The following is a 45146-nucleotide window of genomic DNA, read 5'->3' on the forward strand; positions in this document are numbered from 1 at the left end:
ACCACCACGACCACCACGATGCTGCCCGAACCTGCCTTGCCGTGCGAGGTGATCGCCTTGCACGTGCGCTTGCCAAACGGGGTGGCGTTCGATGTGGGCAAGGTGCGGCTCGAAACGCTGACGGCGATGGTCCAGATGCTGGGGAGGTTGTCGTGTTCCGATTCAACAACGGGCTGAAGGTCTACCTGCATCGCGATCCCGTGGACTTCCGTGCGGGCATCAACGGTCTGTCGATCCTGGTCGAACAGGCCATGGCGCTCAATCCCATGGCACAGGCGCTGTACGTGTTTGGCAATCGTAGGCGCGATCGCATCAAGATTCTCGCGTGGGATCGCGTTGGCTTCTGGCTGCTGACGAAGCGATTGGACACTGACCACTTTGTCTGGCCGCCCGATGGTGCCAATGTTATCGAGCTCAGCGTGGATCAGTTGCATTGGTTGCTCGATGGCATCGATCTCACGACGCTTCGCAAGCATCCGCAGCGATATTATGCGCGCGTGAGTTGAACGACGGACTGGCATGTCGGTCTAATCGCGCATGCCAGTTACCGTTACCATTACTGCCGAGGAACTCGAGGCGCTGCTCGCAGAACGCGCTGCCGCGCATGCGCTTCGGCACGAGCATGAAGCCCTGCGCAGCGAACTCAGGTTGGTGAAGGCGCAGCGGGATCTGGCAGAAGAGCGACTGCGTGCGTATCGCCGAGAACTGTTCGGCGCCAAGAGCGAAGCGCGGGATGCGGACCAACTGGGACTGTTCAACGAGGCCGAAGCGCTGAGCGCGGCCAATGCGCAGCCCGCGCAGGAAGACGTCCCGGAAACGAAGGTGGGCGCGCACTCGCGCAAGAAGCGTGGACGCAAGCCGCTCGATCCCGATCTGCCACGCGAAACGGTACGCCACGAATTGCCCGAGTCCGAGCGCTTCTGTGCGCACGATGGTCATGCGCTGGTGGAGATCGGTGTCGAGACGAGCGAACAGCTCGATGTCATTCCCGAACAGGTGCGCGTCATCCAGCACCAGCGCGTCAAGTACGCGTGCCCATGCTGTGACCTGGGCATCAAAGTCACCCCCGCGCCAGCGCGCATCATTCCCCGCGGCCTGTTCACCGAATCGGCGCTGGCCTGGATTGCCACCGGCAAGTACCAGTTCGGCATGCCACTGTACCGGCAAGCGGGGCTGCTGCGCCGCTTCGGTGGTGACATCTCCTCGAACACGATCGCGGCAAGCATGGTGCGCGTCGGTCTGGCCGCCCAGCCCGTCATCAACCTGATGCGGGATGCACTGTTCGACTCGGCGCTGATCTACAGCGACGAAACCACCTTCCAGGTCTTGAAGGAGCCAGACCGACGGCCACAAACCAAGAGCTACCTCTGGTGTCAAATGAACGGCTCGGGACCCCCGATCCGGTTGTTCACCTACACCCCTGGACGGGGCGGCAACCATGCCGAGCAACTGTTTGCCGGCATCGAGCCCGGCACGGCGCTAATGAGCGACGGCTACGAGCTGTATAACGGCATCGCCTACGACTACCAACTCGTGCACCTTGGCTGCTGGAGCCATGCCAGGAGGTACTTCATCAAGGCCGAGGATGCTATCCCGAAAGCGGCGCGCTCGCCAGAGCAACTGCCCACGCGATTCATCAAGCTGATCGCAAAGCTCTATGCGGCCGAAGCGCGCAGTGCCAACTGGCCGGCTCAGCGGCGACTGCACCTGCGCACGCGTTATAGCGCTCGGGTCCTCGATCTCATCCAGGCGATGCTCACCGAGCATCGTGACACGGTCGTGCCAGGCAGCTTGCTCGGCAAGGCACTGCAATACCTGCACGGCCAGTGGCCCAAACTCGTCCGCTACATCGAGAACGGGGACTGGCCCATCTCGAACAATCCTTGCGAGAACGCGATTCGTCCATTTGTGGTCGGGCGCCGCGGCTGGCTATTCGCCTCCACCGTCGCAGGCGCCCATGCCAGTGCCAATCTTTATTCCCTCGTTGAGACGTGCAAAGCCAACGGCATTGACCCGTATCGCTACCTGCTCTGGCTGTTCATGAAGTTGCCCCTGGCCACCACGGCCGATGACTATGCCGCGCTGCTACCTTGGGCTATGCCTGACGCAGTTGTGAGTGACGTCGTTTATTGACTGCATACAATCCTCGTCACGAACATCTCATGTGCGCTGGTGTCGAGTTCCAAACCCGTGCCGAGGGTGGTCAGGTAATTGAAGCCAAGCGCGCCTGCCTGGTTTCCGAGATAGTGCGAGTGTGACAACTCCAGCACGTAGCGTACCGGCCGATCGAGCGCACGCAGGCCGGTGGGCGCGCGCCACCGGGCGTACACGCTCGCTGTTTGGGCGGACGATGAGGCTTCGATCCCCGATGATGTTCCGAAGCTTCGCAAGTGAATGTTGGTGTAGCGAAGCTCGAGGTCCAGATCGCTGCCCTCGCGGTGGCGCTCCCAGTCGAGCATCACCGATCCGCCCAGGCCGTAGGCGTTCATCGTGCCACCATCAAGGAACGCAATCTCGCGACCGATCTTGTGTTCGATCACAAACTTTGCAATGGACAGGTCACTTGTCACGCGGCCGATCGACGCGTTGAATATGGGCCGGACAACCAGTTCGTTGTCGTCCATGAGCGGAATATCCCATCCCACACCCGCCGTGCCCGCCATCGTATTCCACTTGGCGGGCAGGCGGCGGGTCTCACGGCCATCCGACGCGACGAACGACGGATCATAGCGGTTGTACGCAACCGAGCCCTCCAGATAAAGCGGGAAGGAACGGCTTACCGTGGCGCCGCCCCCAAGTTGCCATAGCGTCAGATCCGGATTGTCCGTGCTGGCACTGCTGATGGACAGTGAACTTGATGCCAGGTCCGGTACCACGGCGAAGGACATCAATGACAGGGCAGCGACTGACTGCCTCTGGACATTGGCGCCGACCAGGGTGAATGCCGGCCCGGACTGTCCCCGTGCCGGCATGGCCACGACAGCGGCAATCAGCACGCTGACCGTCAGCACGGATCTCAGGGTGCCTTGCGGGCGGGCATTGATGCGCCCTTCTCGTTGAAGTGCAGGCCGGGCGGCGAACGACAACATTGGAATCAGCAAATGACAGAGATCGCGTTGCACCGGATCAACAGGAAAGGCCAGCGCCTCATTCCGCCTTGACTCCTGCAGTGCGGATGATTTCGCCCCATGTCCGGTAGTCAGCCCGAACGGTTTCGGCGAACTGTGCCGGGCTCTTGATCGGGGGCGCGGACATGTTGGCTGCCGCAAAACGCTGTGCGAGTTCAGGTGAAACCAGCACCTTGTTGATCTCGGCATTCAGACGCTGAACGATCTGCGGCGGCGTCCCTGTGGGCACAAACACGCCGTACCAGGAATCGGCATCAAAGCGATAGCCCTGTTCGGTCATGGTGGGAATATCCGGCAGCGCAGGCGTGCGCCGGGTGCCACTGACTGCCAGCGCGCGCAGCTTGCCGGACCGGATCAGCGGGGCCGACGAGGTCACATCGACAAATGCCACCTTGATCGTCCCGCCTTGCAGGTCGGTCAGGATCTGCGTCACCGTACGATACGGAACGTGGCGGATTCGCAGCCCGGACTGCTGCTTGAGCGACTCCATTGTCAGATGGCCGCCAGAGCCGATGCCCCATGACGCGTACTCGAGATCCTCGCCCTTCGCGCGCGCATACTCGACGAACTCCTTCAAGTTGCGCACAGGCAGGTCGGGTGATACCACGAGGTAACTACCGCCGGAACCGATCTGTGCCACCGGCGCGAGATCCTTCAGCGCATCGTACGGAACATGTGGCTGCAGCGTCGCGTTGATGACCATCGCACTGGCGTACGTAAACAGCACGGTGTAGCCGTCCGGCCTGGACTTGGCAACCGTGTCGTTCGCGATCATGCCGTTGGCGCCCGACTTGTTGTCCACGATCACCGGCTGCTTCAGCGCGCGGGAAACGCCCTCCGCCACCAGGCGAGCGAAGATGTCCGCGCCGCCACCCGCGGCCGATGCGGTAACCAGCCGGAGCGGGCGGGCTGGCCACGCATCAGTTTGCGCCGTCGCCGCACCAGGTGCGGCAACCACGCTCATGGCGGCCAGTGCCAGCACGACAGTACGGCGGTTGCGAAGAATGCTCGTCATCCTGTGTCTCCTTTGCCTTGCTTTCCCAATTTAAGCTATTGGCTTAATGCACGACGAATCGTCACCGCAAGCGAGAGTGCCGTCAAGTAGAAAAACCCCGCAGCCATCCAGGTACGCATTCCAGCAAGCCCGGCTCCCGTGTCGGACGCAATACGTGGCGGCGGAAACCGGCATCGGTGTTGGGGCAAATACCGGCTACGCGGGGGCACCCGCGAGCCGGTATGCTTTGCGCATGATTACGCTACGAGCTTAATACCGGGATAAGATGGAGTACGTCATGCGAAGTTCGGGGGCCACCGCGCCGCAGTACGGGGTGCCTGAGCCACTGGCGCGGCAAGCCTGCACGCGCCTGGCCTGTGCCACACGGTCTGGAGTCGGGCGATCAGCTTTCCTGGCTATCGGCGTTGCGGCCGATGACAGGTGTTAGGGATGTTGCTGCCCGTCGGTTGGTTTCGCGCCGGGATATCCGCGAGCGCAGATCCCGCCTGGCGTATTCAGGAGCGTTTTGTCCTGCTTCGCGTCGCCGGTTCGACGGCGGCACTCAGGCCACCTGCGCAGTAAGCGACCAGGTTCGCAATCGGCGGCTTGATGTTCCGCAGCCGGTCATGGCGGCTCCAGTGCGCCATGGCGTAGACCACGCTGTGGTTGAACCAGACATAGCGGTCGCGCAACACCTTGGCGGGAACGTCAGGCAATGCGACAGCGATCAGCCGGCGCACGCGCAGGATGGCCGAGATCGAGGCCGAATCAATCGCCTCGAGCGAAAATAGCTGCGGACTGAAGGTTGCCTGGGCCAGGACTTGCAGGTAGTCCGGTCCCCAAGGGGTTTCCAGGACTGTGTCGGCAAGCGCGGAGATCGATTGCCGGACGACATCCTTGAGCGCAGGCGTCTTGCCGTCCGCTTCGAGATCGTCCAGATAGCGGTGACGCACGGCGTTGACATGCGAAAGCCGCCAGTTCAACAGCTGGCCGACCAGCGCTTCGCGCGAGCCGAAGTAATAATGCAGAGCGGAGTGATTGCGCTGTCCGGCCTCGGCGGCAATCTGGCGCAGCGGCACCAGTTCGACACCATGCTGCGCGAACAGGCGTTCGGCCACTTCAAGAAGGCGCGTGGCGGACTTGCTGTCGGCCCCCGGCCTGGGCTCTGCCGTCCGCGCCTGCGATTTGCGGTCCGCCAGCTTCTCCACCACAGTCTGTTCGGCCGGTTCCGGCGTGTTGGACGAGCTTTGGGAGCGCCGCATTGGGACAAGAGCTTAGGGTTCGGTTGGCGCCATTATGCTTGCAAGCACCGAATGAGTGCAAGCGACGTGCAAATTGCACGACAGCCATAGGGAAGCCGAGCCTGCTTGCGACTTCGGCGTGAAGCGTGGAACGCCGAGGGCCGAGGCGGCCTAGGCTAACAAGGTCGCCTTGGACGTCTTCACAAATGCCTCGAACTGGTCTGGCGCAAGCGGTTTGCTGATCAGGTAGCCCTGTGCTTCGTCACAGCCGTGGCTGGCGAGAACCTCCATCTGATCGATCGTCTCTACCCCTTCGGCAATGGTCCTGAGCCCCTTGCTCCGGGCCAGGCGCGTCACCGCGCCTACGATCGCACGATCGTCAGCATCGCGGCAGATGTCCCGGACGAATGACCGATCGATCTTCAGCTTGAACACCTTGAACCGCTTCAGGTAGCTCAGGGACGAGTATCCGGTGCCAAAGTCATCGATTGCCACGCGGACGCCCAGGGTGTGCAGTTGATCGATGATGGCGACGGCGGCATCGGGATCCCGCATCGCCACGCTTTCGGTCAGTTCCAGTTCGAGCCAATCCGCCGGCAGGCTTGTCTCTTTGAGAACCTTGCCGACGAGTCCGGGCAAGCTCGGGTGGTGGAACTGGACTCCGGACAGGTTTACCGCGACCGGGAACCCGGGGAGGCCAGCGTGAATCCAGTAGCGACGCTGCTGCGCGGCAGTCCTCAGCACCCACTCACCGATCTGCATGATCAGCCCGCTGTCCTCGGCCACCGGAATGAACTCGACGGGCGACACTTCACCGAGGAGCGGGTGCGTCCACCGTATCAGCGCTTCCGCGCCAACCAGCGTGCCGTCCTTGATCGATATCTGCGGCTGGTACACCAGCCGGAACTGCCCCTCATCGAGCGCGTGCCGAAGGGCATTGGCAACGCTGAGTTGCCGGATGGTGCACGCCTCCATTTGCCCGGTATAGAAACGATAGCCCGAGCGCCCCTCCCGCTTCACATGATAGAGCGCCGTGTCCGCATGTCGCAGCAGAACGTCCAGCGTTTCACCGTGGGCAGGATACTGGGCGATACCAAGCGATGCCGACACGGAAAGCTCATGATTCTGCAGTTGGAACGGCTCCGAAATCGCCGCGAGTATGCGCCGCGCCAGCGGCTCGGCCTGCCGGGCTGTCGTATCGAGCAGCAGGATTGCGAACTCATCGCCGCCGAGTCGCGCTACGGTGTCCCGCGACCGCACCTGGCCACGCAGACGGCCAGCCAGCATCACCAGCAGATCGTCCCCAACACTGTGACCAAACGCATCATTGATATTCTTGAATCGGTCCAGATCAAGAAACATCAAGGCAAGTGGCCGCTGTTCGCTCTTGGCCTTGTCCAGGAGCTCTTCCGCCTGCTCCTGCAGCAGCGCCCGGTTCGGCAACCCCGTAAGAAGATCGAAATGTGCGAGGTGACGGATCCTGTCCTCGGCTTCCTGCTTCTGGATCGCAATGGTCGCCAGACTGGCCTGCGTCTCCGAGAGCCACCCGAGAATGCTGAACTCGCGGCCTCGCGGCACGGGAATCGCCGTAAAGAAGTCCCCCCGTCCGAGACGCGCGATCCTTGTATGCAGCTCTTCGACACGCCCCCCCAGCACCGCCGACATGCGCAGCCTCATGGCGGCGAGCACGGTCAATAAAAGGATGCCGCTTAGCACAATGGCCAGGCGCATCCGTGCGGCATTGGTAGCCGACTGGCGTGCCGCAGCCAGCGTCCGCGCGTCGGCCAGTCGGTAGAAGTCGCCGATGGCCGCCATGATGCTGGCCTTGGCCGCGTCATATTCGGCATCGTAGAGCATGGCAATGGCACGTTCGCGGTTGGTATCGGCCTGCCGCGTGCTCGATCCAACCAGGTTCATCGCCGCATACTCCCTGGCCGTCAACACGTCCGACTCTGCCTTGGCTCTGGTCAGCCGCGCAAACTCCTCTTCCGTAAAGCCCGCCTCTCGCATCATGGCAATCAGCGGAACTGGCCGGCGCTCCGTAGCGGCCTTTTCCGCGCCGGGCAACAGCAGATCCCAGTAGATGTTCTGATAGTTGAGCAATCGGGCCCGCTTGCCCTCCCGCACCTCGAGAATCTCTTCGTAGGCGCGCCTGTAGTTCTGGTTTCCGGTGACGACATAGGTCCGCGCCATGCGTGTCAGGTCATCCGATGACTGGCGCAACATCTCCGCCAGCAGGAACGATCGCCGCCGTACCTCATCCGCCCGTTCGCTTTCGTGCGAAGCCTGAAGATACAGAGTGAATGTCGCCGCGAAGATGACGAAGGCCACCAGCGCCAGCCAGTAGTTGAGGGAGTTTCCCCGGTCGGTTCTGTCGGCGGTCATTGATGCATTCTTATAGTCTCGGGGAGAAAGCGTACGCATTCCTGCGCCTCGATTCCGTTACAGGATTCTGCCCCTGCCGCAAACAGCTCGCGAGAGTAAAACTACCCAAGGTGTCATTGACCTGACAGCGCAGTGCCATCGAAACCGATAGAGGGAACAGGCTTGAGTAGTTCTACTCTACGTTCGCTGAATTTTGATGAACTACACTCCATTGGATATGCCAGTTTCGAGTGTTTTTCATGGATCTTCCGCTCGATGCCGTACGCGTATTTTCAATAAGCATCCCTGAATTGAAAGCAGGCGTCGAAATACTCAGGGCATCAGGTCCTCATGGGGGATCCTGGAATATAAGGACGATTAAAGTCGCTGCCAGCCAGTGAAACATCCCCCGCTAACGAGGGGGTGGAGCTTTCGATGCCCCAAACCGTAAGCTTTTCTCGCACATCCCCTTTGTGCAACGGTGCTTCCCCGGGCACCACCTTGGGCGGTCCATAGGCCGTTGGACCGCCCACTTTTTTTGCACCATTTCCGTGAATATTCCTTTGCTTTACGAATGGCCTCTCTGATTTCCTGAAAATATTCCTCCCCACTTTGTATTCCAAAAACTGGATTTCAACATGAGACGAATTTCGATTAAGCAAAGATTCATACTTCTCTCTGTGATCATCGCCGTGCTGATGGCCATGATCATGGCATCGATCATTGCGCTGAATATCAGCAGGGACCAGCTCAATAAGGCGCACGAAAACCGCTTCCTTGCCAGGCAACTGGCAACCGAACTGCGCCAGAGCTCGGACGATCTCACGCGGCTTGCGCGCACGTACGTCGTGACTGGCGACGAGCAGTACGCGCAGCAATACCAGGCCATCCTGGATATTCGCGACGGCAAGCGGCCCCGCCCCCAGAACTACGACCGGATCTACTGGGACTTCGTTGCCGCTGACGGCAAGCCTCCGCGGCCCGACGGCGACAAGGTTTCCTTGATCGAGCTGATGAAGCAGGCGGGCTTCACCGATGCGGAACTAGGCAAGCTCGACGAGGCCAAACGGAACTCCGACGCCCTGGTACGAACCGAGGTCGTCGCGATGAACGCCGTGAAAGGTCGGTTCGAAGATGCCAGTGGCGGCTTCACGGTATCCCGGGAGCCCGATCCCGAGATGGCGCGGAATCTCATGCACGACCACAACTATCACACCAACAAGGCGAAGATCATGCGTCCCGTGGACGAGTTCTTCGCGATGCTGGACACACGCACAGAGAGCGAGGTCATGGAGGCGCACCAGCGCGCCGACCTGCTTGGCATGGTGGTGTATGTCCTGGTAGCAGTGTGCTTAGTCATTCTCGTCGCCATGCTCGTCCTCACTTATCGCGCCATTGTTCGCCCCCTTTACTCGGCCATTGACGAGTTCGCATACATTGCGAAGGGGGACCTGACGCGCCATATCGATGTGCGAACCGGCGATGAAATGGGCACCATGCTGGGACGCTTGCACGATATGCAGCAGTCCATCGCCCAGACAGTCGGTGCCGTGCTCGACCGCTCTGACTCCGTCGGCGTGGCTACTGGACAGATCGCCGCGGGGAACCTCGACCTTTCATCGCGGACGGAGCAACAAGCCGCATCGCTGGAAGAAACCGCGGCGAGCATGGAGCAGCTCACCGTGGCGGTTCGACAGAACTCCGAAAGCGCGCGGCAAGCCAGCCTGCTGGCCGGCAACGCGTCGGACATCGCGGCAACAGGAAGCGCGGCGGTGCAACGCGTTGTCGAGATGATCGGGCAAATCAACCAGGGATCCAGCAAGATTGCCGAGTTCACCGGGATCATCGAAGGCATTGCCTTTCAGACCAATATTCTCGCGCTCAATGCTGCCGTCGAGGCTGCCCGTGCTGGCGAGCAAGGCCGTGGCTTCGCGGTTGTCGCCAGTGAAGTCCGTAGCCTGGCCCAGCGCTCCTCTTCCGCGGCAAAGGAAATCAAGGCGCTGATCGAGGACTCTGTCAGGAACGCGAGAAGCGGCACCGAGCTGGTGGGGACAGCGGGCGGCACGATGGAAGAGCTCGGCCAGGCGATCAAACGCGTAACCGATCTGGTCGGTGACATCGCAGCCGCGTCGCAGGAACAGAGCAGCGGCATCGAACAGGTCAATCTTGCCGTCGCACAGATGGACGAGATGACGCAACAGAACGCTGCGCTGGTGGAACAGGCAGCGGCCGCCGCGCAATCTCTTGAGGAGCAAGGCCAGGGCCTGAAAGGGGCGGTGTCGTTCTTCAGGATTCCGGATTCGCGCCCGGCCGCCAGTTCGGCAATCGCTGCCTTACCCTGACACATTCATGCATGAACACGGCGGAGGGAATCCCACCGCTCCGCCGCCACCGTGCCACGCGATCGGTGCGAAAGCCGCGTGGCCCTAATCCGTGGCAGGCGAGGCAGGACTGTCGCCCGCAAACATCCGGACCAGTCCGGCAAGAGAATCAACCTCGAGCTTTTCCGTTAGGCGGGCTCTATGGTTTTCGACCGTGCGCACGCTGATGCCGAGCGCCTGGGCGACGGTCCGGCTGGACTGTCCTTCTACGATGCGTTTCGCAATCTGCCGTTCCCTGGGCGTCAGCGTGGCAAGCCGCTGGCGGTTCTCCGCCAGCGCCAGCCTTTCGGCGTGCCGCGCGGGGCTGCACGCAAGTGCGGCCATGACCGCACGCACCAGCTGCGCGCAATCCACCGGCTTCTCCAGAAAATCGAAAGCACCAAGCTTCATGGCTTCGACGACGGCGCGAACTTCAGCCTGCCCGGAAACAAGGATCGTGGGCAGCTCCATGCCGACCTCCGCCAGTTCCCGCATCAGTTCGATCCCATCCATGCCAGGCATGCGCAGATCGCAGATGAGACATTCGCAGGGCCGCGGAGCGTAGCCCTGCAGGAAAGCGCGGGCAGACCTGAACAGCTTCAGCGACCGCCCATCCGCATGCAAGATCCGCTGATAGAGCCAGAGAACAAGTTCATCGTCGTCGACGATGTAAACCATGGGACGATATCCCGACACAGCTTCGTGCATTCCTCTACAACCCTCGGTGACAGTTCCGGTGCGCCGCGCACAAGTTCGCGGACGTAATGGCAGTACCAAGGTACCTCGCGCAAATTCCTGACTGCATGACGGCGTCCGCGACATGCCTCATCGCGAATGCCAAGGCCGCTGCGGCCCGCTATTGCGGCGCAGCGGCGTGGAGCTTGCCAGATGACGCCACTAGTAAGGCGCGTTGACAACGACAAACTCGGGGCCCCGGGACTGATACCACGTGGTACCGCACTGCTGGTAGACGAGGCCCGCGTAGTTGACCGGAACGCAGCCGGGCGGCACCGACCGTACGATGGAGCCGATCACCGCGGAAGTCACGGCAACTGTCGCGGTGACGGCGGCCGCTGTGGCGATGGGGTGATAATCGTCGTCCCAGCCGCCGTGCCTCTCGACGTTGACATTGACATTGCGGTTGACGTTGACATTGTTGATGCTGGAGTGCCTGACATTGCGTGTCCGCACATCCGCACGGCTGTTGTCGACGTGTGCGGTGTGTCGCACGCTGCTGACGCCGCGGTCACTGCGGCCGGCAGCCCTGTGCCGCTCCGCCGCGCCCGAGTTCGAGGGGGAGGCAATGCTGGCTGCGACCAGCGTTGCCATCAGCAACGACCTCACTGTGTGTTCTCGGATGATCATGTCGCGCTCCACTATTGGTTTGTCAGAGGCACGGCCTCGATCTGCCGTGCACCCTTGGGGGCGGCAAAGGTAAAGACTGAGTCGGAGAAGCGCGGACTGGTCGTCCAACGGATCGTCGACACGGACTGTGGACGTGCCTCATCCGACCGGTCTGTGATCACCAGCTTGCGCGGCAGCGGACGGCTGCCGGCAGCGATCCAGATCTGCCAGTCGATCTTTCCCTGGCGGAACGCGTAGTGCTCGCAGACGTCACCATCGACAATGTCCTGGCCTGCATTCATGGCGGAGTCGATCGTCCCGGTTGGAGCATTCGACGTGCCCCAGGCGAAAAGATCGGCAAGCGGAAGCTCGATGCCGTATCGATTCTCCAGCTGCTGTATCAGTCCGCCGAGCGTGTCGACCATCGCGATCGATGAATAGTATTTTTGAGACGGCGCGTAGATGGTGACGACCTTTCCATCGTAAAGGATCTCGCGCTCACTTCGCGCGCTCGATATGCTGGCCTTGATCTTGTTCGGTCGCGACACATCGAGCCGTGCGGCGGCTGTGTGCTGCAGTTTTTGCCCGTCTGCAAGAACCCGCTCGCCACTCAATTCAGTGGAAACCTGGAAGCGCTGCAGCGACAAAAGATAGGCGCCCATTGTCTTGAGGGCCTGGATCGCCTCCTGGTCGATGGCCCCGGCCTGAACGCCAGATCCGTTCGCCGGCTGTGCCGCCTGTGCAATGGCGCACGGCCCCGCCAAAGCCATGGCCACACCAAGTAGCAGAGCTTTCCGTTTCATATCTTCTCCATGGCTGTAAAGTCAACCGCTACGGCTGCCGCAGATAGCAGGCACCCGTGAAATGCCGACGTTTCGTCATTGACGCTATTGGCTGAATTCAAGATCGCTCGTCAAACGGAACGCACCGTCACGAGGCAAACGCTCGCAACATGAGAGGAATTACCGTCCTTGCCCGGTCCCCTCGTAGACGGAAGACCAGAGGTCCAGACGCGCCTTCAGCGGATCCGGGCCGTAGGCAGCGCCATGATTGGTAAAGTCGAAAACGCGGTCTGACGAGTTCCGGCCGAAGGGCGGCCACGTCGGCCGCGCCGGGCCATTCGGGTCACCGCTGCGCGCAAACGCCACCCAATAGGCACTCGCGAGCGTCGCCATGGACCTGTCGTTGGCGGTAACCGCATTGCCAACCAAGGCTGCCGGAAGGTTGAAGGTATATGGAATCTCGAATGAATGCGGCGTTCCCGAGAGCTTGCTGCGCTGGGATTCCGCGACGTATGAGAAGCGATATAGCCAGACCGGTTGCCCGGATGCAGCGACCATGTCGGCCAGGTGCCGTGCCGGCTCAACCAGCGTCTTATCCGCCAGTACCTGCTGCTTCAGCTCATCGAACATCAGCGTACCGTGCGGGTCGTATAGCCGGCGCGCCTCCTCCGCCCTGCTTCCGAACAGAGCGAAGAGATCTTCCTTGGTCATCGCCATGCCGACGCCGAGGTCGCGGCTGTTGGCACCGACCATGACCGGCACCTTGTTCCACTGTCCGGTAGCCAGCGCCTCGTCGGCACTGCGAACAAGGAACTTTCCATCGAGGATCGCCGTGGGGAAGCCGTCTGGCAACTTGCCCGAACTCAAGCCGGCAATGACCTCGCGCGCCGAAGCGCCCTCAAGCAGCGCTTCGGCGGATAACGCGCGCAATGCGCAAAGTCCCTGGAAGCCACGGTCATGCACGCCGACCGACTCCGCATAGTTCACAGCGCTCCGTTGTGCCTCTCCCAAGGTCACCAGCGGCAGACTGGCCGCGCGCGCTGTGGGCACACCAGGCGATTGCAGGATCGCGCGGGCAAACAAGCCTTTCGACATCGGCGAAGCCAGGTGCGCCAGCACCGACCCTCCACCAGCTGACTGGCCAAACAACGTCACCTGCGACGGATCGCCGCCAAATGCGGCGATATTGGCTTTGACCCACCTCAGGGCAGCAAGCTGGTCAAGATATCCGAAGTTTGCCGTCGGGTTGCTGCCGGCCTCGTCGGAAAGGGCGGGAAACGCAAAGAAGCCAAAGCGGCCCATGCGATAGTTCATGCTGACGACGATGACACCCTGACGTGCCAACCCATCGCCGAGGTACATGGCTGTGTTCCCATGCGCCAGAGCGCCGCCGTAGATCCATACCATGACGGGCATCGGCTTCCCGGTTGCCTTGACGGGGCGCCAGATATTGAGCGTGAGACAGTCCTCCGACTTCGGTATGTCATCCGTCTGCATGCATGCCGGACCAAACGCCTTTGCATCGAGCGTCCCAGCCCAGCGTGGGACCGGACGCGGCGGACGCCAGCGCAGATCGCCGACAGGCGCTGCCGCAAACGGTATGCCCTTGAACGCGACTACGTCGCGCTCGATCGTTCCGTGCACCGCTCCGGCCGGCGCATCGACAATGGCCGTGTCGTGCGCCTCCGCGAATAGATGAGGCGCAAATAGCAACAGCGACAATCCAACGATCCGCCTGTATCCTTGCCGCGTCATAGCTGCTCCGCCCTTCAACGTAGTCAGTTCGGTATAGCCCGCAGCGCTCGCCCTGCCTGCGCTGCCATGAGAATGGTCATTCCATCGGTAGCCGATGCCCCTGACGGGCTACCGAAGCCGAACGGCGTCCGGCATGAGGAAACTGCGGTCTAGCAGGTCCTTGCGTGGCTGGTAAAAGCGCACCGTCAATGAGAAGGGACCCGCCGGAGCTGGGAGCCAGTTTGCTTCGCCTCCCTGGGGGCGTGCGTGCTGAAGCAGGACCTCAAGCGAGCCGTCAGCCTGACGACTCAATCCCGGTGTGCGATCGCCCAGCGCATAGCGGCCGAGCGTGTTCTCGGTAAAGAACCGCCGGCCGTCTGGCGTGATCTCGTACATGGACAATGACCAGAACGCGTCGACCGGAACGTTGCCTGGAAGCGTCAGCCGGTATGCGTGGCTGCCATGCAGGGGCATGCCGGCCTCATCGGTCTGCGTGGTGAGGTAGATCGCCTCCTCGCGCTCCAGCGCGCCGAGGCCGACCATCGATACGAAGGCGCGACACGCGTAGTCGGCACCAAAGCGACCCAGATGATCCGGTCCGCCGGTCCAGGAGCCGCCGGCAGTATGGCGGGTACCCGGCGGTGGCACAGTCAGGCTGGCCAGATTCGCCTGGTGCGTGCTCGACCAGGCGTCACGGACGTCGGGATCGAGCATATGCCACGCACCTTTCTGCCCGGGACGAATGCCGACGGCCTCGAAGCTTTCAAAGAGTTCGCTCTCGTGCGGCGGCAACGGATTGCGGCCAAGTACCTCGTTCACCAGGTCGAGGTAGTGCTCCGGAGAGCTTTCCTGCGGCACACTTTGCAACAGCCGCGGCACGCCGGTCGAATCCAGCGGGCGAAGCGTAATGGCATCCTGGATTGCATGAACATTGCCAAGGTCCTCCTCGCCATCCACCAGCAAGCGCCCGAGCATCCACACATCGTTGCAGGAAAGCCGGATCACTTCAGCGCCATGGGGCACCGTCCCGTGCCAACCCGGTCCGGCGAGCAGCCATGTCTGCGCCGCCGTGCCCGTGGTACGCCGACCAATGCAGGCCACGTTATTGGTGAAGATGTCGAGAAACGCAAAGCTGAAGTAGCGGTCATGCATGTCCGGCAACGACAGCAGCATGGCACCATCGGCCAGATCGAGCCACGCCGATGAATACAGCGTGTCGTTATTCGGCGTTGTGACAGTGCGCGCACGGTGATCAAGGAGTGCGCGGTTGTGACGCAGCACATTCGGTGGGGTGTACTGCGGGTGCGCCGTCTTCTGGCTGTACTCCCAGCGCGACTGCGCCAGGTCGTGCACAGGGAAGGAATAGATGAATGCCTCGCGCACCTTGGCCGCAGGATGGTTCAATGAAAGTCTGTCATTCATGGCTGGTCTCCTTGGTGACGGCTATTCGGGCCGCTCTCGGCCACGTCAACGCACCGCAGCCCCACAATGGCAGCGCCAATGCGTGGGGACCTGGCCATGACGTGGCGGTTTCCGCCTATCCGGCGCGGCGAACGACAAAGAACATCGGGTGGTAATCGAGTCGATCTCGCCTGCTCCGTGCTCGCCCTCGTAGATTAAGCTAATCGCTTAACTCGATGGCCGATGATGACATCAAGGCTGACGGCGAGTCAAGCAGCACTACCCTGCAGGCGTACGAAGAGGCGAAAGAGACGACTTCGCGGCGAGACCACCGGCCTCCATCATGGCGGGCCCACACGTGGTGCGCCGAGTCGGTGTGATTAAAAAAAATACCCGCGACAGCGGGCGAAAAGGTAGAAATAGCGAAGCAAGGCGGGCAGTCTCCCCTACCTCGGTGGGGATGAACTCCGAGGGAATCGAAGCCGATATAAGTAGCATGCAGAGCAACTCTGCAGGTATCTCCCCCGATACCCTACAGGGTGCCTCTTTGAACAGGGGCACCCTTCTTTTTTTCAGGCTAAAGAGTCTTTGCGGACTGCCTGCCAAGCAGGATGGCCAGATGAGCCGATTGCAGTTCGCGATGGCCGTTGCCATTCAAGAGGTTATTGAGCATGCGCCCTTCGAAAATACGAAACTCGCAGATAACTTCTGTCGACGCGGCAATCTTCAGGACTTGAGCTGTGGTTAGTCTTTCCAGTATTGCGAGAAGATCCCGATTGATGCCCAATCGGTACGCTGCAGCCAATTGATCCTCGCGTGCGAGCTTTTGGGCAAGCAGCAAGTAAGAAAGGTTGAACTCCTGAATATCCGTCAGTGTCACACCGCCTTGCATTGACTTACCTCCAATCGACTCATTGCGGTCGGCGCGTCTTAGACGCCGGTTGCGTAGTCTAGGGAGGCCATCTTTTTGGCGAAAGAGTAAAATTACTTATGCCCATACGCCAAGCAGGCCTCCCAAAAAAAACGGCGCTTCACAAGGAAGGCGCCGTGTCGAGGAGTCGCGAATGGTTGGGTTTCGCAAAGTCGAGTTTGCTCCTGCGCCACGCTGCACTCAACCCCGCCTTTTTTGGGGATTGACCGTGCGCAGCAAGGATCGGGTATGGACTGCCGCGTCGAAATCGCACCGCGTCTGGAAGCCAACTTCTTCTCACTTTTTCGACTATCTGGCACCGACGGCTACAGCGGTTCGGCTCGCGGGAACCGCCAGCTACCATTCAATAGCTCGCTACGCGGCCGATACAAGCGCACCGTGTAGTTCCATCCTGGCATGATCGAAAGACAATTGGTGGCGGCGGCTCCGCAGTTCCCGAAGCGGACGGTGACCGAGCCGTCGGGATTGGGCACGGCCGTCAGATTACTCAGTGCATAACTGCCGGCTGTATCGCGTGCGATATAGCCATCAGGCTCGTACACGGTGATTGACCAGAAGCCGTCAACGGGAACATCCCTGACCGTCAGCTCGTGCGCGGTCTTGCCATCGTTACGACGCGGATAGACTGAGTCATAGATCGCTTCGCGACGCGGATTACCGGCCCAGCCGGTTGCGGTTCCGATCAGATGGTCAAGAGGATCGACTTCCTTGCGCGTCCCAAACCTGTCGGTGATTCCGCCCAGCTCTCCCAACTGAGCCAGCGCGTTGCGCACCTTGCTGCGCGAACCCGCGTCCCAGGCGGGCACTTCGAAGCTACCTGCGCTCGCCTGGTTGACCGTGATCGCATCCTGCACGGCATTTGCCGCCGCGATGTCCTGCGCATCGTCCGCATTGGCAAGGACGCGCACGATAAGGAATGCGTAGCGCGTGCCCACGGCCTCACGCGTATAGGTATGGCGGCCCGGTGTGTAGCTGACATCAACCGTATAGTGATCCTCGGAAATCACCTGCAATGCCATGTATCTGCCGGAGACCTCAGGGAGGATGACGCTTACCGCGCCAGCCTGCAGATCAAACACGCCTGCCGAGTACAGCGTGTCGCGATTCATGCGAATCACGTCCTGCTTATCCACCGCCGTGGGTTGGCGCTGGTGCTGAAGTCTGGCAAAGCCGCCTTTGGCGGCGATTCTGGCGAAGTACATGTCGGTCTCGGCACGAACGAAGTTGTGCACATTGACGGGTACGGGCACTTCTGCCGCATGGACGGCGAACAGTGGAGCCGCCAGTGCGGCGATGAGTAGTCGGCGAATCATAGGAAGGCAAAGACCAGGGATCGGGAAGAGGGATTCGAGGCACGTCATCCGGTATGACGAATCCGCGAGTGGGCAAACGCGAAACAGCTGGTACAAGCGGTACAAGCGCATCGTCAACAGGAGCGCTGCATGCAAGCGCCAACTCCGTACGTTCCCGGCGATATTAAGCTAGTAGCTCAATTTAACGAAATGCTCGCCAATGTCAAGAAGTCACCCAACGACACGCCGACACAAGCGAATGAAGAGTCACGCCGAGTTGCGACACATCGTTTGAGGCAGGGGCGTCACTTTCATGACAGTGACTGCGTATCCCCTGTCGTAAAAAGACCGCTCCGCGTCACGAGTAGCGCTTGTCATGTTGCACTGCAACATATAGTCTTGCAGGTGTCGGATGTCCGGCGAAATGACGAAACCCATCCTCCTTTGGAGACAGAAATGAGCAAACAAATCGAAGACATCGCTGCAGCGCACCAATCCGTATTCCAGGCGCTGACGGGCCTGACCTCAACCGCCTTCTCGGGCGTCGAGAAATTGCTGGAACTCAACCTCGAGGCCGTGCGCATTCAGGTGGCCGACCGCACGGAAGGCGTCAAGCAGGTGCTGGCTGCACGTGACCCGCAAGCTCTCCTGTCGGCTCAGAAGGACCTGCTGAAGCCGGTGGCCCAGCACACACTGGACTACAGCCGACGGGTGTACGAGATCACCTCGCAGACGCAGTCGGCGCTGACTGCAGCAGCCAGCGAGCAACTGGCCGCGAACGCGAAGCAGGTAGAAGCGCTGCTTGAAAACCTCGCCATGAATTCGCCGGTGGGTGCGGATGCCGCGGTTGCCATCGTGCGCTCGGCCATTCAGGCCGCCAACAATGCTGCGGCTTCCGTGCAGAAGGCGGCCGAGCAGGCCGGCGAACTTGCCCGTACGAACTACAAGGCCGCGACCGACGCTTTTTCCGGCGCCGCGGGCAAGGCACTCTGATACAAGACGAGCCACGTGCGGGTTCCGCCCACGGCGGAACCGCGCCACCCGTCGTGTCGAATCCGGAATCGGCCCCACACGGGGCCGATTTTCGTATCGGGAATGCACGCCAGCGCGAAGGGTCAGGCCTTCTTGCGACGCCCTGCGGAAGCCGGGGCGGGACGCTTGCGACGAACCGGCTGGGCTTGCGCGTCGAGTTCGATCCGGGGTGACAGGATCACCTCTGGTACATGCGTCGCGTCGCGGTCTGTGGACGAAGCGGCCATGGTCACCACTGGCAGTTCGCTACCGGACGGTGCCTGCGGTTGTTCTGCGGCGGCAGCGGGCACCCCTGGCGGCGCCACAGAACTTTGTTCCGGCAAAGCCGTCTCCGCAGCCGCCGTACCCGCTGCCGCCGCCTGGTTGCGCGCCAACGACAGCAACAGCCGGTGCTCGGCCAGCAGATCGTCACCGAGCTCCGTCAGGTCGCCAAACGCACGGCGGCAGGCGATCAGGCCGTAGTCGAGGCGGCCGTTGTAGCTATGCACGGTAATGTTGAGCGCCATGCCGTGCGACGGAATCGACACCGGATAGTGCGTCACCACCGTAGCGCCGGCGAAATACATCGGGCGGTTGTGGCCGGCGACGTTGGAAACCACGAGGTTGGCGACCGGAGGCATCCAGTCCGCCAGGCGCGAACGGCCATAGAGCGAGGCCAGCCCCGAGATCAGCCACGGCGAGGCGAAGATCGGCACGTCGGTCCCCATGGCACCCTTCACGGGATCGATCACTGCCTTGCGCTGCGTCGATACCACGCCGATCTTGCGCAGCCGCTCCACCGGATCGGCCACGTCAGTGCAAAGGTCGGTGACCATCATGCCGACCTGGTTGTTCGCGGTGCCATCGTCCTCGGCGCGCAGGCTCATGGGCACGGCCGCGCTCAGCGATTTCGCGGGCAACTCATCGCTCGCCATCAGGTAGTTGCGCATGGCGCCGGCCACCACGCCGAGCACCACATCGTTGAACGAAACACCGAATGTCCTGGCAATTTCCTTCACTTCCGCGGTCGGCGTCGTGCGGCCCGCGAAGGTGCGCTGATTCGTGATGGCCACGTTCATCGGCGTGCGCGGCGCCAGCAAGCTGGCCAGCGGCGAGTTCAGCAGGCCGCCGACCAGGTTCTCCGCAGGCTTGCCGGCTCCCGGTGCGACGCCGGGCGGACTCCATACCGGCAGCGCCTTGCCCAGTGCCGGACTCAGCAGTCCCTGGAAGACGTTGAGGAAGTCCGGTGCCATCGTGGCCAGCTTCAGGTACTGCTGGGCCGAGTTTCGCACCGCGGCCATGGCAAGCTCCGCCACGCCCAGCTGGTAGGGATCGCGGCGCGGCTTCTGGCGCGGAGGACGGATCTTGCGGCCGGTCGGCGTGCCATCGAACAGCGCGCGGCCGATCGCAACGCCGGCCTGCCCGTCGACGCCCGCATGGTGCGCCTTCACATAGAGGCCTACCTGTCCGCTGCGCAATCCATCGATCACGACGATTTCCCACAGCGGGCGGCTGCGGTCGAGCAGGCTCGAATGCATGCGTGCCACCACTTGCTGGAGCTGACGGTTGCTGCCGGGCTTCGGCAGCGTGACATGGCGGATGTGGTAGTCGAGATCCAGATCGTCATCGTCCACCCACACCGGGTTCGAGAGATCAAATGGCATCAGCGCCAGCTTGCGCGTGAAGATCGATGCAAGATGCAGGCGCTCTCTCATATGCTTCTTGACGTCCTCAAGGAAGTCGCCTTCGTAGCCCGCGGGAAGATCCAGTACGTGCAGGCCGCCAATATGCATTGGCATTTCGGCGGACTCGACGTGAAGAAAAGACGCATCGATGGTGCTAAGCGGGGTCATGCATGTCTCCGGAATAATGCGTTGGGCGTCACGATCGGACAGGCGCCTTGAACGGGAAGAGCGAGCGGTACAGGCCGCGTGGCGCGAAGTGGGTCCAGCCATCTTCCGGCAGCGCGAGGCGGTCGCCCACGGCATACCAGACCAGCGGGTTGACGCCGAGGCCGAGGTGGCTGGCCACATTGATCTCGATGTTGTCGGTCATGGGGCCAGGGCGCTCCACGCTGCAGCCCCAGCCCACCACGCCGTCGGCGCGACTGTAGATGGACGTGGTCGGAACGGGAGGTGCCACGTTGCCGCGGGCCGATTCATCGACGGCCTGCCCGCGTGTGAGGAAGCGGAAGACCTGCCAGGCGTTGCTGCTCGTCTCGGGCGCACCGTAAAGCGGGCTGCCAAGCGTGATGACCTGCCGGACCTTCTCGGGCATGGCGCGCGCCAGCTCGCGCGCGTAGACCCCGCCGAGGCTCCAGCCGATGAGGCTGATCTTTCGGCCCGAGGTCTGGTGCAGCGACTCGACACGATGCTGCAGGGCTTCGAGCAAGCCCTCGCGCGGGCCGAGGTTGTTGCCCTGCTTCCAGCCGTGCACATCGTAGCCACGGCTGCGCAGAAAGCGGCGCAGCAGCGAGGTCGAGTGGTCGCTGGCCAGCAGGCCTGGCAGCACCAGCACGCTGTGGCCGTCGCCCCGCGGCACATCGCGCAGCAGCAAAGGGAGGGTCCACGGCAGCGAGGCCAGTTCCAGCAGCGCGCGGCCCTCGATGCCATAGAGCAGGATGGACGGGCAGCGTTCGTCGGGCTCGCGATTGAAAGGGGCCGCCAGCGAAGCGATGAGATCGGACATGTCGGTCATTTCCTGTTAGCTGTTCAGGGATGGATCAGTGGATGCAGGGATCATCAGGCTTGCACCTCGTCCAGCAGCATCTTCTTCGACAGCTTGCCCACCGCTGTCTTGGGCAGGTCTGTACGGAACTCCAGGGCGTACACCATCTCGTGCTTGCCGAGATAAGGCTTCAGAAACTCCTTGAGTTCGTCGAGCGAGAACGCGTCGTGGCCCTGGCGCAGCTTGATGTAGGCCTTTGGCGACTGGCCGCGGTACGGGTCGGGGATGCCGATCACCATCACTTCTTCCACGGACGGGTGACTGTAGATGGCTTCTTCGATGACACGCGGATAGACATTGAAGCCGCCGCACAGAAGCATGTCCTTCGTCCGGTCGATGATGTACAGATAGCCATCCTCGTCGAGGTATCCCACGTCGCCGGTACGGAAGAAGCCGTCGGCGGTGAAGCTGTCGGCAGTCTCGTCGGGCTTCTTCCAGTAGCCGGCCATCACGTTGGGCCCACGCACCGCAATCTCTCCTGGCTCGCCTGGCTTGGCGGCGTGCTCGGGGTTGTCCACATCGAGAAGGCGGATGTCCACGCCCGGCATTGGAATGCCGCACGAGCCGGGGCGCGGATCGATGTGGTTCGGCGTGAACGTGCCCGTGGATGACGTCTCGGTCATGCCCCAGCCCTCGCTCAGCGTGCAGCCGGTAAGCTGTTGGAACTGGCGCAGCAGTTCCACGGGCAGCGGCGCACCGCCGGAGTTGCAGACCTTGAGCGAACGCAGGTCGAAGCGCGATACCTCGGGATGGCAGCACAAGGCCGTGAACATCGTGGGAACGCCGGGGAAGTGGCTGATGCTCCGACTGCTGATCTCCTGCAGGATCGCGGCCGCATCGAACCTGACCATCAGCACCAGCTCCGCCCCGATACGGATGCCGAGCAGCAGGTTGACGACCATCGCGTACACATGGAACAGCGGCAGCGCCACGAGCGAGCGTTCCGCGCCCTCCTGCAACAGGTCATCGCCCATGGCAATCGCGTGTGCCTGGGCGGTAGCGGCGGAAAGGCTTGCGTGGGTCAGCACGGCACCCTTGGGCAGGCCGGTGGTTCCCCCCGTGTACTGCAATACCGCAACGTTGGTGCGCGCATCCGTCGCCAACGGTGCAACGTATTGCCCGTCGTTGTCGAGGAGCGCCGCAAACGTCATCGCATTCTCATCGCCGTCGATAGCCGCCAACTGCCCGCTCGCCTGCATCTGCGCGCGCACCTGGTCCGGTTGCGCCGAGAATTCGCCAAGCGTGCCCACTACAAGCTTGCGCAGGCGCGTGCGTTGCGCGAGGTCGCGCATGGCCGGGTAGAGCGAGGCGGCGTCAATGGTGACGAGCACGTCGGTCTCGCTGTCCTCGATCTTGTGTTCGATCACTGCGATGGCATCGAGCGGCGAGTAATTGACCACCGTCGCACCGGCGCGCAGGATGCCGAAAAAGGCGATCACGTACTGCGGCACGTTTGGGAGATACAACCCAACGCGGACACCGGGCGCGACGCCCAGGGCGCGCAGCCCGACCGCGGCGCGGTCAACCAGGGCCGACAGTTCGCGGTAGGTGAGCGTACGGCCCATGTAGCCGACAGCCGGGCGAGCCGGCCAGCGGCGCACGGCATCGTCGAGCAGGGAAATCAGGTGAGTTTGCGGCAGTTCGGCGTTCCAGCTCACGCCCGGAGGATAGAACTTTGCCCAAGTGGGTTGACGCATGTGAGGCTCCTGAACAGGCTGTGAAGATCAAGATGGCTTGCGCGATCCCTGGTAGGCAGAGACCGGAATGCTGGTCAACAGCACGATGCTGGTGAAGAGCAGCAAGATGCCGAGATACATGCCAGCGTCGAGCTTGCCGGTGCCGGACTGGATCGCCCCCAGCACCGCCGGGCTGACCATGCCAGCCAGGCTGGCTACGCTGTTGATCAGGGCAATGCCGGCCGGCGCGGCTTCTTTCGACAGGTAGGACGTAGCGATCGCCCAAAAGATGGGCATCGCGCCCACCGCGCCGCATGCGACAACGGAGATCGCCACCAGCATGCCGCCCAGGCTGTCGCCGAACGCCACAGCGCCACCGAGTCCCGACATGGCCATGCATAGTGCGAACACGTAGTGGCCGCGTCGCTCGCGGCGCGCGTCGGAACGCTGTGCGAACCAGATCATGAAGATCGCGCCGAGCAGATTGGGAATAGCGGTGTACATGCCAATGGCCTGTACGTCGGCTACGCCGCTGCGCTTGATCATGGTAGGTAGCCAGAATGCAAGCGCGTACGTGCAACAGAGAATGCAGAAGAACATCACTGCGAGCTTCCAGACCGTTGCGTTGCCAAGGGCTGCGCGCAGCGGCCCGTGCCCCGCATCCGCAGGGCTGGCGTCGTCAGACAAGGACTCGGCTGCCGCCTGCTGCAACAGCGCCTTCTCTTTCTCGGTCAGCCAGCTCGCACTCGACGGCCCCTCCGGCAAGACGGCGAACACTACCAGCCCCATCAGGACACTTGGAATACCCTCGAGCAGGAACATCCATTGCCAGCCCTCCCAACCGTGCACGTTATGCATGTTCTTCAGGATCCAGCCCGACACCGGGCCGGTAATGGCACCCGCCACGACCGACGCGACCATGAACCACGCCACCACGCGGGCGCGGTATTCGCGCGGAAACCAGAAGGTCAGGTACAGGACAATGCCGGGAAAGAAGCCCGCCTCGAACACGCCGAGCAGAAAGCGCAACAGGTAGAACTCGGCCGGCGTAGAAACGAAGAGCGTAAGCGTCGATGCCAGGCCCCAAAGCACCATCACGCGCGTCATGGTCTTGCGCGCCCCGATGCGGCGCAGCAACAGGTTGCTCGGCACCTCGAAGAGAAAGTACCCGACGAAGAAGATGCCTGCGGCCAGTCCGTAGACGGCATCGCTGAAGCCGAGCGATGGCTTCATCTGCAACTGCGCGAGCCCGATGTTCATCCGGTCCATGCAGTTGAGTACATAGCAAAGAAAGAGCAGAGGCATGAGCCGCCTCGCGACCTTCCGGTAAAGCGCGCTCAGGTCAGGCGTTTGCGCGGCGCCGAGCGAGTCGCGTGCGAGGACTGGTGAAACGTTATTTGTACTGGACGGCATGGGAATTCGGATTGCGTCGGACGGACTGCGAGTTCGCCGTCGATGGATGGCTGCGCCGTGGCGCTTGCGCTCGCACGCATCGCTCCGGTATAACGGGCGCCATATGGTGAGGCCGGCACGCACTGGGTGCGCAGGGCGGCGGTGCATGCGCGACAGCGCGCAATACCCCGGTACCGATGCAGAATGGGCTACGGTGATGGCCGCATCTTTGTCTCCGTATTTTGTTCTTTCAATTCTGGTGTTTGCCGTCTAGCGTAAATTCCGGACATCGCAGGGAACAGGTCGGGAGACGCCAGGGAACGGGTTACTTTCTGACAGGGAGCATGGAGACATCGCAAACGATTACAGCGTCCGCGACCGATCTCTGGACGCGAGGCCGTGAAGGTGGCTATCTGGCTCACGCAGTGGCTGTCCTGGTGCGCTTCATGGAGGCGCGGGGCGTCGCACCGGAGCTGACGCTGCGGGATACGGGACTCGAGATGCCTGGGTTGCTTGCACCCGCCAAGCGGCTCTCGAAGCACCAGATTCTCAAGGCATTTGGCAATGCGCTGGAGCGCTTCGGCGAGCCCGGCCTCGGCCTTCAACTGGGCGCACGCATGCACATCGCGGCGTGCGGCATCTACGGCTATGCGTTGCTGAGCAGCCGCACGCACGCGGAGGCCATCGAGTTTGCGAGCAAGTACCACGACATCCTGAGCCCTTTCACGCCAATCCAGTTCGTGCGTCACGGCGGCAACGTCGGCTGGCGTATTGATCCCGCCATCGACGCCGCGCAGACCGACCCACTGTACCGCTTCGTCGTCGAGCTGACGGCGGCCGGCATGCTGACGCTCCTCAGGGAACTGTACGGCTCCCGATTCCAGCTCTCGCTGGTGGAAATGGCAGGCCGACGCGAAGCAAGCGATAGCATGGTCGAGGCGCAGATGGGTTGCCCGGTCAGCTTCAATGCACCCTTCAACGCCATCTGGTTCGATGAGGCGTGGACTACGCAACCGATGACACATTCGGACCCGATCACGCACGAGACGATGCGCGAGCTTTGCGAGATCGTGCTGCTCAAGCTGCCGCGCGATGGGCAACTTGCAGGGCGTGTGCGGCGCTTGATGCTGGAGACCCCGGGCCAGTTTCCCGACATGGACCGCGTGGCTGGGGCACTAGCGCTGAATCCCCGCACGCTGCAGCGGATGCTCGACGAGGAAGGCACTTCGTTTCGCCAGATCCTGGCGGAAGTCCGCATGAATCTCGCCGATGTGTACCTGCGAGTCAGCGACCTGACCGTCGAGGAGATCGCCAACCGCCTCGGCTACAGTGATCCTCCAAACTTCCGTCGCGCATTCATCCGGTGGAAAGGCCTGAGCCCAAGCGAATACCGCAAGCAGCTGGCTGGCTCGCCCAGGAACTGAGTGCTGGTCCGCCAACTGGCACTTGACGACCTTCCCGGCCGTCCGGCATTTGCTCTTTTTAAGCTTATAGCTTACCCTGAGCGCGACGTCGGATCCAGCGGCCGGCACGCCAAGCAGTAAAAGCCGCGCCCATCAGACGCGTATCCCCGGACAACACCTGCCACCAGAGCACGACACGTCACGCGACATTGGCCGCCCCTACTCCCGTGGCGTGTCGTGCGGCAGCGCAGGCTCACGATCTTTGCCATGCCCGCCTTCGACACCATGAATATCCCAGCGGCGTTGCTTCACAGCGCGCCTCGCTTTGCGCAGATCCGCCAGCGTATACATGCCGCACCGGAACTCGGGGCCGACGTCCCGCAAACCGCGGCGCTCGTCGCGGGACTATTGCGCGAGTGGGGCTATGACGTACATACAGTGGGCGGACATGGGCTGGTTGGCCAGCTCAAGTTGGGATCGGGAACGCGCACCATCGGCTTGCGAGCTGACATGGATGCCCTGCCGGTGCGTGAACGTACGGGGCTGCCGTATGCGAGCCGCCACGAAGGCCGCATGCACGCATGCGGCCACGATGGACACACGGCAGCCCTTCTTGCCGCCGCGGAGTACCTTGCGGCCTCGCGCAGCTTCAATGGCACGCTCAACCTGATCTTCCAGCCCGATGAAGAGGGACTGCGCGGCGCCGTGGCCATGATCGCCGATGGCCTGTTCGAACGATTCCCGTGCGACGGTGTCTATGCCTTTCACAATGCACCCGGACTGCCACTGGGTGCAGCGATTGTCCAGAGCGGGTCGCTCGGCGGCTCCTCCGACCGCGTCACCGTGACGTTCCGCGGCAAGGGCGGACACGGCGCCAATCCGGATCTCGCCGTCGACCCGACCGTGGCACTTGCGTCCACGGTCATGGCCTTGCAGACCATTGTGGCGCGCAATATCGCACCGGCCGATGCCGCTGTCGTCAGCGTCGGACAGATACATGCTGGGTCGACGTACAACATCATTCCCGAAACCGCGACGCTGGAACTCAGCGTGCGCGCCGCCCGGCCGGAAGTCAGGGAACTCCTGGCCCGTCGAATTACCGACCTCGTTCGGCATCAGGCAGAGGCATTCCAGGCAACCGCGGATATTGATTACGAACCTCTGGTGCCCACCGTGCGCAACAGCGAAATGGAAACCGGGATCGCCCGCAAGGCAGTGGGGTCGGTCGTCGGCGAGGAGCGCATCATCCAGATCCCGCCGGGGTCGCAGCTGGGCAGCGAAGACTTTGCCTGGATGCTGGAGCGGGTACCGGGATGCTACTTCGCCCTGGGCAACAACCTCGAGGGGCAGCCGTGCGTCGGCTGTTCCCTGCACAACGAAGGTTATGACTTCAACGACAAGCTCATCCCGATCGGCGCAGCATGCTGGGTAGCGCTGGTGGAGCAATACCTGCGCTGACCCGGGCACTTCAGCGAGGAACAGCGCGGCGCAGTTCCTCTATCGCTGCTTCGTCATCGAGCTCGTCATTCGCGCGCCCGGATGCCACCCATCACGCCGGGAAGACCGCGCCGGCATCGGGGCGAATCGCCAGATGGTCTCGGCTCAGCCATTCAGCTTGAACCCGGCAACGGCCTCCGCCAGGTTGCCTGCCTGCTCATCCAGCAGCGACGAAGCCGCCGCTGCCTGTTCCACCAGCGCGGCATTCTGTTGCGTGGCTTGCTCCATTTCCTCGACGGCCTGATTGATCTGGCCAAGACCCGTGCTTTGTTCGGCCATGGCCGCACTGATCTCGGAGATGAGCGAGGAGACCTGGCGGATGCCGTCGACGATTTCCGTCATGGCATCGCCGGCGGCCTGAACCCGCTGGGTCCCGGACTGTACGCTGGCTTCGGAGGTCTCGATCAGCGTCTTGATCTCCTTGGCCGCCGTGGCACTGCGATGCGCAAGGCTGCGCACTTCGCCGGCGACCACCGCGAAGCCTTTGCCATGTTCGCCTGCACGTGCGGCCTCGACGGCCGCATTTAGTGCGAGGATGTTGGTCTGGTAGGCGATACCGTCGATCACGCCGATGATCTCCCCGATCCTCGATGACGATTGGGCGATGTCGTCCATCGTCGCGACGACGTCGGAAACGACATTGCCGCCCCGCTTCGCCGCGTCACTGGCGGACGATGCAAGACGTGTTGCCTGAACGGTTGCCTCTGCGGATCGGCTCACCGATCCGGTCAGTTCGGACAGCGAAGCCGCTGTCTCTTCCAGATTGCTCGCCGCCATTTCCGTACGACGCGACAGGTCCTGGTTGCCAGCTTCGATTTCATTGGTGGCGACCTTCACCGATTCGCTGCCACGCCGAATCCTGGTCAGTGTGCTGCCGAGCTTTTCGACGAATGTATTGAAGGAGGTCGCGATCTGCGAGACCTCGTCGCGGCCGTCGACCGGAAGGCGGCGGGTCAGATCGCCGTCACCGGTGGCGATTTCATTCATGGCGTCTCGCACTTCGGATAGCCTGCGAAACGCTCGTGCGGTGAACAACCCGCTGAGTGCCGCAGCCACCACCGCCAGCAGCACAATGGCCAGCGCCGAGGTCTTGATCACGCGATTCAGCGCTGCAGTGGCCTCTGCCTTGTCCAGCGCCACGACAAGCTGCCAGCTCGTGCCATGAATCGGCCGGGCGCGCAGCAGCTTCATTCTGCCGTCGAGTTCGATCTCGAGCGGATTTCCTTCGTTTTCGAGCAATGCCAATGCCTGCGGCGTCAGGGCCGGTGACAACGCCGACGCCGGCTTGCGAATGTACCTGGCGTCCGGATGCGCCAGGATACAGGCATCCTTGTCGACGACGAAGCCAAGGCTCTCGGGCGTCGGGCGCACGGCCGTCACGACATCGCGGACGCCATCCAGGGACACTACCGCAGACACCACGCCACTTGTCGCGCCGTCTCGCACAATAGGTGCGGCGAACGAGACAAACGGCTTGCCCGTCGTCGCATCAGCGTATGGCTTTGTCACGATCGGCCTGGCTGCCGCCAGGGTCTCCTTGTACCAGGGACGCGCGGTCGGATCGAAGCCTGCCGGCATCTGGTCCTTGCTTGCAACAAAGGACTTGTCCTGCCAGCCGGCAGTGGTGATCGGAAATGCTCCGGCCTTCTGCAACTGACGAACAATGCCGCGTGGGTCGCCCGGTGCAATCTGCTCCGCGGCAGCAGCCACCATGGTGGCTTTCCCCGCCGCCCATTCATCCAGGGCAATGGCATGGCCGGTGGCGATGGCATCGAGATTTTGCCGGATCGTTTCCAGATTGCTGTCGCGGACGATGACATAGGTTGCACCGGCTGTCAGCGCAAGCGATGTCACCACGATGCCGGTGGAGATGACCTGAATTTTCGTGCGAATCGATGAAAGCATAAGAGAGGGGCAAAGATTGGCGCGGCGTTCCCGCATGTCTCGTCAGGACTGAAAAAAGCCCGGGGAAGGCCCCGGGCTGTTTCACAGTAGTGCTGCAACCGCTCAGAATTTATGGCGGATACCAACCACAAGGCCGAACTGGTTGGCACCGGGCACCACGCGCTCAATGGAAGTCGCACCCAGCGCATCGTTGAACCCGTTCACGCCAAGCGCCGACTTTGGATTGTTGTTCAGCGCGTACGACATCGAGGCATACAGGTCGGTACGCTTGGACAGGACGTAATCGGCGGTAGCGACGAACTGCCAGGGATTGCCAACCTGGGCGTAACGCAGGTTCTGGTAGTAGGCAGCGCCGGTCAGCGTGAAGGCCGGCGTCAGCTGGTAACCGAGCCCGGCCCAGGCGAGATTGGAATAGGTGTTCGTAGCGCCGGCGGTGCCCGGCAAGGACGCGCCGTTGTAGGCACGCGCATAGCGGTAGCCGCCGTAGAGCTTGGCCCGGCCCAACGCATACGTGCCCGCAATCGCTGCGCGGCGGAACAGCTGGTTGGTCGTCAGTGCGGATGCGGATGACTGGTTCGTCTGGTCGTATACGGCACCGACCGAGAGCGGGCCGGCCGCGTAGACGGTCATCAGCGAGTACTCGCGGCCGTTGGTGAAGTTGCCCGGGATTTCCTGGTTGTTGTAGTTGAAGCTGTACAGGCCGGTCACGGTCAGTCCACCGAACGTGCCGATGTACTTGGCCGAATTGTCGGCACGCTGGCCAAGCATGAACGGGTCTTGCGCGCCAATGGCGTAGCGGCCCGCGTTGGACATCGGATCAAACGCGCCAGCGAAATCCCAGAACGGCGCCGTATGGCGGCCCACGGTCAGTTGTCCCCACTGGTTCTGCAGGCCCACATAGGCGGCGCGGCCAAACAGGCGATTGCCTTGCGCCATCTTTCCGTCGTCAATGGTGAAGCCGCTTTCCAGCGTAAAGACGCCGCGCAGGCCTCCACCCAGATCTTCCACGCCGCGCAGACCCCAGCGCGAACCTGCCTGGTTGCCTGATTGCAGGGCCAGCAGGTTCGAACTCTTCCCGACGGCATCAGGAACCTTGTTGAGGTACTCGACACCGGCGTCCACGATTCCGTAGAGGGTCACGCTTGATTGCGCACAGGCGCCGGCCGACGCAAGCAGCCCGGCGGCGATGGCGAACAGTTTGAGCTTCATGTTTTCCTTATTGGAAGTTCCAGCAAATGCACTGCAGGCGCTGTCAGGCCTGGGGGGATCTGTTTGCTACCGGTTGAGTTGCGGGGGAGGTCGCGCCAACCACCGCGCTGCTCCAGCCGTCAGGCCGAAGTACGCATCTCGCGGCGGAGTATAAAATACGTAATCTGTAATTACAACGCTAACAACATACTGATTTATATGTATTTATTTATCGTACTTTCAGAGCAAACCAGAATGAAGCAATGCGGGAGGGACGTGCAGAGTCACAGGGATAGGCGCAGACTGCTGTGATACGAGTCGACAGCTTCGCGGGGCCCGACGCGGGTCGGGCTTCCTCAGGAGCAAGCGGAGAAAGCGCCGGCAGCCGGTTGTACAACAGCCCCATCGCCCCTGCTGGCAGTAATATGAGCGGCTCCCTCTATCGATTGGAAATCCGCAATGCAAGTACTGGTTGACGCAGACGCCTGCCCTGTCGTTGTCAAGGAAATGTTGTATCGGGCTGCGCAGCGTGTCGAAGTGTGCGTCACATTGGTGGCGAACAAGTATTTGCGCACGCCGCCGTCTCGCTTTATCAAGGCACTGCAAGTGCCCGCCGGCTTCGACGCCGCCGATGACCGTATCGTCGAACTGGCCGGCCACGGCGATCTCGTGATTACGGCTGACATTCCTCTTGCCGCCGCGGCCCTGGAAAAGGGCGCTTATGTGCTCGACCCGCGAGGAAGCTGGTTCAGCCGCGAGAACATTCAGGAGCGCCTGACGATGCGCGACGTGATGGAACAGCTTCGCAGCTCAGGCATTGATACCGGCGGTCCGGCGCCATATGCCGCGCAGGATAGCAAGGCGTTCGCCGGCCAATTGGATCGGTTCCTGGCGCGCCATGGGTCGTCAAGTGGGGGCGGCTGAAGCGTGCGAGCCACTGAAGGGGGGCTATGGGAGCCTTACCGGCCCGAGATGGGCCGACTAGAGACGCTTACACACCCTCATGCCGGCGTGCCGCACGTCTTCGCTCACACTCGAGCAAGCTGCCGGACGGGGTTGGCCTGAGACGAGGCAGATTTTCTCTGAGTCACCTGCTGGCCCGATGCGATATCTCGTCACGGATTTGCCATCACACTGCGAGACCGCTGACAAACTGCTTGATGCTGGACAGAACGGCTCGCTGGTCGCCCGCGAAAGCCCAGTGATCGGCGCCGTCAAGCTCGACGTATCGAGCCCGCGCGATGTGGCTGGCGAGGTGCCGGCCGGCGCCGATGCGAACGGCGCGGTCGTCGTGTCGGTGGAGCACCAGGGTCGGAGCAGAAATTCGGCCCAACAGATCGCGCACATCCATATCGCGCAATGCCTCGAGCACGCCCTTGATGGCGCCCGGGCTCGACGCGGCCCTGAGCAAGCCCGCCCACCAGGCTCTCGACTGTGGATCGCCAGACAGGCTCGGCGCAAACGTTTCAATGCCGGCAGGCCCACCCCAGTCTGCGACGAGGTGCTGAAGCCACGCGTCATACTGGCTGGCCTGCAGCGCGTGCGGATAGTCGGGCGTGGCGCTTCCCTTGGCCAACGAGCCAAACAGTATGAGGCCGGCGACCCGGCCGGGATGATCGGCGGCGAATTTGATGCATGCCGGTCCGCCCTCAGACGCACCGAATAGCACCACCCGGCGGGTGCCGGCAGCGTCGAGCACCGTGCCGATGTCCTGCGCAGTCGCGTCGACGCTGGGATTGAACCCGACCCGGTCGGAAAGTCCGATGCCGCGACGATCGAGCAGGATGAGCCGGCCCATTCCGGCGAGAGAAGACAGAAACTCCCTGCACCGGGGTTCCTCCCAAATCCGTTCGACGTGGGACACGAAACCCGGCAGTACCAGTACATCGATAGGGCCGGCGCCGTAGGTCTGGAACGCGAGATGGACGCTGCCATCGCAGACATAGCGCGTCGGCGGCGGATCCTCGACCGGCAACGCGGCGGCGTCCAGCAGCGCGCGAGTCTCGGTTTCCGGCGCTACATCGAGCGCATCGCGAAGGCGCTGGGTTAAAGCCGCGAAGTGGCGCTCGGCCGTAGCCCGGTCTCCGGAGAGCAGGAGATTGCGGATGAGGTGCCGGCCGTACACTTCGCTGAGCGGATCCAACTGAACGAGTCGGCCGGCGTGCGTAGCCGCGGCCGCGTAGTCGCCGGCCGCATGCCTGTCGTGTACCACCCGTTCCAGCGCCTGGATCGCCCTGCCCCGCAAGGCCTCGCGGCGAAAGAAAGCCCACTCGTCAAACTGCGGGCAATCACCTGGCGAAAACCCCTCGAGAAAGTCGCCGGAATAATGGCGACACGCCCGCTCGAATTCGCCGCTATCGCAGGCTTGCTCGAACAGATGGGAATCCAGTTGCAGGTCAATCGTTGATGACCATCGAACCGTCGACCGGTCGCTTGTCAGAACGTTGTCGCCAAGCGTGAGCCGGAGGCGGAACATGAGGCGCCGCAGCCGCGCCCGTACTACATCTTCGCTGCTATCCGGCCACAACATGGTTGCGACGACGTCGCGCCCGACTGGGCCCTTCGCTTCCACCAGATAGACGAGCAGGGCCAGGCCCTTGCGCAAGGGCAGCGGGCACGGCCGGTCGTCCCGACGGATCTCCGGATATCCAAGCGTCCGCACGCTGAACAGAGCCATAGTTGTGCCCTCTCAATCACGGCGTCCAGGGGACGGCCAAGGGACGAGCCGATCCTAACATGCACGGCAGACGATCGTCGCTGAACGCATTCCAGCGGATCGCACCGGAGATTGACATGAAAAACCTGGGCAAGCATGCGATCGTGATAGGCGCCAGCATGAGTGGACTGTTGGCCGCACGCGCGCTATCGGATTTCTATACCACCGTCACCGTGCTCGAACGCGATGCGTTTCCAGCAGCAGACAACCCGCGCAAGGGCGTCCCACAGGGCCGCCACGCCCACGGGCTTCTCGCCCGCGGAAGCCAGGTACTCGAGGAATTTTTCCCCGGATATAACCATGAGGTCGTCGCACGCGGCGGGTTGCTCGGCGATGTCGCTAACGATGTGATCTGGATCGGTCACAACGTCACGCTTGCCAACGGCGAGAGCGACCTGATCGGCCTGCTTGCGAGCCGACCCGTGCTCGAAGGCCATCTGCGACGGCGGCTCATGAACCTGCCGAACCTGCGCGCCATAGAGAATTGCGCTGTGCGGGGGCTCGCCAGCGATGTCGCCCGCAAGTGCGTGACGGGTGTGCGCATGCGTGTCGAAGGCGGGCCGGAGGAAACCGTCAACGCGGACCTTGTCGTTGATGCGACTGGCCGCGGCTCGTCCAGCGCGATGTGGCTCGAAGAACTCGGCTACCCGCCTCCCGCCAGCGAGAAGGTCGAGGTCGGCATTGGCTACATGACCCGCACCTATCGACGTCGGCCGGCGGATCTTGACGGCAAGCTCGGCATCGTTGTGGCCGGTAGTGCGCCGAACTGGCGGAACGGCGTCATGCTCGCGCAGGAGGGCGAAAGCTGGATCGTCAGCACCAGCGGCTTTCTTGGCGACGAGGCACCCGACAACGATCAGGATTTCCTCGCGTATCTGGCGACGCTGCCGACCAAGGAGATTCACGACGTTGTCGCCAGAGCCGAGCCGCTGAGCGACTACAGGCGCTACCGCTACGCCTGCAACTTGCGCCGCCGGTACGAGGAACTGGCGCGCTTCCCTGCGAACTACCTGGTCTTCGGTGACGCTATCTGCAGCTTCAACCCGGTCTACGGACAGGGCATGACGGTCGCAGCAGAGGAGGCGCTAACGCTGAAACAGTGCCTCCTACGGGCGGGCGTGGACGATCTTGCGCGGCGGTTCTTCAAAGGTGCTGCGGAAATCGTCGATATCCCGTGGGCCATTGCGGTTGGCAATGACCTCCGCAATCCGCAGGTCAAGGGCGCGAGGCCGCCGATGCTGCGTTTCATCAACTGGTACATCGGCAAGTTTTATCTTGCTGCTGCGCATGACAGCACACTGGCGACCGAGTTTCTGAAGGTGGTCAACCTGATGATCCCGCCGAAGTCTCTGCTCAGCCCTGCAATGGCCTGGCGGGTCTGGCAAGGCTGCGGGAGGTCTGAACTATCGCGCCCGCAATCGAACGAGCCGCCTGACGAGCGTATTGAGCTGGCCTAGCGTAGGAACGCCCCAGCCATACAGCTTTGGCAATCATGTACGGCCGTTCACGCGCTCGGCGGGTGGAGAGCCTCTCCGGGTCAGTCAGAGACGATCGAGCGTCCCTCAACGGGCATCCGTCTCGGACCGGGCCCGGCCGTCGGCCAACTGATCCTATTGGGATGTGCAATCAGAATTCCGATGTCACGGGCGCGGCGTCCGCCTCGGCTGCCAGCATGTGCAGCACTGCGTCGCGCTTGTCCAGCAAATGCTGGCGCAGGATCGCCGCGAGGCGCTTGCCATCACGTGCCTCGAGCGCGATCAGCATTTCGTCGTGATCGTGGATGGCACTGTCCCACTTCGTTTTCTGGAAATTCGAACGGAATCGCAGCGCCTGCAGCCTGCGGTTGACCGCCAGGTAAGTCTGGCGCAGCGCGGAATTGCGTGCAGCCTGATTGATCCTGTCATGGATCTGCCGGTTGCAGTCGTAGTAGCCGGACAGGTCATCCTGCGCACGGCAGGCAAGCATCGCGTAGTGCAAGGCTTTGAGTTCTGCAAGCTCGACAGCTGTCATGCGTTCGCAGGCCAGCTCGCCCGAAAACGCCTCCAGGCCACTCATCAACTCGAAGGTATCCCGGATTTCCGTTGCCGACAGGCTGGCGACCGTGGCGCCGCGATTGGGCGAGATATCGATCAGCCCTTCCGCCGCGAGCACCTTCAGGGCCTCGCGCAGCGGTGTGCGCGAGATGCCAAGCGTTTCGCAAAGTTCTCGCTCGTTGAGCTTTGTGCCGGCCTTCAGTACCCCCTCCACGATGAAGTTGCGAAGGTGGCCCACGACCGTGTCATGCAGGCGTTGCCGCTCGACCTTCGGAAGCATGGAAGCGAGTGTGGTATCGGCTGATGGCGTGGAATCTTGCATGCAAAGTCCAACGATGGTCGTTTTCCGTGGATTTTAGCAGACCTATAGCACAGTACCGCCAGGGCGCAAGATCCCCACAGCTCGGGGTAAACACTGCGCTTTTTTGTTGTACTCGCCCCCTTCCCATCCTTGCCTCGCCTGCTAAAGTATTTTGAATGCAAAATTCAACAGGAGGAGCAAATGCTGAAACTGGACTTCCATCCCGCCGGCCGTCATTTCCTGCAGATCCCCGGACCGAGCCCGGTGCCGGATCGCATCCTGCGGGCGATCAGCTACCCGACCATTGACCATCGCGGCCCGGAGTTTGGCGCGCTGGGACTGAAGGTGCTGGCCGGCATCCGCAAGATCTTCAAGACCGAGCAGCCGGTTGTGATCTATCCGGCCTCCGGGACGGGCGCATGGGAAGCCGCGCTATCCAACACGCTGAGCCCCGGCGATACCGTGCTGATGTTCGAGACCGGCCACTTCGCCACGCTCTGGAAAAAGATGGCCGAGAAGCTTGCCCTGCGCCCGGAGTTCCTGGGCCTGCCAGGCATCGAGGGCTGGCGCCGCGGGGTTCAGGCCGACATGATCGAAGCGCGCCTGCGCCAGGACAGCGGCCATGCCATCAAGGCAGTCTGCGTGGTGCATAACGAGACCTCGACCGGTGTCACGTCGGACATCGCCGCGGTGCGCAAGGCCATTGACGCGGCGGGGCATCCGGCCCTGCTGATGGTCGACACGATCTCGGGGCTGGCCTCCGCCGACTATCGCCACGACGAGTGGGGCGTGGACGTAACCGTCTCCGGCTCGCAGAAGGGGCTCATGCTGCCGCCGGGCATCAGCTTCAACGCCGTGTCGCCCAAGGCCATCGAAGCCAGCCGGTCCGCGCGCCTGCCACGCAGCTTCTGGGACTGGGAAGAGATCATCGCCATGAACCAGACCGGCTACTGGCCCTACACGCCCAGCACGAACCTGCTCTATGGCTTGTCGGAGGCGCTGGACATGATCCTGGAAGAAGGGCTGGACAACGTCTTCGCGCGCCACCATCGCCTGGCCGAAGCTTGCCGCCGTGCGGTGCGCGCATGGGGCCTCGAGATTCAGTGCGCGGACCCGTCGGTCTACAGTCCGGTGCTGACCGGTGTGATGATGCCCGACGGCATCGACGCGGACACCGTGCGCCGGATCATCTATGACCGCTTCAACATGTCGCTCGGCGCGGCGCTGGGCAAGATGAAGGGTCGGATGTTCCGCATCGGCCATCTCGGCGACTGCAACGATCTCACGCTGATGGCCACGCTTGCCGGCTGCGAGATGGGGCTGAAGTTGTCGGGTGTGCCAGTGGCCGCAAGCGGGGTCGCTGCAGCCATGGACTATCTCGCGGCCCACGCAAACCCCTTGCCGCTGCGGGCTGCCGCCTGACGCAGGCCGCCGGGTCCTGCGGTCGCGGCGAACACCAGTTCACAGGCAAGGCCGGGGAGGGCCTTGCTACAAGCTGGTTGCCGGCACCCCTGCACACGTGCCGTCACAGGCCCCGGCGATACAGGCCCATTCCACGTTCCACACAGCGCCGATCGGCTCAGCATCGGCGCAGCAGCACCGACGTACCTGACAATACAAAAGGAGACGCTGTGGAAACTACCCTGCAGGCCGGGGCAAAGGTGAGTTCGTACGAAGACGCGGTTTATCGCAAGGTAAGCTGGCGCCTCGTGCCGTTCCTGATGCTTTGCTTCCTGATTGCCTATCTCGACCGAGTCAACGTCGGCTTTGCCAAGCTCCAGATGTCGCAGGACCTTGGCTTCAGCGAAACCGTCTACGGCCTCGGCGCCGGCATCTTCTTCATCGGCTACTTCCTGTTCGAGATACCCAGCAACCTGGCGCTTCACCGCTTCGGCGCCAAGGTCTGGATCGGCCGGATCATGGTGACGTGGGGCCTGCTTTCGGCCTGCTTCGTGTTCGTGGAGACACCGACAGCCTTCTACACCTTGCGTTTCCTGCTGGGCCTGGCCGAAGCGGGCTTCACGCCTGGGATCGTGTACTACTTGTCCTGCTGGTATCCCTCGCATCGACGCGCCAAGATCATGGCGATCTATTGCATGGGCTCGCCGCTGTCCGGCATCATCGGCAACCCGCTGTCAGGCTTTTTGATGGGCAGCATGGGCGGCATTGCGGGTTGGGCGGGCTGGCAGTGGATGTTCTTCATTGAAGCCGTGCCTGCCATACTGCTCGGCCTCGCCTGCTTCTTTTACCTGGACAGCTCCATCTCCAAGGCCAAATGGCTCAGTGACGACGAGAAGCGGGTGCTCGAACTGGCCAAGGCGGAGGACAACAAGGCGGCAGGCCCCGAGGCGCGCGTGGGCAATGTCTTCACCGACCCGCGTGTCTGGCTCATCAGCCTGATCTGCTTCTGCTATGTCACCGGGCAGTACGGCATTACGCTCTGGCTGCCAACGTTCATCAAGTCGACAGGGGTCTCCGATCCGCTGCATATCGGCCTGCTCAGCGCGATCCCGTATATGGCAGCCATCGTCTCCATGTATGTATTCGGCAAGAGCGCGGACAAGCATCGGGAACGGCGCTGGCACCTGATCGTGCCCTGCATGATGGGGGCCATCGGCTTCCTGGCCCTGCCCTGGATCATGCACAGCACGGCGCTCTCGCTGGTGTTCCTGTCGATTGCCGCGGCCGGCATCCTGACCTGTTCGCCGCTGTTCTGGTCATTGCCAACCGCCTTCCTCAGCGGTGCGGCAGCGGCCACGGCCATCGCCATGAGCAACTCCATCGGCAACCTGGCCGGCTTTACCAGCGGCTACATGATCGGGTATCTCCGCGACGTGACCCAGAGCGGCACCAGTGCGTACTACATGATTGCGGGCATGCTTATCCTCGGAGCATTCGCCATCTGGACCTTGCCGGCGAAGCTGGTCAACCGGTAGTGCAGGCGGGGAGCGGCATGCCGCTCCCCAAGGACTCATCACCCCGGCGCCCTTTGGCTCGGGCGCAAGGAATGCAAACATGAAACAACCGACCGACTTCAGCAGCAGCGTCATGGAGGCCACCGTAGACGGCGTCCATGACGCAATGCGTGAAGGCCGACTCACCGCGCGTCAATTGGTGCAGAGTTACCTGGACCGTATCGCCGCCTATGACAAGAATGGCCCGGGCATCAACAGCGTACTGCAGCTCAATCCGCACGCATTGGCGGAAGCCGACCGACTGGACGCGCAAGCTGCGGCCTCTCCATCGGTTCCCCTCGCGTCTTTGCATGGCATCCCGGTCCTGATCAAGGACAACATCGAATGCGCCGGTATGGAGACGACCGCGGGCGCAAGTTGCCTGCAGGGCAATCTTGCTGTGGACGACGCTTTCATCGTGCGCAGACTGCGCCAGGCTGGCGCCATCGTGCTGGCCAAGACCAATCTGCACGAGCTGGCATCGGGCGGCGAGACCGTCAGCACGCTGGGTGGGCAAACCCTGAACCCTTATGACCTGACGCGGACGCCGGGTGGCTCCAGCGGCGGCACCGCTGCGGGTATTGCGGCCAACTTCGGCCTGCTGGGAATCGGCACGGACGGCATCAATTCCATCCGCTCCCCGGCTTCGGCGAACAACCTCGTCGGCCTGCGTCCGACGATGGGACTGGTCAGCCGTACCGGGCTGGTCCCTTGTGGGCTGACGCAGGACACCATCGGACCGATCACGCGCACCGTCGCCGATGCCGCGCTCCTGCTCGACGTCATTGCCGGCTATGACCCCGCGGACCCCACTACCAACGCAGCCGCTCCGCATATCCCGCGCAGCTATACCGATGAACTGAATCCCGACGCGCTCAAAGGCACACGCATTGGCGTGCTGCGCGCCTTCTTTGGCGATGGACCCGAGCACCGTGCCGTCAATGCCGTCATGCAAGCTGCGCTCGCCACCCTCCGGGCACAAGGTGCGGAGCTGGTCGAGATCGACGAAGCGATCCGCCCCGACGCGCTGCTGGCCGACACGCTGGTTCACCTCTACGAGATGAAAGGCGATCTTGATGCCTACCTTGCCGAGGCACCATCCGGCGTGCGGGTACGCTCGATGGCAGACATCATCGCTTCAGCAAGCGTGCATCCCAGCGTCGCGGGAACGCTGAAGAACGCCGTGACGCTGGCAGGCAACGAGGCGGAATATTGCGAACGGCTGCAACGCCAGCAAGCGTTGCGCGAGCGCATCCTCGGGCTGATGGCAGCGCATCGTCTCGATGCGCTGGCGTTTCCGCATCAGCGCCGCCTGGTTGTGCCCGTGGGCGAGGCGCAGGCCGAGCGCAATGGTGTGCTCGCATCAGCCACGGGCTTCCCTGCGATCGTCATCCCGGCAGGCTTCTCCGAGCCGGATGCCAACGCCCCGCATGGCGTGCCGGTCGGCCTGGAGTTGTTTGGCCGACCGTTCTCGGAAGCCGTGTTGTTGCGGCTGGCGTATGCGGCAGAGCACGCTCTGGGCGCGCGCCGCCCGCCCCTGAGTGCGCCGGCGCTGACATAGCACCGCGTCGCAGCCGCACTTTCATGACTGCTCTGTTCCAATGCCGGCCAAAGATGCCGGCGGCAAGTTTGCGGACACACCGTGACTGACCTCATTTCGAGGAGGAGACAAGATGGGCGCAGAAGTGAATGTCCAATCGTCGCGTTCGCCCCAGCAGCACGAACTCGACCGGGCAATGGATGGCATCGGCGTTACCGCCGCACACAAGAAGATCATCTTCCTGATCATGCTGGGCGTGATGTTCGATGTGTTTGAACAGAACGCCGTTGGCCTGGTCGGGCCCATCTTGCGCGAGCAATGGGGCATTTCGGTCGCGCATATCGGCTTTCTCAATACGCTGACGTTCAGTGCGGCGGCGCTGGGACGCGTGGCTTCGGGCTATATCGCCGACCGCTACGGCCGCCGCACCATGTTGAATGTGAATCTGCTGCTGTTCACGCTGGGTGCGGTCATCTGCGCGCTTGCGCCGAACTATACGGTGCTGGCTACAGGCCGGTTCATCGTCGGTATCGGGTTGGGTGGCGAGATCTCGGTCGCCGTGACAATCCTTGCCGAGTTGTGCTCCACGCGCTTCCGCGGTACCGCGGTCGGCATGGTCAGCGTGGGCAGCGGCGGTCTGGGCAATATGCTGGCGCCCGCCTTCGGACTGGCTGTGTTCGCGCTGTTCCCCGGACCGGACAGCTGGCGCTGGCTGTTCGGCTGCCTGGTGGCGCCCGCCATCTTCGTCGTGTTCTACCGTCGTTTTATTCCCGAGACGCCTCGCTTCCTGTTGTCCAAGGGTCGCGTGGACGAGGCGAACCGCGTGCTCTCCGGTCTCGCTTCCGGGCGCCTTGGCAAGCTGCGCGGAGAGCCGACGCAATACATCCGGGAAGCCGTCCAGGACGATTCGCCACGAACCCAGGTACGGTTGCGCGATGTGTTTCAGGGTCGCTTGGGCCGGCGCACGGTCGCATTGGGTATCGCGGTCTCGATGACGTACGGCGCACAGATTTCGGTGCTGACGCTGATGCCCACCATCCTGATGTCGCAGGGCTACACCATCTCGAAGAGCCTGTTGTTCACCATGGTGATGCAAAGCGGAAGCCTGTTCGGCGCACTGGCGGCATCCTATTGCGGCTATCACTTTCCGCGCAAGCGCGTGCTGACCATTGGTGCGGGACTGGCATGTGCGGCGGGGCTGAGTTTCGGCTTCCTGACGTTCAACGTGGGGCTGGTGCTGTTGTTCGGGGCTTGCTTCACCTTCTGCGTGGTGCTGCTGAACACCTCTATCTGGATCTTTGCCCCCGAGCAATATCCCACCGATGTCCGTGCATTCGGCACCTCCCTCATCCTCGCGCTGGGTACGCTGGCCGGTGCGCTGACACCGCTGCTCAGTGGCCGTGTGTTCGAAACCTACGGTGTGGGCGGCATGTTCAGCATGCTGGCGGCCATGTACGCTGTGTTCGCGCTAAGCGTACAGTTTGCGCCTGAAACCTTTGGCCGCCCCATGGGTGAACCTGAGCCGGAAGACCAGGCAGAGCTGGCAGTCGGCACGGGTACCGCCAGCGCCAGCGGGTCCTGACTTTGGCAATGACATGCATCCGATCCTGTTAATCAACCCGAATACGTCGCAGGCAACCACGCAGATGATGGTGGAGATTGCGCGTTCCAGTCTGGGCGGACGCGCAGCCATCCGCGGCTTGACCATGGAAGACGGCGTGCCGATGATCGTCGAAGAGGGCGATCTGCAGGCCGCGGCGGACGTGGTCGGCGCCGTCGATGTGGGCAGCGTCCGCGGCGTCATCGTCGCTGCGTTTGGCGACCCCGGCGCCGAGGCACTGCGGCGCCGGTTGATGGTGCCGGTCGTAGGCATCGGGGAAGCGGCCATGCGCGAGGCTGCGCAACATGGCCGCTTCGGCATCGCCACGACCACGCCGGCACTGGCCGCCGCCATCGCGTCGAAAGTCCATCAGCTAGGACTGGAGGCCAGCTTTACCGGAACACGGTTCACGTCAGGGGACCCTTTGCGCCTTGGCCAGGACCCTGAAGCGCTGGAGACAGCGTTAGCCGCAGCCGTGCAGTCCTGCATAGAGACCGATGGCGCACAAGCCGTAGTCATTGGCGGCGGCCCGCTTGGCCGCGCCGCCGAGGCGCTCAGCAGGCGGTTCGCCATACCCGTCATCGGTCCTGTGCCCGCAGCATGCCGCGCCATCTTGCGCGCCCTTGATGGCCACTGATGGGCCGTCGCTTCCTTCCCCCCTTCCAACAAGATACCTAATATGAATTCGGACCAAATCGACGCCGTCGCACAAGCCATCATCCGTGCAAGGCGCGAGCAACAGTGTGTCGACGCGCAATCGCTGGCAGGCGCACTGACGACGCCCGACGCGTCCTACGCAGTCCAGGATAAGGTTGCCTCAGCCTTCGGCTGGCAAACATCCGGCCCTGGATTCTGGAAGTCTGGCGGACCCTCCCGTCAGGCGCAGTTGACGCACGCACAACTCCCTGTGGAAGGCGTCTGGAATAGCCCGGCGCAAACCGAGGGCTGGCCCTTCACCTGGCGTGGTATCGAGGCCGAGATTGCGCTTCGACTTGGCCGCCCGGTAGACGCTGCCGAAGCGGCCGCCCTTGATAGCGACAAGGCGTCTGCATTGATCGATGCCATGGCGGTCTCGATCGAAGTCGTCGATTCGCGCTGGCGGCAGTACACCGATGCGCCGGCGCTGCTCAAGCTCGCGGACTTGCAGGCGCACGGCGCGCTGGTGCTCGGTGAATGGATTCCCTACCAGCCTCGCGACTGGGCTTCGCAGCGTTGCCACGTCAGGATTGGCGCACAGGAATTCGAGCGGCGCGGCACGCATGCGCTTGGCGATCCTGCATACGGGCTGCCGGCCTGGCTCCGACACGCCACGCGCGAAGGCAGGCGCGTGGAAGCGGGTACGGTGGTGACCACGGGTACATGGGTCGGCATCCTGCCCGCGTCGGCCGGCGATCTGGTGACGGTGGAATTCGAAGGTATCGGCCGCGCCTCGATTCAGTTTTGACGAGGGCAGTCTCCCTCCCGTTCGCCATCCTGCCTGGAAAGAATGCCGGGCAGGTATGGCTCGATTAGCACGCGTACCCCATACGAGCCCCGGTATCAGTCGTCTCTTTGAGGCGTCTCGCTAAACCGGATGCTGACTCGCCATCCACGCCTGGCCGCCTCGTCCACGTATCCCGCGGAAAGACTTGCCCCCGTCCGCTGCAGGATTGCCTGGACGATGGACAGTCCCAGGCCGGAACCAGTGGCGGGAGTGCCAGGCGTCCGGTAGAACGCGTCAAACACTCGTTCGCGCTGGTCCGGTTCAATGCCGGGCCCGGAATCCGCAATTTCCAGCATGACCACGCCGGCATCTTCCCGAACGGACATATCGACGCGCCCATACTCCGGTGTGTAGCGGATAGCGTTGTCCACGAGATTCTTCAGCAAGGTCTGCAGGTCGATTTCGCTGATAAGGACCGTGGCATCGGCTTCACCGACGATGCCGATATCGATGTGCCGAGCATCCGCCAGTGGCATCAGGTCTTCCAGCACTTGTCGGTAGGCCTGGCGGACGGATATGGGCCTGGTCGGCGGTGGAGCCTCGGCTTGAACACGCGCAAGACTTAGCAACTGCTCAAGCAAAGCACGACTACGTTCGATCCCGCGGCGCAGCGTGAGCAGCCGCGTCCGCGCTTCTTCCGACATGGCAGCCTGTTCGAGCCGCTCCGCCTGCAACGACAGCGCAGTCATCGGCGAACGCAGTTCATGGGCGGCGTCCGCCACGAATCGTCGCTGCATGTCCATCGATTGCGCCACACGTCCGAGGAGCCGGTTTATCGCCACGACGAATGGATGAACTTCGGCTGGCACGTGCTCATCGCGAAGTGCGTGCAGCGCGTTGTCGCCCCGCGCGTCGATCTCCTCCGACAAGGCCGCGATTGGCTTGAACATGCCGCGCACAAGGATGGCAATGATCAGCACCATCACTGGCACGAAAATCACGAGCGGGAAGAGCGTTCGCAGCGCGCTATCGCGTGCAATCTCGTCGCGCATGCCAGTTTCCTGCGCGACGATGATTCGTCCTCCATCCGGAAGTGCGCGGCTGAACGCACGATACGAATCCCTACCTATGCGCAACGTGCTGATACCGTGAGGAACGGTGGTGAGTCCCGGGATCCCCGCTTTACTGATTGCTGGCGCCACGCCCCGCCCGGCTTCCGGTGGCAGGTATTCGACGATGACCCGTTCCTCTTCGTCTGCCACCGCGGCGTTCTCCGGCCCGGCAAGTGTCGGGGCGGGTAGATGATCGGCGTCGAAGAGAAGCGAGATTCGCCGGAGAAGGTCATCCTGGAACTCGTTGGCTTCTCGGAACGCTGCAGCGAAAGACACGATGCCGGCAGCGATGGCCATCGCCAGAATGGCTAGCGATAGCCACAGTGACAAGCGGCTCTGGACGGAACGCATCACGGCTGCCTCGGCACCAGCCACCCCAGCCCTCTCACGTTCCGGATGACGGATGCGCCCAGCTTCTTCCGCAACCCATAGATCAGGAACTCGACAGCGTTGCTCTCCACCTCCTCGCCCCAGCCGTAAAGGCGCTCCTCCAGTTCGGCCTTGGAAAGAATAGCGCCCGGCCGTACAAGCAGCGCCTGAAGCAGGGCGAACTCGCGGTTGGTGAGTTGCTGGGGCTCCCCCTCCGCCACAGTGGCTTGCTTGGTGGCAAGCTCCAGGGTAACGGCACCATTGCTAAGCACCGGCGACGCGATCCCTTCCTTGCGTCGCCAGACGGCTCGCATTCTGGCGAGCAGTTCGGCCATCTCAAAAGGCTTGACGAGGTAGTCGTCCGCGCCAGCATCAAGGCCAGCAATACGGTCCTCCAGTGCATCCCGGGCGGTAAGAATCAGGACAGGCACAAGATTGCCACCGGCCCGTAGTGAAGCGAGTACGGACAGGCCGCTCTGACGGGGCAGACCGAGGTCGAGCAAGACAACATCGTAGTGCTCCGTGGCCAACGCGCTGAGCGCCAGTTGTCCATCTTCCACCCAGTCAGCCGCACACGAAGCATCCCTGAGCGCGTCTTGAACAACCTGGCCAATCATTAGGGCCTGTTCACACTAATTTGATTTAGTTGTATGCTTCGGTGATGGAAATCACCGAAGCCCAATATCGACAGATTGAACACTGCTTGCCTCGCCAGCGTGGCAACGTGA

Annotated in this window: 35 protein-coding genes; 14 read left to right on the forward strand and 21 right to left on the reverse strand. The window is 62.6% G+C overall.

Going from position 1 to position 45146, the window contains the following annotated elements:
* The first annotated feature begins 152 nt into the window (after window positions 1-152).
* Window positions 153-506, forward strand: coding sequence for an IS66 family insertion sequence element accessory protein TnpB (gene tnpB / locus KHO41_RS34875; RefSeq protein ID WP_211957788.1), 354 nt, complete (start codon window positions 153-155; stop codon window positions 504-506).
* A gap of 31 nt (window positions 507-537) precedes the next feature.
* Window positions 538-2133 carry an IS66 family transposase gene (tnpC, locus tag KHO41_RS34880; protein ID WP_211957789.1) on the forward strand — a complete coding sequence of 532 codons (1596 nt, stop codon included), beginning with the start codon at window positions 538-540 and terminating at the stop codon, window positions 2131-2133.
* Here the strand turns inward: tnpC and KHO41_RS34885 are convergent.
* From KHO41_RS34885 to KHO41_RS34900, 4 genes are all read right to left on the reverse strand, one after another.
* The gene (locus tag KHO41_RS34885) at window positions 2127-2972 is read right to left on the reverse strand and encodes a hypothetical protein (RefSeq protein WP_211957816.1); all 846 of its coding nucleotides are present in this window, start codon (window positions 2970-2972) and stop codon (window positions 2127-2129) included. The two genes, tnpC and KHO41_RS34885, sit on opposite strands and share 7 nt — an antisense overlap.
* 175 nt (window positions 2973-3147) lie before the next feature.
* Window positions 3148-4143 (reverse strand): Bug family tripartite tricarboxylate transporter substrate binding protein, encoded by a 996-nt coding sequence (locus tag KHO41_RS34890; RefSeq protein ID WP_211957790.1) that lies wholly within the window; start codon window positions 4141-4143, stop codon window positions 3148-3150.
* A gap of 494 nt (window positions 4144-4637) precedes the next feature.
* The gene (locus KHO41_RS34895) at window positions 4638-5384 is read right to left on the reverse strand and encodes a TetR/AcrR family transcriptional regulator (protein ID WP_211957791.1); all 747 of its coding nucleotides are present in this window, start codon (window positions 5382-5384) and stop codon (window positions 4638-4640) included.
* A gap of 150 nt (window positions 5385-5534) precedes the next feature.
* On the reverse strand, window positions 5535-7748 hold the full coding sequence (locus KHO41_RS34900) for a putative bifunctional diguanylate cyclase/phosphodiesterase (protein ID WP_211957792.1): 2214 nt from the start codon (window positions 7746-7748) through the stop codon (window positions 5535-5537).
* A gap of 617 nt (window positions 7749-8365) precedes the next feature.
* On the opposite strand from KHO41_RS34900, the gene KHO41_RS34905 reads away from it, so the two are divergent.
* On the forward strand, window positions 8366-10069 hold the full coding sequence (locus KHO41_RS34905) for a methyl-accepting chemotaxis protein (RefSeq protein ID WP_244874171.1): 1704 nt from the start codon (window positions 8366-8368) through the stop codon (window positions 10067-10069).
* An 84-nt stretch (window positions 10070-10153) separates the two neighbouring features.
* Here KHO41_RS34905 and KHO41_RS34910 read toward each other — a convergent pair whose 3' ends face one another.
* From KHO41_RS34910 to KHO41_RS34940, 7 genes are all read right to left on the reverse strand, one after another.
* Window positions 10154-10765: a response regulator transcription factor gene (locus tag KHO41_RS34910; RefSeq protein ID WP_244874172.1), complete on the reverse strand. Its 612-nt coding sequence runs from the start codon at window positions 10763-10765 to the stop codon at window positions 10154-10156.
* A gap of 219 nt (window positions 10766-10984) precedes the next feature.
* Complete coding sequence (locus KHO41_RS34915; protein ID WP_211957793.1) at window positions 10985-11452, reverse strand: hypothetical protein; 468 nt, start codon at window positions 11450-11452, stop codon at window positions 10985-10987.
* A gap of 11 nt (window positions 11453-11463) precedes the next feature.
* A complete protein-coding gene (locus KHO41_RS34920) occupies window positions 11464-12234 on the reverse strand; it encodes a DUF2092 domain-containing protein (protein ID WP_211957794.1) in 771 nt (256 codons plus the stop codon).
* Window positions 12235-12393: 159 nt separating this feature from the next.
* Window positions 12394-13968 (reverse strand): carboxylesterase/lipase family protein, encoded by a 1575-nt coding sequence (locus KHO41_RS34925; protein WP_211957795.1) that lies wholly within the window; start codon window positions 13966-13968, stop codon window positions 12394-12396.
* Between the two features lie 108 nt (window positions 13969-14076).
* Complete coding sequence (locus KHO41_RS34930; RefSeq protein ID WP_211957796.1) at window positions 14077-15369, reverse strand: DUF1254 domain-containing protein; 1293 nt, start codon at window positions 15367-15369, stop codon at window positions 14077-14079.
* A 556-nt stretch (window positions 15370-15925) separates the two neighbouring features.
* On the reverse strand, window positions 15926-16240 hold the full coding sequence (gene flhD, locus KHO41_RS34935; protein WP_211957797.1) for a flagellar transcriptional regulator FlhD: 315 nt from the start codon (window positions 16238-16240) through the stop codon (window positions 15926-15928).
* Between the two features lie 344 nt (window positions 16241-16584).
* Window positions 16585-17727 (reverse strand): DUF1254 domain-containing protein, encoded by a 1143-nt coding sequence (locus KHO41_RS34940; RefSeq protein ID WP_244874173.1) that lies wholly within the window; start codon window positions 17725-17727, stop codon window positions 16585-16587.
* A 300-nt stretch (window positions 17728-18027) separates the two neighbouring features.
* Here KHO41_RS34940 and KHO41_RS34945 point away from each other — a divergent pair, with 300 nt between their 5' ends.
* Entirely contained in the window at window positions 18028-18564 is a 537-nt protein-coding gene (locus tag KHO41_RS34945) for a phasin family protein (RefSeq protein WP_211957798.1), read from the forward strand.
* Between the two features lie 122 nt (window positions 18565-18686).
* On the opposite strand, the gene KHO41_RS34950 is transcribed toward KHO41_RS34945, so the two are convergent.
* The 4 genes from KHO41_RS34950 to KHO41_RS34965 are packed head-to-tail and all read right to left on the reverse strand — an operon-like array spanning window position 18687 to window position 24290.
* Entirely contained in the window at window positions 18687-20435 is a 1749-nt protein-coding gene (locus KHO41_RS34950) for a wax ester/triacylglycerol synthase family O-acyltransferase (protein WP_211957799.1), read from the reverse strand.
* 28 nt (window positions 20436-20463) lie between these two features.
* Window positions 20464-21270, reverse strand: coding sequence for an esterase/lipase family protein (locus KHO41_RS34955; RefSeq protein ID WP_211957800.1), 807 nt, complete (start codon window positions 21268-21270; stop codon window positions 20464-20466).
* Between the two features lie 53 nt (window positions 21271-21323).
* Window positions 21324-23006, reverse strand: a complete 1683-nt coding sequence (locus KHO41_RS34960) for a long-chain-fatty-acid--CoA ligase (RefSeq protein WP_211957801.1) — start codon at window positions 23004-23006, stop codon at window positions 21324-21326.
* Window positions 23007-23033: 27 nt separating this feature from the next.
* The gene (locus KHO41_RS34965) at window positions 23034-24290 is read right to left on the reverse strand and encodes an MFS transporter (RefSeq protein ID WP_244874174.1); all 1257 of its coding nucleotides are present in this window, start codon (window positions 24288-24290) and stop codon (window positions 23034-23036) included.
* 431 nt (window positions 24291-24721) lie between these two features.
* Between KHO41_RS34965 and KHO41_RS34970 the strand changes: the two genes are divergently transcribed.
* Window positions 24722-25801, forward strand: coding sequence for an AraC family transcriptional regulator (locus KHO41_RS34970; protein WP_211957803.1), 1080 nt, complete (start codon window positions 24722-24724; stop codon window positions 25799-25801).
* Window positions 25802-26047: 246 nt separating this feature from the next.
* A complete protein-coding gene (locus tag KHO41_RS34975) occupies window positions 26048-27238 on the forward strand; it encodes a M20 aminoacylase family protein (protein WP_244874175.1) in 1191 nt (396 codons plus the stop codon).
* Window positions 27239-27382: 144 nt separating this feature from the next.
* Here KHO41_RS34975 and KHO41_RS34980 read toward each other — a convergent pair whose 3' ends face one another.
* Together KHO41_RS34980 and KHO41_RS34985 are read right to left on the reverse strand one after the other, a co-directional pair.
* Window positions 27383-29182: a methyl-accepting chemotaxis protein gene (locus KHO41_RS34980; RefSeq protein WP_211957821.1), complete on the reverse strand. Its 1800-nt coding sequence runs from the start codon at window positions 29180-29182 to the stop codon at window positions 27383-27385.
* A gap of 102 nt (window positions 29183-29284) precedes the next feature.
* Window positions 29285-30391, reverse strand: a complete 1107-nt coding sequence (locus KHO41_RS34985; RefSeq protein WP_211957804.1) for a porin — start codon at window positions 30389-30391, stop codon at window positions 29285-29287.
* A gap of 438 nt (window positions 30392-30829) precedes the next feature.
* Between KHO41_RS34985 and KHO41_RS34990 the strand changes: the two genes are divergently transcribed.
* Window positions 30830-31294, forward strand: coding sequence for a YaiI/YqxD family protein (locus KHO41_RS34990; protein WP_211957805.1), 465 nt, complete (start codon window positions 30830-30832; stop codon window positions 31292-31294).
* 205 nt (window positions 31295-31499) lie between these two features.
* Here KHO41_RS34990 and KHO41_RS34995 read toward each other — a convergent pair whose 3' ends face one another.
* Window positions 31500-33047: an alpha/beta hydrolase gene (locus tag KHO41_RS34995; protein ID WP_211957806.1), complete on the reverse strand. Its 1548-nt coding sequence runs from the start codon at window positions 33045-33047 to the stop codon at window positions 31500-31502.
* A gap of 116 nt (window positions 33048-33163) precedes the next feature.
* Here KHO41_RS34995 and KHO41_RS35000 point away from each other — a divergent pair, with 116 nt between their 5' ends.
* On the forward strand, window positions 33164-34543 hold the full coding sequence (locus KHO41_RS35000; protein WP_211957807.1) for an FAD-dependent oxidoreductase: 1380 nt from the start codon (window positions 33164-33166) through the stop codon (window positions 34541-34543).
* Window positions 34544-34712: 169 nt separating this feature from the next.
* Here KHO41_RS35000 and KHO41_RS35005 read toward each other — a convergent pair whose 3' ends face one another.
* A complete protein-coding gene (locus tag KHO41_RS35005) occupies window positions 34713-35441 on the reverse strand; it encodes a GntR family transcriptional regulator (protein WP_211957808.1) in 729 nt (242 codons plus the stop codon).
* A 180-nt stretch (window positions 35442-35621) separates the two neighbouring features.
* Here KHO41_RS35005 and KHO41_RS35010 point away from each other — a divergent pair, with 180 nt between their 5' ends.
* The 6 genes from KHO41_RS35010 (at window position 35622) to KHO41_RS35035 (ending at window position 42958) form a co-directional block, all read left to right on the forward strand.
* Window positions 35622-36842, forward strand: a complete 1221-nt coding sequence (locus KHO41_RS35010; RefSeq protein WP_211957809.1) for a pyridoxal-phosphate-dependent aminotransferase family protein — start codon at window positions 35622-35624, stop codon at window positions 36840-36842.
* A 209-nt stretch (window positions 36843-37051) separates the two neighbouring features.
* Complete coding sequence (locus KHO41_RS35015; protein WP_211957810.1) at window positions 37052-38356, forward strand: MFS transporter; 1305 nt, start codon at window positions 37052-37054, stop codon at window positions 38354-38356.
* A gap of 79 nt (window positions 38357-38435) precedes the next feature.
* Window positions 38436-39935, forward strand: coding sequence for an amidase family protein (locus tag KHO41_RS35020; protein ID WP_211957811.1), 1500 nt, complete (start codon window positions 38436-38438; stop codon window positions 39933-39935).
* Between the two features lie 112 nt (window positions 39936-40047).
* Window positions 40048-41496, forward strand: a complete 1449-nt coding sequence (locus KHO41_RS35025; protein WP_211957812.1) for an MFS transporter — start codon at window positions 40048-40050, stop codon at window positions 41494-41496.
* Between the two features lie 13 nt (window positions 41497-41509).
* Window positions 41510-42151, forward strand: a complete 642-nt coding sequence (locus KHO41_RS35030) for an aspartate/glutamate racemase family protein (protein ID WP_211957813.1) — start codon at window positions 41510-41512, stop codon at window positions 42149-42151.
* A gap of 42 nt (window positions 42152-42193) precedes the next feature.
* The gene (locus KHO41_RS35035) at window positions 42194-42958 is read left to right on the forward strand and encodes a 2-keto-4-pentenoate hydratase (RefSeq protein WP_211957814.1); all 765 of its coding nucleotides are present in this window, start codon (window positions 42194-42196) and stop codon (window positions 42956-42958) included.
* 95 nt (window positions 42959-43053) lie between these two features.
* On the opposite strand, the gene KHO41_RS35040 is transcribed toward KHO41_RS35035, so the two are convergent.
* Complete coding sequence (locus KHO41_RS35040) at window positions 43054-44400, reverse strand: ATP-binding protein (protein WP_211957822.1); 1347 nt, start codon at window positions 44398-44400, stop codon at window positions 43054-43056.
* The gene (locus KHO41_RS35045) at window positions 44400-45035 is read right to left on the reverse strand and encodes a response regulator transcription factor (RefSeq protein WP_211957815.1); all 636 of its coding nucleotides are present in this window, start codon (window positions 45033-45035) and stop codon (window positions 44400-44402) included. Before KHO41_RS35045 ends, KHO41_RS35040 begins: the two co-directional genes overlap by 1 nt.
* Window positions 45036-45146 lie beyond the last annotated feature (111 nt).

Origin of the sequence: Cupriavidus numazuensis (assembly GCF_905397435.1) — a bacterium.
In the GTDB taxonomy this organism is placed as follows: Bacteria; Pseudomonadota; Gammaproteobacteria; order Burkholderiales; family Burkholderiaceae; genus Cupriavidus; species Cupriavidus numazuensis.

Coding starts and splice junctions, on each gene's coding strand:
- tnpC (WP_211957789.1), top strand. CDS start 538: ATGCCAGTTACCGTTACCATTACTGCCGAGGAACTCGAGGCGCTGCTC.
- KHO41_RS34885 (WP_211957816.1), bottom strand. CDS start 2,972: ATGCCGGCACGGGGACAGTCCGGGCCGGCATTCACCCTGGTCGGCGCC.
- KHO41_RS34890 (WP_211957790.1), bottom strand. CDS start 4,143: ATGACGAGCATTCTTCGCAACCGCCGTACTGTCGTGCTGGCACTGGCC.
- KHO41_RS34895 (WP_211957791.1), bottom strand. CDS start 5,384: ATGCGGCGCTCCCAAAGCTCGTCCAACACGCCGGAACCGGCCGAACAG.
- KHO41_RS34900 (WP_211957792.1), bottom strand. CDS start 7,748: ATGACCGCCGACAGAACCGACCGGGGAAACTCCCTCAACTACTGGCTG.
- KHO41_RS34905 (WP_244874171.1), top strand. CDS start 8,366: ATGAGACGAATTTCGATTAAGCAAAGATTCATACTTCTCTCTGTGATC.
- KHO41_RS34910 (WP_244874172.1), bottom strand. CDS start 10,765: ATGGTTTACATCGTCGACGACGATGAACTTGTTCTCTGGCTCTATCAG.
- KHO41_RS34915 (WP_211957793.1), bottom strand. CDS start 11,452: ATGATCATCCGAGAACACACAGTGAGGTCGTTGCTGATGGCAACGCTG.
- KHO41_RS34920 (WP_211957794.1), bottom strand. CDS start 12,234: ATGAAACGGAAAGCTCTGCTACTTGGTGTGGCCATGGCTTTGGCGGGG.
- KHO41_RS34925 (WP_211957795.1), bottom strand. CDS start 13,968: ATGACGCGGCAAGGATACAGGCGGATCGTTGGATTGTCGCTGTTGCTA.
- KHO41_RS34930 (WP_211957796.1), bottom strand. CDS start 15,369: ATGAATGACAGACTTTCATTGAACCATCCTGCGGCCAAGGTGCGCGAG.
- flhD (WP_211957797.1), bottom strand. CDS start 16,240: ATGCAAGGCGGTGTGACACTGACGGATATTCAGGAGTTCAACCTTTCT.
- KHO41_RS34945 (WP_211957798.1), top strand. CDS start 18,028: ATGAGCAAACAAATCGAAGACATCGCTGCAGCGCACCAATCCGTATTC.
- KHO41_RS34950 (WP_211957799.1), bottom strand. CDS start 20,435: ATGACCCCGCTTAGCACCATCGATGCGTCTTTTCTTCACGTCGAGTCC.
- KHO41_RS34955 (WP_211957800.1), bottom strand. CDS start 21,270: ATGTCCGATCTCATCGCTTCGCTGGCGGCCCCTTTCAATCGCGAGCCC.
- KHO41_RS34960 (WP_211957801.1), bottom strand. CDS start 23,006: ATGCGTCAACCCACTTGGGCAAAGTTCTATCCTCCGGGCGTGAGCTGG.
- KHO41_RS34965 (WP_244874174.1), bottom strand. CDS start 24,290: ATGCCTCTGCTCTTTCTTTGCTATGTACTCAACTGCATGGACCGGATG.
- KHO41_RS34970 (WP_211957803.1), top strand. CDS start 24,722: ATGGAGACATCGCAAACGATTACAGCGTCCGCGACCGATCTCTGGACG.
- KHO41_RS34975 (WP_244874175.1), top strand. CDS start 26,048: ATGCCCGCCTTCGACACCATGAATATCCCAGCGGCGTTGCTTCACAGC.
- KHO41_RS34980 (WP_211957821.1), bottom strand. CDS start 29,182: ATGCTTTCATCGATTCGCACGAAAATTCAGGTCATCTCCACCGGCATC.
- KHO41_RS34985 (WP_211957804.1), bottom strand. CDS start 30,391: ATGAAGCTCAAACTGTTCGCCATCGCCGCCGGGCTGCTTGCGTCGGCC.
- KHO41_RS34990 (WP_211957805.1), top strand. CDS start 30,830: ATGCAAGTACTGGTTGACGCAGACGCCTGCCCTGTCGTTGTCAAGGAA.
- KHO41_RS34995 (WP_211957806.1), bottom strand. CDS start 33,047: ATGGCTCTGTTCAGCGTGCGGACGCTTGGATATCCGGAGATCCGTCGG.
- KHO41_RS35000 (WP_211957807.1), top strand. CDS start 33,164: ATGAAAAACCTGGGCAAGCATGCGATCGTGATAGGCGCCAGCATGAGT.
- KHO41_RS35005 (WP_211957808.1), bottom strand. CDS start 35,441: ATGCAAGATTCCACGCCATCAGCCGATACCACACTCGCTTCCATGCTT.
- KHO41_RS35010 (WP_211957809.1), top strand. CDS start 35,622: ATGCTGAAACTGGACTTCCATCCCGCCGGCCGTCATTTCCTGCAGATC.
- KHO41_RS35020 (WP_211957811.1), top strand. CDS start 38,436: ATGAAACAACCGACCGACTTCAGCAGCAGCGTCATGGAGGCCACCGTA.
- KHO41_RS35025 (WP_211957812.1), top strand. CDS start 40,048: ATGGGCGCAGAAGTGAATGTCCAATCGTCGCGTTCGCCCCAGCAGCAC.
- KHO41_RS35030 (WP_211957813.1), top strand. CDS start 41,510: ATGCATCCGATCCTGTTAATCAACCCGAATACGTCGCAGGCAACCACG.
- KHO41_RS35035 (WP_211957814.1), top strand. CDS start 42,194: ATGAATTCGGACCAAATCGACGCCGTCGCACAAGCCATCATCCGTGCA.
- KHO41_RS35040 (WP_211957822.1), bottom strand. CDS start 44,400: ATGCGTTCCGTCCAGAGCCGCTTGTCACTGTGGCTATCGCTAGCCATT.
- KHO41_RS35045 (WP_211957815.1), bottom strand. CDS start 45,035: ATGATTGGCCAGGTTGTTCAAGACGCGCTCAGGGATGCTTCGTGTGCG.